General features: G+C 56.8%; 52 protein-coding genes and 2 pseudogenes (1 of these 54 running past the window's edge). 12 read left to right on the top strand and 42 right to left on the bottom strand.

Translation table 11 applies throughout. The features are described 5' to 3' along the window. The 3 genes and pseudogenes from Q7C20_RS21030 to Q7C20_RS21040 form a co-directional block, all read left to right on the top strand. Positions 1-786: RHS repeat-associated core domain-containing protein (locus Q7C20_RS21030; protein ID WP_375069937.1), on the top strand; the 786-nt coding region annotated here is incomplete at its 5' end. A 3-nt stretch (positions 787-789) separates the two neighbouring features. Next, positions 790-1422, top strand: coding sequence for a hypothetical protein (locus Q7C20_RS21035; RefSeq protein ID WP_375069939.1), 633 nt, complete (start codon positions 790-792; stop codon positions 1420-1422). A gap of 159 nt (positions 1423-1581) precedes the next feature. Further along, positions 1582-1944, top strand: a pseudogene (locus tag Q7C20_RS21040) (terminase). A 3-nt stretch (positions 1945-1947) separates the two neighbouring features. Here the strand turns inward: Q7C20_RS21040 and Q7C20_RS21045 are convergent. The 3 genes from Q7C20_RS21045 to Q7C20_RS21055 all read right to left on the bottom strand — a co-directional run bounded on the left by Q7C20_RS21045 (position 1948) and on the right by Q7C20_RS21055 (position 3924). Continuing rightward, the gene (locus Q7C20_RS21045) at positions 1948-2745 is read right to left on the bottom strand and encodes an acyl-CoA thioesterase (protein WP_375069941.1); all 798 of its coding nucleotides are present in this window, start codon (positions 2743-2745) and stop codon (positions 1948-1950) included. A 90-nt stretch (positions 2746-2835) separates the two neighbouring features. Next, positions 2836-3597 (bottom strand): CHAD domain-containing protein, encoded by a 762-nt coding sequence (locus Q7C20_RS21050; RefSeq protein WP_375069943.1) that lies wholly within the window; start codon positions 3595-3597, stop codon positions 2836-2838. Positions 3598-3645: 48 nt separating this feature from the next. Next, on the bottom strand, positions 3646-3924 hold the full coding sequence (locus Q7C20_RS21055; protein WP_010176194.1) for a hypothetical protein: 279 nt from the start codon (positions 3922-3924) through the stop codon (positions 3646-3648). Between the two features lie 216 nt (positions 3925-4140). Between Q7C20_RS21055 and Q7C20_RS21060 the strand changes: the two genes are divergently transcribed. Beyond that, a complete protein-coding gene (locus tag Q7C20_RS21060; RefSeq protein WP_375069945.1) occupies positions 4141-5178 on the top strand; it encodes a patatin-like phospholipase family protein in 1038 nt (345 codons plus the stop codon). A gap of 121 nt (positions 5179-5299) precedes the next feature. Here Q7C20_RS21060 and Q7C20_RS21065 read toward each other — a convergent pair whose 3' ends face one another. From Q7C20_RS21065 to kdpF, 6 genes are all read right to left on the bottom strand, one after another. Further along, entirely contained in the window at positions 5300-5989 is a 690-nt protein-coding gene (locus Q7C20_RS21065; protein WP_348056324.1) for a response regulator, read from the bottom strand. Positions 5990-6026: 37 nt separating this feature from the next. Further along, positions 6027-8678, bottom strand: coding sequence for a DUF4118 domain-containing protein (locus tag Q7C20_RS21070; RefSeq protein WP_375069947.1), 2652 nt, complete (start codon positions 8676-8678; stop codon positions 6027-6029). A 143-nt stretch (positions 8679-8821) separates the two neighbouring features. Continuing rightward, complete coding sequence (kdpC, locus tag Q7C20_RS21075) at positions 8822-9367, bottom strand: potassium-transporting ATPase subunit KdpC (RefSeq protein WP_348056320.1); 546 nt, start codon at positions 9365-9367, stop codon at positions 8822-8824. 66 nt (positions 9368-9433) lie between these two features. Next, positions 9434-11491 carry a potassium-transporting ATPase subunit KdpB gene (kdpB, locus tag Q7C20_RS21080; RefSeq protein WP_375069950.1) on the bottom strand — a complete coding sequence of 686 codons (2058 nt, stop codon included), beginning with the start codon at positions 11489-11491 and terminating at the stop codon, positions 9434-9436. A 12-nt stretch (positions 11492-11503) separates the two neighbouring features. Then, entirely contained in the window at positions 11504-13198 is a 1695-nt protein-coding gene (kdpA, locus tag Q7C20_RS21085) for a potassium-transporting ATPase subunit KdpA (RefSeq protein WP_375069952.1), read from the bottom strand. 9 nt (positions 13199-13207) lie between these two features. Further along, positions 13208-13297 carry a K(+)-transporting ATPase subunit F gene (gene kdpF / locus Q7C20_RS21090; protein WP_003218754.1) on the bottom strand — a complete coding sequence of 30 codons (90 nt, stop codon included), beginning with the start codon at positions 13295-13297 and terminating at the stop codon, positions 13208-13210. A gap of 412 nt (positions 13298-13709) precedes the next feature. On the opposite strand from kdpF, the gene eat reads away from it, so the two are divergent. Together eat and Q7C20_RS21100 are read left to right on the top strand one after the other, a co-directional pair. Then, on the top strand, positions 13710-15074 hold the full coding sequence (eat, locus tag Q7C20_RS21095) for an ethanolamine permease (protein ID WP_375069955.1): 1365 nt from the start codon (positions 13710-13712) through the stop codon (positions 15072-15074). 111 nt (positions 15075-15185) lie between these two features. Next, the gene (locus Q7C20_RS21100) at positions 15186-15353 is read left to right on the top strand and encodes a DUF2897 family protein (RefSeq protein ID WP_348056311.1); all 168 of its coding nucleotides are present in this window, start codon (positions 15186-15188) and stop codon (positions 15351-15353) included. 6 nt (positions 15354-15359) lie between these two features. Here the strand turns inward: Q7C20_RS21100 and Q7C20_RS21105 are convergent, their stop codons facing one another. Next, the gene (locus Q7C20_RS21105; RefSeq protein WP_348056309.1) at positions 15360-16208 is read right to left on the bottom strand and encodes a DUF1989 domain-containing protein; all 849 of its coding nucleotides are present in this window, start codon (positions 16206-16208) and stop codon (positions 15360-15362) included. Positions 16209-16221: 13 nt separating this feature from the next. Next, positions 16222-16866, bottom strand: coding sequence for a GntR family transcriptional regulator (locus Q7C20_RS21110; RefSeq protein WP_375069957.1), 645 nt, complete (start codon positions 16864-16866; stop codon positions 16222-16224). Positions 16867-16995: 129 nt separating this feature from the next. On the opposite strand from Q7C20_RS21110, the pseudogene Q7C20_RS21115 reads away from it, so the two are divergent. After that, positions 16996-17437, top strand: a pseudogene (locus tag Q7C20_RS21115) (TetR/AcrR family transcriptional regulator). A 27-nt stretch (positions 17438-17464) separates the two neighbouring features. Here the strand turns inward: Q7C20_RS21115 and Q7C20_RS21120 are convergent. The 25 genes from Q7C20_RS21120 to mtnA form a co-directional block, all read right to left on the bottom strand. After that, entirely contained in the window at positions 17465-17797 is a 333-nt protein-coding gene (locus Q7C20_RS21120) for a helix-hairpin-helix domain-containing protein (RefSeq protein WP_348056305.1), read from the bottom strand. A 111-nt stretch (positions 17798-17908) separates the two neighbouring features. Further along, a complete protein-coding gene (locus tag Q7C20_RS21125; protein ID WP_375069995.1) occupies positions 17909-19903 on the bottom strand; it encodes a polysaccharide biosynthesis protein in 1995 nt (664 codons plus the stop codon). Positions 19904-19997: 94 nt separating this feature from the next. Next, positions 19998-21026, bottom strand: coding sequence for a glycosyltransferase family 4 protein (locus Q7C20_RS21130; protein WP_348060361.1), 1029 nt, complete (start codon positions 21024-21026; stop codon positions 19998-20000). After that, complete coding sequence (locus tag Q7C20_RS21135; protein WP_375069959.1) at positions 21023-21982, bottom strand: UDP-glucose 4-epimerase family protein; 960 nt, start codon at positions 21980-21982, stop codon at positions 21023-21025. Before Q7C20_RS21135 ends, Q7C20_RS21130 begins: the two co-directional genes overlap by 4 nt. Positions 21983-21996: 14 nt before the next feature. Further along, positions 21997-23124: a non-hydrolyzing UDP-N-acetylglucosamine 2-epimerase gene (gene wecB / locus Q7C20_RS21140; RefSeq protein WP_375069961.1), complete on the bottom strand. Its 1128-nt coding sequence runs from the start codon at positions 23122-23124 to the stop codon at positions 21997-21999. Then, a complete protein-coding gene (locus Q7C20_RS21145; protein ID WP_348060356.1) occupies positions 23117-24127 on the bottom strand; it encodes a nucleoside-diphosphate sugar epimerase/dehydratase in 1011 nt (336 codons plus the stop codon). Before Q7C20_RS21145 ends, wecB begins: the two co-directional genes overlap by 8 nt. A 14-nt stretch (positions 24128-24141) precedes the next feature. Beyond that, positions 24142-24999, bottom strand: a complete 858-nt coding sequence (locus Q7C20_RS21150) for a dTDP-4-dehydrorhamnose reductase family protein (RefSeq protein WP_375069963.1) — start codon at positions 24997-24999, stop codon at positions 24142-24144. 9 nt (positions 25000-25008) lie between these two features. Then, entirely contained in the window at positions 25009-26244 is a 1236-nt protein-coding gene (locus tag Q7C20_RS21155) for a glycosyltransferase family 4 protein (RefSeq protein ID WP_375069964.1), read from the bottom strand. A 1-nt stretch (position 26245) separates the two neighbouring features. Beyond that, on the bottom strand, positions 26246-27457 hold the full coding sequence (locus Q7C20_RS21160) for a glycosyltransferase (protein ID WP_348060352.1): 1212 nt from the start codon (positions 27455-27457) through the stop codon (positions 26246-26248). Between the two features lie 14 nt (positions 27458-27471). After that, positions 27472-28587 carry an EpsG family protein gene (locus Q7C20_RS21165; RefSeq protein ID WP_375069967.1) on the bottom strand — a complete coding sequence of 372 codons (1116 nt, stop codon included), beginning with the start codon at positions 28585-28587 and terminating at the stop codon, positions 27472-27474. Continuing rightward, entirely contained in the window at positions 28587-29867 is a 1281-nt protein-coding gene (locus tag Q7C20_RS21170) for an O-antigen translocase (protein WP_375069968.1), read from the bottom strand. The genes Q7C20_RS21165 and Q7C20_RS21170 overlap by 1 nt, the downstream gene beginning before the upstream one ends. Continuing rightward, positions 29851-30996 carry a dTDP-4-amino-4,6-dideoxygalactose transaminase gene (gene rffA / locus Q7C20_RS21175; RefSeq protein WP_348060347.1) on the bottom strand — a complete coding sequence of 382 codons (1146 nt, stop codon included), beginning with the start codon at positions 30994-30996 and terminating at the stop codon, positions 29851-29853. The genes Q7C20_RS21170 and rffA overlap by 17 nt, the downstream gene beginning before the upstream one ends. Further along, positions 30980-31552, bottom strand: a complete 573-nt coding sequence (locus Q7C20_RS21180; protein ID WP_348060345.1) for an acyltransferase — start codon at positions 31550-31552, stop codon at positions 30980-30982. Before Q7C20_RS21180 ends, rffA begins: the two co-directional genes overlap by 17 nt. A 266-nt stretch (positions 31553-31818) precedes the next feature. Then, positions 31819-33093, bottom strand: a complete 1275-nt coding sequence (locus Q7C20_RS21185) for a Wzz/FepE/Etk N-terminal domain-containing protein (RefSeq protein ID WP_375069970.1) — start codon at positions 33091-33093, stop codon at positions 31819-31821. A 406-nt stretch (positions 33094-33499) separates the two neighbouring features. Then, positions 33500-33742, bottom strand: a complete 243-nt coding sequence (locus tag Q7C20_RS21190) for a lipopolysaccharide assembly protein LapA domain-containing protein (RefSeq protein ID WP_375069971.1) — start codon at positions 33740-33742, stop codon at positions 33500-33502. A 24-nt stretch (positions 33743-33766) separates the two neighbouring features. Continuing rightward, entirely contained in the window at positions 33767-34063 is a 297-nt protein-coding gene (gene ihfB / locus Q7C20_RS21195; protein ID WP_003189779.1) for an integration host factor subunit beta, read from the bottom strand. Between the two features lie 132 nt (positions 34064-34195). After that, complete coding sequence (locus Q7C20_RS21200) at positions 34196-34480, bottom strand: hypothetical protein (protein WP_348060339.1); 285 nt, start codon at positions 34478-34480, stop codon at positions 34196-34198. A gap of 160 nt (positions 34481-34640) precedes the next feature. Then, positions 34641-36335, bottom strand: a complete 1695-nt coding sequence (gene rpsA / locus Q7C20_RS21205) for a 30S ribosomal protein S1 (protein ID WP_071483562.1) — start codon at positions 36333-36335, stop codon at positions 34641-34643. Positions 36336-36454: 119 nt separating this feature from the next. Then, positions 36455-37144 carry a (d)CMP kinase gene (gene cmk, locus Q7C20_RS21210; RefSeq protein ID WP_003172653.1) on the bottom strand — a complete coding sequence of 230 codons (690 nt, stop codon included), beginning with the start codon at positions 37142-37144 and terminating at the stop codon, positions 36455-36457. Beyond that, positions 37141-39351, bottom strand: coding sequence for a bifunctional prephenate dehydrogenase/3-phosphoshikimate 1-carboxyvinyltransferase (locus Q7C20_RS21215; protein ID WP_375069996.1), 2211 nt, complete (start codon positions 39349-39351; stop codon positions 37141-37143). The genes cmk and Q7C20_RS21215 overlap by 4 nt, the downstream gene beginning before the upstream one ends. A 28-nt stretch (positions 39352-39379) precedes the next feature. Continuing rightward, a complete protein-coding gene (gene hisC / locus Q7C20_RS21220) occupies positions 39380-40492 on the bottom strand; it encodes a histidinol-phosphate transaminase (RefSeq protein WP_375069974.1) in 1113 nt (370 codons plus the stop codon). 9 nt (positions 40493-40501) lie between these two features. Continuing rightward, positions 40502-41596, bottom strand: a complete 1095-nt coding sequence (gene pheA, locus Q7C20_RS21225; RefSeq protein WP_375069976.1) for a prephenate dehydratase — start codon at positions 41594-41596, stop codon at positions 40502-40504. Continuing rightward, complete coding sequence (gene serC, locus Q7C20_RS21230) at positions 41596-42681, bottom strand: 3-phosphoserine/phosphohydroxythreonine transaminase (protein ID WP_375069978.1); 1086 nt, start codon at positions 42679-42681, stop codon at positions 41596-41598. Before serC ends, pheA begins: the two co-directional genes overlap by 1 nt. A 231-nt stretch (positions 42682-42912) precedes the next feature. Next, positions 42913-45567 carry a DNA gyrase subunit A gene (gene gyrA / locus Q7C20_RS21235; RefSeq protein ID WP_375069980.1) on the bottom strand — a complete coding sequence of 885 codons (2655 nt, stop codon included), beginning with the start codon at positions 45565-45567 and terminating at the stop codon, positions 42913-42915. 424 nt (positions 45568-45991) lie between these two features. After that, on the bottom strand, positions 45992-47068 hold the full coding sequence (gene mtnA / locus Q7C20_RS21240) for an S-methyl-5-thioribose-1-phosphate isomerase (RefSeq protein ID WP_375069981.1): 1077 nt from the start codon (positions 47066-47068) through the stop codon (positions 45992-45994). A 110-nt stretch (positions 47069-47178) separates the two neighbouring features. Between mtnA and Q7C20_RS21245 the strand changes: the two genes are divergently transcribed. The 4 genes from Q7C20_RS21245 to Q7C20_RS21260 all read left to right on the top strand — a co-directional run bounded on the left by Q7C20_RS21245 (position 47179) and on the right by Q7C20_RS21260 (position 50877). Next, positions 47179-48510, top strand: a complete 1332-nt coding sequence (locus Q7C20_RS21245) for a TRZ/ATZ family hydrolase (RefSeq protein ID WP_375069983.1) — start codon at positions 47179-47181, stop codon at positions 48508-48510. Positions 48511-48574: 64 nt separating this feature from the next. Further along, the gene (gene ubiG / locus Q7C20_RS21250) at positions 48575-49273 is read left to right on the top strand and encodes a bifunctional 2-polyprenyl-6-hydroxyphenol methylase/3-demethylubiquinol 3-O-methyltransferase UbiG (protein ID WP_122305469.1); all 699 of its coding nucleotides are present in this window, start codon (positions 48575-48577) and stop codon (positions 49271-49273) included. A 4-nt stretch (positions 49274-49277) separates the two neighbouring features. Next, the gene (gene mupP / locus Q7C20_RS21255) at positions 49278-49949 is read left to right on the top strand and encodes an N-acetylmuramic acid 6-phosphate phosphatase MupP (protein ID WP_375069985.1); all 672 of its coding nucleotides are present in this window, start codon (positions 49278-49280) and stop codon (positions 49947-49949) included. A gap of 187 nt (positions 49950-50136) precedes the next feature. After that, positions 50137-50877 carry a YciK family oxidoreductase gene (locus Q7C20_RS21260; protein WP_348062372.1) on the top strand — a complete coding sequence of 247 codons (741 nt, stop codon included), beginning with the start codon at positions 50137-50139 and terminating at the stop codon, positions 50875-50877. 68 nt (positions 50878-50945) lie between these two features. Here the strand turns inward: Q7C20_RS21260 and Q7C20_RS21265 are convergent, their stop codons facing one another. Genes Q7C20_RS21265 through Q7C20_RS21290 form a run of 6 tightly spaced genes read right to left on the bottom strand, consistent with a single transcriptional unit; the run spans position 50946 to position 57108 of the window. Further along, entirely contained in the window at positions 50946-52460 is a 1515-nt protein-coding gene (locus tag Q7C20_RS21265) for an ABC transporter substrate-binding protein (RefSeq protein ID WP_375069987.1), read from the bottom strand. A gap of 1 nt (position 52461) precedes the next feature. Then, positions 52462-53466, bottom strand: a complete 1005-nt coding sequence (locus tag Q7C20_RS21270; RefSeq protein WP_375069989.1) for an ABC transporter ATP-binding protein — start codon at positions 53464-53466, stop codon at positions 52462-52464. Next, positions 53463-54419, bottom strand: coding sequence for an ABC transporter ATP-binding protein (locus tag Q7C20_RS21275; protein WP_375069990.1), 957 nt, complete (start codon positions 54417-54419; stop codon positions 53463-53465). Before Q7C20_RS21275 ends, Q7C20_RS21270 begins: the two co-directional genes overlap by 4 nt. Further along, the gene (locus tag Q7C20_RS21280) at positions 54416-55273 is read right to left on the bottom strand and encodes an ABC transporter permease (protein WP_375069991.1); all 858 of its coding nucleotides are present in this window, start codon (positions 55271-55273) and stop codon (positions 54416-54418) included. Before Q7C20_RS21280 ends, Q7C20_RS21275 begins: the two co-directional genes overlap by 4 nt. Further along, entirely contained in the window at positions 55270-56217 is a 948-nt protein-coding gene (locus Q7C20_RS21285) for an ABC transporter permease (protein WP_375069992.1), read from the bottom strand. The genes Q7C20_RS21280 and Q7C20_RS21285 overlap by 4 nt, the downstream gene beginning before the upstream one ends. Positions 56218-56220: 3 nt before the next feature. Next, positions 56221-57108 (bottom strand): proline iminopeptidase-family hydrolase, encoded by an 888-nt coding sequence (locus tag Q7C20_RS21290; protein WP_375069994.1) that lies wholly within the window; start codon positions 57106-57108, stop codon positions 56221-56223. A gap of 183 nt (positions 57109-57291) precedes the next feature. Here Q7C20_RS21290 and Q7C20_RS21295 point away from each other — a divergent pair, with 183 nt between their 5' ends. After that, positions 57292-57671: the 5' end (the start) of a LuxR family transcriptional regulator gene (locus Q7C20_RS21295; protein WP_348062161.1), read on the top strand. 385 nt of this gene lie beyond the right edge of the window; the window shows 380 of its 765 coding nt (coding positions 1-380); it begins with the start codon at positions 57292-57294; its stop codon lies beyond the right edge, outside the window.

Genomic DNA, 57671 nt, shown 5'->3' on the forward strand with positions numbered 1-57671 from the left:
AGCTTCATCTACGAACCCGACAGCTTTCGCCCGCTGGCAATGCTGGAAGGCTTTGGCCCAAAAGAAACCAAGCCCTACCACTACCAACTCGACCACCTCGGCACCCCGCAGGAACTCACCGATCCCAACGGCGAAATCGTCTGGTCCGCGCATTACAAGGCATACGGCAAAATCAGTCGGCTGGACGTAGGCGAAATCGACAACCCGCTGCGCTTTCAGGGCCAATACTTCGACCCGGAAAGCGGCCTGCACTACAACCGCCATCGGTACTACAATCCGGATATTGGTCGCTACCTGACGCCAGACCCGGTGAAGCTTGCGGGTGGGATCAACGCATACCAATACGTACCCAACCCCACGGGTTGGGTAGATCCGCTGGGCCTAAACACATGTCCTGGTGGAAATGGCTGTAAACCCGCGAGCCGCGCTGAAGACCCCACGGCCAATGCCCGAGCCAATGAAGGAGAGGTAGAGGCGCCCAAAGGTGCAGAAAGCGAGCTATCAAGGACCAGTGCATTCAAAAGGGCAAAATTAATTGGAGGGGTTCCTAAGACTCAGCATCCGAAACGTGTCTACCGAGAACCGATTACAGACCAAGATCGCTACATTCAAGGAAGAGTCTATGTATTTGAACTACAAGATAGAACTGTTAAAATTCATGAGCATTCCCTAGGTCACAAAAAAGGCAATCACGCCCCTCACTTTAATACTGAAACCAAAAATATTGAGCGTATAAAAGTTCCGTTAGTCATCGGCGATGACTCTCACACCTACTTTAAGAGATGAGTAATGGACACAGTATTCATACAAGAAGTCGGCATAAACCCATGGGATCAGTTGAATCCTGAAAAAGAGCAAGAATACGTCACAATATCGCTGCTAAACCAAGATTTTGAAAGCGTATGGAAAACATGGCGCGAACTTGCTTCTTCGTTGACCTATGGTTGGCCAGTAATAGTAACGTGGTACTCCACCGGCTCCCCTCAATACAGCAAGACCCAAGAGTATCTTACCTTAAAGCGTTTTTCGAAAAATCTTGGGCCTAAAGACATATTCAAAAAAAATGAAAAAACCTTGGTATATTCTGGCATTGAACATTTAAACCGTGACCCTAAGCACATAGATCCTGCCAAACTCACTGACTACCTTAGATCGGCGACTTTAATGCTAAAAGAAGACGACCAACCAGAGCAATTATGGCAGAGACTAAGTCATTTAAACTACCTATCCACGACCGACGATTTCAAATTAATACTTAAAGACAGCGAAAGACTAACCTTTAGATTTTACGATACTGAAACGCACGGTGTTGCTCAGCTTATATGCCAGTCCAATCAAAAAAAAATATTAGATAACGCAATCGCTAATTTAAAAATCAGAAGAATCGACAAAGAAGGAGTGTACGACTACATTCATAGTTAGCGCGGTCGAGAGTACCTAACATTAACTCCAGCGGAGAAGGCCTTTCCAGATTTCAGGTATTCGCTTCTATGACCCCCATAGCCAACCTCAATTCGCCGCCCCACCCCCTCACACCTAAACTCTGCCCATAGACTTTCAACGGACAGAGGATTAACCATCATGGGCAAACGTCACCCCAATCACCCCGCCTGGCAATGGCGCAACTACCCACACAACCACCAGCACCCGACTAACCTCGCGCTGCAGTTGATCGCAGTGCCGCTGTTCATCATCGGGTTTCTGTTGATTATCTCCGGTGTGTTCAGCTTGAGCCTGGCGAGTGTCGCCGTAGGCATCGTCGGTATCTTTGCTGGCGCGGCACTCAAGCGTCAGGGCCAACGCCTGGAAGCACAAGCCAGTGAGCCGTCTAGTGATCGCAAAAATGCTGTGCAGCGTCTGGTGGTCTAGCAGTTGGTGATCTTTGCGCCCAATGCAGTGAGCAGTGGTCTACGCCAATCCTCGAGCCAGCGCCATCGACGCTAAGCGTCAGGCGAAGACCACGACGGTCTGGCGGCTGATGGCGATCAGTTCGCCGGTCGGGCTCCAGAGTGCAGCGGCGGCGTGGCCGTAGCCGTCGCGGGCGTGTTCGATATTGACGTAGTACTGGCACCAGTCGAGGGTGGTCAGGTTTTGCAGCGGTTGAATGAATTCGATGGTCCACGTCAGTGTGCTGCCCGGAGCAGGCTTTTTCAGGTGTGGCAGCAAAGCCGGGGGCCAGGCGTCGACGAGTGCAAGGATATGCGCCTCGGTCAGCGGTTCTTCTTTCACATCGCCACGCAACCGAACCCAGCCGCCCATGTCGCGGGACTTGTTGCCGGTGAACGGCAGCCCGCCGACGCTCCAGCGCATCGCCACGTGTTTCATGAATTCAGGCGTGACGCCCTTGATGTAGGGTAACTCCTGGCACTCATCCCAGTGTTTGAACGTCGGCGGCGCTTCGCTGGCGACTTCAATTTCTGACTCACGGGACGCGCCAAAACTGGCCTGCACCAGTGTCGCGACTTCACCGATTTGCACTACACGGCCAAGCAACTGGCTGACGGCTTTGCCTTCGCGCAGCACCTCTACCTGGTAACTGGCAGGTACATCCGGAGTAACCGGGCCTACAAAAGTGACTGCCAGCGAGCGCAAGGGCCGACCTTGCGGCACGTGAGCACGCAAGGCTTCGTATTGCAGCGCGGCCACCAGTCCACCGAAGGTTGCGCGACCCTGAGCCCATTCGGAGGGGATAGTGACATCCAGCGGGTTGCTACGGGCGGCGTCGAGCAAATCACAGAAGCGCATGGCAACCTCACATCAAGAAAACAGTTGCCGGGAGCTTAACCATTGGACGGGCAAGGTACAGCGCCCATTCCGGCCAAAAGCCGGACCGTTTTAGAAACAATGCTTGGCAAGCTTTTCCAGCACTCTATCCGCCTGCCCTTCGGCGTCTGCCATGGTGCGATGCCATACCGCGACACAAGGTTGCAAATCTGCCTGGTGCTCGGCTTGAGCCAGCCACTGCCAGCAGTCATGCCAATCGCCCAAGGCGCCCTGGGCCTTTTTCAGGTGCGACAAGGCATCATCGGAAAGTTTGTCGAGTTCGGGATACGCCTCGGCGGCGTACCGCACGCGCTTGATCAGCAAGCGCAGGCGGTGGCGATCGTGGCTCGGGTCTTGGAGCGCTTCATCGAGCTTCTGCCATTGCTTGGCCAGGCGTTTCTCGATGCGCGAACGCATGCCCTTCAACAATTTCTGGTGCTGAGAGGCGCGAATGAAACGCGGGAAGGCATCGAGGATGAGCAGCAGATGCACCACTTCCGCGCTTTGCGCCACTTGGCGATAAGCCACGGGTTGCAGGCGCAGCCGGCTGTCGGCAGCCTCGTGATAGCCGTGTTGGTGCAGGTACGCCGCCAGCACCTCACGGTCGCGCAAAGGTGTGGTCAACTGGCCGACCGTGCTGGCGGCCAATTCAAGTTGCTCGACACCCGGCAGCCCGCGCAAGGGGCGCAGCAAACTGCGCAGGCGTCGCACGGTGGTGCGCAGGTCGTGCAACGCTTCATCGTCGGTGACGGCGGCGAGGCGAGCCTGGCAGCTCAGTATCCCTACTTCCAGGCCAATGACCTGAGCGACTAACTGATCGACCAAAGCTGACATCCCTTTCTCCCCTGACGTTGAAAAACCCTACACGCTGCTACGCGATAATTAACGCCCGGCGCGTGACTCGCGAATGTAAAACCGCGCTTTTTCGGCCTTGTTGGAACAGCCTTCAAACGCTTCGAATTGCTGCTGGGTCTTGGCACCGGTCAATAGGGACAGGGCCTTGGAGTAACTCACGGTGCCGGCAAAACCTTCGGCCTTGGCCAGGTCGAGTTCGTGCCAGGCGGCATCCAGTTGCGTGCCACAGCTGTCGCGGTACGCGGTCTTCCCGGCACAACCGGCCAGGGCCAACACGATCACAGGCACACACATCCAGGCTTTCATCGATGACACCTCAAAAAAAGAAAAACAGTCGTACGGAGTAGACGTTGCCTACAAAGAAAAGTGCCTTGTCACTCAGCCTCAAATCTAAAGCGCCAATAGCCAGAGCATACCCGAGCACACTGGCTATCCTCGAAAAATATTATGGCCTCGGCGAAGATTGAAGCGCCCCCCTTTATGGGTGCATTGTGGGCACCTGCCTTGGGAAGGACATTGACTATGAGTAAACGTGTTGCCTTGGTGCTGGGCTCGGGCGGAGCGCGGGGTTACGCCCATATCGGCGTGATCGAGGAAATCGAACGGCGCGGTTATGACATTGCCTGTATCGCAGGCTGCTCCATGGGCGCGGTGGTGGGCGGGATCTACGCCGCCGGCAAGCTTGACGAGTACCGCAACTGGATTGAAAGCCTCGACTACCTGGACGTGTTGCGCCTGGTAGACGTGAGCTTTCGCCTGGGGGCGATTCGCGGCGAGAAGGTCTTCGGGCAAATCCGCAAGATCGTGGGCGAGATCAATATCGAAGAGCTGCGCATTCCCTACACCGCAGTGGCCACCGACCTTACCAATCAGCAGGAAATATGGTTCCAGGAAGGCTGCCTGCATCAGGCCATGCGCGCTTCGGCCGCAATTCCCAGCCTGTTCACGCCAGTGATGCAAGGCAACCGCATGCTGGTCGACGGCGGCCTGCTTAACCCGCTGCCCATCGTGCCGGTAGTGTCGAGCCATTGCGACTTGATCATCGCGGTCAACCTCAACGCCACCAACCAGAACCACTATCAATTGCCGGTGATCCAGCGCCCGCCAGCGTTCAAGAGCCGCTTCAACAGCCTGGCGAAATCATTGGGCTCGCACCTGCCGTTTCGCCGCAAGCAAGCTGAGCAGTTAATGAAGCTGGAGCAAGAGGCCTTGCAGGCCCACGCGGCACACATCAACCCGTGGCTCGAATCAGCCGCGCCGGAATCCCAGCAACCCGCCGCAGCCCCCGAAAAGCCCGGGGCACCGAAATCGGCGACCGGCTCGTTCATCATCGACAACGTGGGGCCGGCGTCACTGCTGGACTTGATCAACCAGAGTTTCGAGGTGATGCAGACGTCATTGGCGCAGTACAAGATCGCTGGCTACCCGCCAGACGTGCTGATCAACGTTCCGAAGCGGGTGTGCCGGTTTTTTGAGTTTTACAAGGCGCCGGAGTTGATCGCTTTGGGGCGGGAAATTGCCAGTGACACGTTGGACCGTTATGAGAGTGAGCAGCGCTGAAGTTATGGATATTGCTGAAGGCCTCATCGCAGGCAAGCCAGCTCCCACAGTTTGAATTGTGAACACCTTCAAATGTGGGAGCTGGCTTGCCTGCGATGGCGTCGGCCCAGTCGCCAAAAATCTAGACGCTCAACAACCGATACCCCACTCCCGCCTCGGTCACGATAAACCGTGGCTGAGTCGGATCATCCGCCAGCTTCTGGCGCAAGTGCCCCACCACAATCCGCAGATAGTGACTGTCCTCGGTGTGAGTCGGCCCCCAGATATCCTTGAGCAATTGCTGCTGAGTGATCACCCGCCCCGGATGCCGCGCCAATTGTGCCAGCACCGCGTACTCCTTACGGGTGAGCGCCACTTCAGCCCCGTCCAGCAACACCCGCCGATAGGCCAGGTCCACCGTCAACGGGCCAAACCGTAACGCGGCTTCCTGCGCTTCCCCCGCTGGCGCCTGGCGCAGCAATGCGCGCACGCGGGCGAGAAATTCCTGGATACCAAACGGTTTGGTCACATAGTCATTGGCGCCGCCGTCGAGGGCTTCGACTTTTTGTACTTCACTGGCGCGCACCGACAGCACCAACACCGGCACGGTCGACCATTCGCGAAATTCGCGCAGCACTTGCTGACCATCCATATCGGGCAGGCCGAGGTCGAGCACCAGCAAATCCGGTTTGCTCAATGCCGCTTGGGCCAGGCCTTCGTTGCCAGTACCGGCCTCAATCACCTTGTAGCCCTGGGAGGCCAGGCTGATGCGCAAGAATTTGCGGATCTGCGGTTCGTCATCAATGACCAAAATCGTCGCGGTCTGGCTCATGGTGTCCAATCAAAATCCGAGGAGAAAAGAGGGTAGCTCAAGGCTCGCGTTCCAGGCCAGGCTGAGTCGGCAACGGCAGGAACAACGTGATGCAGGTGCCGCGCCCATCGATGCCGTCGGCGACACTGATTCGCCCGCCATGAGCGCCGACCATGCCCTGACAAATCGCCAGCCCGAGGCCGGTGCCCTGCCCGCCCCGATCGCCACGGGCGGCGGTGTAGAACATATCGAAAATCTTCGCGCGCTCGTCTTCGGGAATCCCTGGCCCTTCGTCGGCGACGGCGAAAAACAGCTGATCATCCGCCACGCCGGCGCTTAACTGCAAGCGACCTTGAGGCGGTGAAAACCGTGCAGCGTTTTCCAGCACATTGACCAGCGCTTGCTCGATCAACGCCGCGTGCACATACAGCAACGGCAATTCGGGCGGCACATCAGTGGTCACTTGCAACGGCGCCAGCACCGCGCGCAAGCGGCCCAGGGCACTGCCGACGATATCGCCCGGCGAGACCCAATCCCGCGCCAGCTTGAGGGCGCCGTGGCCGAGACGCGTCATGTCCAGCAGGTTCTGGATATAGCGGTCCAGGCGCTCGGCTTCATCGCGGGTGCCTTCGAGCAACTCGCGGCGATCCTCCAGCGGAATCGCTTCGCCGAGCGCCAGCAGGCTGTCGATGCTGCCGCGCATGGAGGTCAGCGGTGTGCGCAAATCATGGGACACCGAGGCGAGCAAGGCACTGCGCAGTTGCTCGGTTTCGCCGTGCAGTCGTGCGGACTCCAGCTCTTGCCCCAGTTGTGCCCGGGCCAGGGCTTGGGCGAGCGGCTGGCTGAGGGCGGTGAGCAAACGACGGCGTTGACCACTCAGTTCCAAACCCGGCTTGGGGCTGACGCCAAGCAAACCCAGCGGGCCTTCCTCACCCGACAGCGGCCACCACCACCAGCGCCCGAGCGGCAAGGTGCCGGTGCCCATGCCGGCCGGTTGATCGTGCTGCCAGGCCCAGTCGGCGGCGGCGCGTTCGGCTTCGGTAAACGTCAGCGGGCCGCCGGTTTCGACCTTCAATTCTCCGCCGCTGTCGCGATTGACCAGGCACAAGTCCAAGTCGCTCCAGCCTTCCAGATGATGGGCGGCCGCGCTGATCACGGCCTGGCGGTCGGTGGCGGCAGTGAGTTTGCGCGACAGGTCGAGCAGCTCGCTGGTTTCTTCCTGGGTATCGCGCAACGCCTGTAGCTGCCGGCGTTGGCGCGCGGCAAGGTTGCCCGTCAGCGCCGCCATCAGCAGGAAGAACAACAGGGTCAAGACATCCTCTTCACGCTGAATCGCAAAGGAGAAGTTTGGAGGAATAAACAAGAAGTCGTAGGTCAGAAACGACAGTGCCGCACACGCCAGCGATGGCCCCAGGCTGCTGCGTACGGCCACCAGCAAAACGGCGGCGAGGAACACCAGCGAGATATTCGGCAGCGGCAATACGCTGGACACCGCCCAGGCCACGGCGGCAGCCACCACTGTCGCCAGTACCGCGAGTGCGTAGTCGAACCACACCAGCCCGCGCACATCCGGCAAGCGTGGCGGCGCAGGAATTTCGTCGCTGTCGAGGACGTTGATTTCCAACCCGCGTGCATTACGCAACAAGCGCGCCGCCAAGCCGCCGCCGAACAGTCGACGGCGCAGGCGCATGCGCGACTGCCCCACAAGCAGCAGGCTGGCGCGGCGTTCGGCGGCATGCTGGATCAGCGTCTTCGCCACCTCCCCGGCGCGCAGCAACACCACTTCCCCGCCCAATCGTTCGGCAAGTTGCTGGGCGTTTTGCAGGCGCAGGCGCGATTGCTCATCGCGCGCGCGGCCGTTATCGATATGCACCAGGCTCCACGGCAAATGCCGACGCTGAGCCACACGGCTGGCGTGACGCACCAGGCGCTCGGCTTGCGCATCGCCGTCCACGCCCACCAGCAAACGGCCGCGCACCGCTGGCGCGGCTTGGCCAAGTTGGCGATAACCCTGTGCCAGGTCGTCGTCGACGTGGGCAGCGGCGGTCTGCATCGCCAGTTCGCGCAGCGCCATGAGGTTGGTCTGGGTGAAAAATGCATCAATGGCGGCGCGGGCCTGCTCCGGCACATAGACCTTGCCGTCGCGCAGGCGCTCCAGCAGCTCGCGGGAAGGCAGGTCGATCAGCAGCAGTTCGTCGGCCTCCTGCAGCACCCAATCCGGCAGGGTTTCGCGCACGTGCACGCCGGTAATGCCGCGCACCTGGTCATTGAGACTTTCAAGGTGCTGGACGTTGACCGTGGTGAACACATTGATGCCGGCGGCGAGCAGTTCCTGAATGTCTTGCCAGCGCTTTTCATGGCGGCTGCCGGGCGCGTTGCTGTGGGCCAGTTCATCGACCAGCACCAGCTTGGGCTTGGCGGCGAGCAGGCCGTCGAGGTCCATTTCTTCGAGCATCACGCCGCGGTATTCACTGCGCAGCAAGGGTTGCTGCGGCAGGCCACTGAGCAAGGCTTCGGTTTCAGCGCGACCGTGGGTTTCGACTACGCCGGCGATCAACTTGACGCCCTGGCGCAGCTGGGTATGGGCGGCCTGGAGCATGGCGTAGGTCTTGCCCACGCCCGGCGCGGCGCCGAGGAAGACTTTGAGCCGGCCACGGCCGTCCCGTGGCAGTTCGGCTAACAGGGCATCGGCGCGGCCGGAGTCGCTCATGCTTTACGGTTCCTTCAGGTGTTCAGGTAGTAGGCCCACTGAAGATCCAATGTGGGAGCGGGCTTGCTCGCGAAAGCGGTATATCAGGCAACACATTTGTTTCTGATACACCGCTTTCGCGAGCAAGCCCGCTCCCACAGGGGTTACAGTTTTTCCAGGGCCATGTTCAATGCCAATACGTTCACCACCGGCGGCCCCACCAGCGGGCTTTCGATGTGCGCATCCAGCAGACGCTGCAGTGTAGACACCGGCACATTCCGCGCCGCCGCGACACGCGCCAGTTGATAGGCAACCGCCTGCGGTGGCAAGTGTGGATCAAGTCCGCTGCCGGAGGTAGTCAGCGACGCCAAAGGCACCGGGCCCTGGCTTGGGACCAGCTGTTTGCTGGCGTCATCAAACACCCGCGTCGCCAACGCAGGGTTACTTGGGCTTAAGTTACTCGCACTGCTGGAAACCGTCGCAAACGCACCGGCCGATGGGCGCGGGTGGAACCAGCTGTCACCGGTAAAATCCTGGGCGATCAGGCTGGAGCCACGCACTTTGCCGCTGGCATCGCGCACCAGGCTGCCGTTGGCCTGGTCCGGGAAGGCGATTTGCGCCACGCCGGTCACCACCAGCGGGTAGGCAACGCCGGTGATCAGGGTCATGAGTACCAGCAGGCTCAAGGCCGGGCGGATCATGTTGGACATTTCAAATTCCTCAATTCGGTCATTGCAACCTGTGGGCCCGGTTGATCAGGGCCCACAGGGATCGGGTCAAACCAGGTGCAGCGCGGTCAGCAGCATGTCGATCGCCTTGATGCCCACGAACGGCACCACAATCCCGCCCAGGCCGTAGATCAGCAGGTTGCGACGCAGCAACGCTGCCGCACTGGCGGCCTGCACGCGCACACCTCGCAGCGCCAGGGGAATCAGCACCACGATGATCAGGGCGTTGAACACGATGGCCGAGAGAATCGCGCTCTGCGGGCTCTGCAGGTGCATCACGTTGAGCACACCAAGTTGCGGGTAGATCGAGGCGAACAGCGCCGGCAGGATCGCGAAGTACTTGGCCACGTCGTTGGCGATGGAGAACGTGGTCAGCGCGCCTCGGGTCACCAGCAACTCTTTACCGATCTGCACCACGTCCAGCAGCTTGGTCGGGTCACTGTCAAGGTCGACCATGTTGGCCGCTTCGCGAGCGGCTTGAGTGCCGTCGTTCATCGCCATGCCGACGTCAGCCTGGGCCAGCGCCGGGGCGTCGTTGGCGCCGTCGCCGCACATCGCCACCAGGCGACCGTCGTTCTGTTCGTGACGAATGCGTGCGAGTTTTTTCTCCGGGGTGGCTTCGGCCAGCACGTCATCCACGCCCGCTTCGGCAGCAATCGCAGCGGCGGTCAGTGGGTTGTCGCCGGTCACCATGACGGTACGGATGCCCAGTTTGCGCAGCTCGGCGAAGCGCTCGCGGATGCCGGGCTTGACCACGTCCTTGAGGTGAATCGCACCGAGCAATTTGCCATCAGCGCACACCAGCAAGGGCGTGCCGCCGCTCTGGGCGATCTTGTCGATTTCACGCGACAGAGCCGGTTGCAGGTCACTGCGTTTTTGACCGATGAACGCCAGCAGTGAATCCACGGCGCCTTTACGGAACACGCGGCTCTGATAGTCGACACCGGACAAGCGGGTTTCGGCACTGAAGGGCACGGAAGTCAGCTGGTCCAGCGTCGGCTCGGCCTGCGGGTGCAGCGCGCGCAGGTATTCAACGATGGATTTACCTTCGGCCGTATCGTCCGCCAGGGACGCCAGCAACGCGCCTTCGGCCAAGTCACGACCGCTGACGCCCGGCGCCGCAATCACTGCCGCGCAGCGACGATTACCGAAGGTGATAGTGCCGGTCTTGTCCAGCAGCAACACGTGCACGTCGCCTGCTGCTTCCACGGCGCGACCGGATTTGGCGATCACGTTGAGGCGCACCAGGCGGTCCATACCGGCGATACCGATGGCCGACAACAAACCGCCAATGGTTGTAGGAATCAGCGTCACCAGCAGTGCGACCAGGAACACCAGCGGCAGGCTGCCATTGGCGAAGTGGGCGAACGGCTGCAGGGTGACTACCACCAGCAGAAAGATCAGGGTCAGGCCGATCAGCAAGATATCCAGCGCGACTTCGTTGGGGGTTTTCTGGCGTTTGGCGCCTTCCACTAACGCGATCATGCGGTCCAGCGTGGATTCGCCGGGGTTGACGGTGATGCGGATCAGCAGCCAGTCCGAGACCAGGCGGGTGTTGCCGGTGACGGCCGAACGGTCGCCGCCGGACTCGCGGATCACCGGTGCGGATTCGCCAGTAATCGCCGCTTCGTTGACGGCCGCGATGCCCTCGATGACTTCGCCATCGCCCGGGATCATCTCCCCGGAGGCGACGCGTACCACATCACCTTTGCGCAGGCTGGCAGCCGGCACAACCTTGAAAGTGCCGTCGGCTTCCTTGCGACGTGCACTCAAGCCTTCGCTGCCCGCCTTGAGGCTGTCGGCGCGGGCCTTGCCACGACCTTCGGCCAAGGCTTCGGCGAAGTTGGCGAACAGCACGGTGAACCACAGCCACACGGCGATTTGCACGGCGACAAAAGTCGGCACCGAAGTGTCGGGGACAAAGCACAGCACGGTGGTGAGGATGGCGGTCAGTTCAACCACCAGCATCACCGGCGAGCGTTGCAGTTGACGCGGGTCCAGCTTGACGAACGCCTGGACCAGCGCCGGGCGCCACAGGGCGGAGATGGCGGTTTTGGCAGGCTCCTGGGTGGTTACAGGGGCCGCATTTTTTGCAGGCATATTCATTTTCATATCCCCTTAGAAGCCCATACTCAGGTGTTCAGCAATTGGGCCCAGTGCCAGTGTTGGCAGGAAGGTCAGGCCGCCCACCAGCAAAATGGTCACGGTCAACAGGGTCACGAACAGCGGGCCATGGGTCGGGAAGCTGTTCTGACCGATCGGTGCGGTCTTCTTCATCGCCAGGCTGCCAGCCAGGGCCAGTACCGGGAGGATGTAGCCGAAGCGACCGAGCAACATGCTCAGGCTCAGCATCAGGTTGTGGAACGGGGTATTGGCACTGAAGCCGCCGAACGCCGAGCCGTTGTTGGCGCTGGCCGAGGTGTAGGCGTACAGCAACTGGCTGAAGCCGTGAGGGCCAGGGTTACTGATGGCGCCTGCCGGGCCTGGCAAGCTGGCCGCGATGGCGCCCAGCACCAAGGTGGCAATCGGCATTACCAGCAAGGTCACCACGAGCAACTGCACTTCCTTGGCCTGGAGCTTTTTACCCAGGTATTCCGGCGTGCGGCCGATCATCAGCCCGGCAAGGAACACGGCGATCAACACGTTGAGCAACATGCCGTACATACCGGCGCCGACGCCGCCGAAGATCACTTCGCCGACCATCATGTTAACCAGTGCCACCATGCCGCTCAGAGGGTTAAGGCTGTCCTGCATGCCGTTGACCGAACCGTTGGACGCCGCCGTGGTGGCCACCGACCACAACACGGTGCCCGTGGTGCCGAAGCGCGCTTCCTTACCTTCCAGCGGCGCGGTTTGCTCGACGGCCGGGTTGTTCAGAGTCGGATTGGGCTGGTATTCGGCCCACAGAGAAGTCGCGCCGCCGATCAGGAACAAGGCCAGCATGCAACCCAGGATGGCGCGGCTCTGACGCAGGTCTTTCACGTAATGACCAAAGGTGAACACCAGCGCGACGGGGATCAGGATGATCGCGCTCAGTTCGAACAGGTTGGCCCACGCCGTCGGGTCTTCAAATGGATGCGCCGAGTTGACGCCGAAGAAGCCGCCGCCGTTGGTGCCCAATTGCTTGATCGCAATCTGGCTGGCCGCGGGGCCCAGTGGGATCACCTGATCAACGCCCTGCAGGGTTACCGCGCTCACGTAATGAGCGAATGTTTGTGGCACGCCCTGCCACACCAGAAACAGCGCAAACACCAGGCACATCGGCAGCAAGCCGTAGAGAGTGGCACGGGTCATGTCGACCCAGAAGTTACCCAGCGTCTTGGTGGATTTACGACCGATCCCACGGCAAAAAGCGACCAGGACTGCCAGGCCGGTGGCCGCGCTGACAAAGTTCTGCACGGTAAGGCCGGCCATCTGGCTGAGGTAGCTCAGGGACGCTTCACCGCTGTAGTTCTGCCAGTTAGTGTTGGTCATGAAACTGACCGCCGTGTTGAACGCCAGGGTCCATTCCTGACCGGGCAATTTCTGTGGGTTCAGTGGGAGGTATTCCTGGAACAGCAGCACCGCGAACAACAACACAAAACCGGCAAGGTTGAACGCCAGCAGTGCCAGCGCGTATTTCTGCCAGCTTTGTTCCTGATGCTCGTCCACGCCCGAAAGGCGATAGCACGCACGCTCAACGGGGCCAAGCAGCGGCGTGAGCCATGTGCGCTGGCCTTCCATCACCTTGTAGTAGAACCGCCCCAGAAAGGGTGCCGGCACCAGCACCACGGCAAAGAAGGCGATGATCAGCCAATAGTCATAACTGTGCATAGCCTGCTCCTAGTTCCGATCCGCGCGTAACAGCGCAACCAGCAGATAAATGAACAGCGCCACGGCCAATAGCAGTGACACCCCGTCCAGAACGCTCATGGAAGTCTCTCCGAATTGCGGCGATTGCCGCGTGTGGGCCAATTGTCGGCAGGAGTGGTGTAAAGGAACGAGAGCGAGGGTATGCGCCGGGCGTAAAGACGGCGTAAAGAGTGGGTTTATGCGGGGTTTACAGGGGGATTTACAGGGGCGTGGAGGGCCTCATCGCGGGCAAGCGCGGCTCCCACAGTTGACTGAGGTGTCTGGGCTGGCGTGTATTGAATGTGGGAGCCGGGGTTGCCCGCGATAGCGTCGGCTGGGGCACCGCCGCACTCAACTGGTGCAATCCTGAAAATTTTCAAACGCCAAACCATCCCGCGCGCGACAGTTGCGCGGCTTTACGACAATGATTCTCAGGCTGGCATGGCCGCTGCAACACCTTGAATCATTCCAACCGGTTCAGGGAGAGCAACACATGAACACACAACTCAAACCCACTTTGGGCACTCTGCATTTGTGGGGCATTGCCGTCGGGCTGGTGATTTCCGGCGAATACTTCGGCTGGAGCTATGGCTGGGGCGTCGCAGGGACTTTGGGCTTTCTGGTGACCTCATTGATGGTCGCGGCGATGTACACCTGCTTTATCTTCAGCTTCACCGAGCTGACCACCGCCATTCCTCACGCTGGCGGGCCGTTTGCTTACAGCCGTCGCGCTTTTGGAGAGAAAGGTGGCTTGATCGCGGGTCTGGCAACCCTGATTGAATTTGTCTTCGCGCCACCGGCCATCGCCTTGGCCATCGGCGCGTATTTGAATGTGCAGTTTCCGGCACTGGACCCCAAACACGCGGCCGTCGGCGCCTACATCGTGTTTATGGGCCTGAACATCCTCGGCGTGAAACTCGCCGCCACCTTCGAACTGGTGGTGTGCGTGCTCGCCGTCGCCGAGTTGCTGGTGTTCATGGGCGTGGTCGCCCCCGCGTTCAGCTTCAGCAACTTTGCATTGAATGGCTGGGCCGGTTCCGACACCTTTGGCGCCCCGGCGATTGCCGGGATGTTTGCCGCCATTCCATTTGCCATCTGGTTCTTCCTTGCCATTGAGGGCGCGGCCATGGCAGCTGAAGAGGCGAAAGATCCCAAGCGCACCATTCCAAAGGCCTACATCAGTGGCATCCTGACCCTGGTGATACTGGCCATGGGCGTGATGTTCTTCGCCGGCGGCGTGGGCGACTGGCGCACCCTGGCAAACATCAACGACCCATTGCCGCAAGCCATGAAAACCGTGGTGGGTGACAGCTCCGGCTGGCTGCACATGTTGGTGTGGATCGGCCTGTTCGGCCTGGTGGCGAGTTTTCACGGGATCATCCTTGGCTACTCGCGCCAGTTCTTCGCGCTGGCCCGCGCCGGTTACCTGCCCTCCTTCCTCGCCAAGCTGTCGCGTTTTCAGACGCCGCACCGGGCAATCATCGCCGGTGGCGTGGTCGGTATCGCGGCCATCTACAGCGACGGGTTGATTAACCTGGGTGGCATGACCTTAACCGCGGCGATGATCACCATGGCGGTGTTCGGTGCCATCGTCATGTACATCATGAGCATGCTCAGCCTGTTCAAGCTGCGTAAGACCGAGCCGCTGCTGGAACGCACCTTCCGCGCGCCGGGCTACCCGATTGTGCCGGGTATCGCACTGGTACTGGCGGTGGTGTGCCTGGTCGCCATGGCCTGGTTCAACGCGCTGATCGGCTTGATCTTCCTCGGCTTCATGGTGGTGGGTTTCATCTACTTCCAACTGACCGCGCAAGACCGCGCCGATGCACCGGCGGATGCGATGCTGACCGGACTCTAAGGTTAATGAGGCAGAACAGGCCTACACTGAACTACTCAGAAAGCCTGTAACTCAAAGCAGTTATTACCGTGGGAAAACTCTCCCACGGCGATCTGCCTCAAGGAGAGCCTTATGCCGTGGTATGCGTGGTTGATTATGGTGGTTGCGATCGGGTCGATCGTCGGTGGGCTGATGATGCTGCGTGACAGCGCCAACAAGGTGGAACTCACCGACGAACAACGCAAGCGCGTGGCCGAGCGCAACGTCCAGGCGGATGCCAAGGACGCGCAGGACCGCTAGGCGGGCTTACTCCCATGCCGCCTTGGCAATATGCAAACCGTGCTGCCCGTTATAGGCAGCACGCGCGGGCGAGCTCCAGCCGCTGAGCAACGCCTCTTCCAATTTGTAGATTTCGACGCCCAGCGGGCGGCACACCGTTAACGGGTCCTGCGCGTCAGGCCCCCACATCGGCAGCGACAAATCGCCACCCGGGCAGGTCGACAGCGCGCACAGCAAATCAATCTCGGCAAAAAACTCCAGGTAGTCGCCCTTCTGCGCCGGGCAGGCTTTCATGAAGTACATGTCGTCATGATTGAGGCCAGTGCACTGGAAGATATTCAGCACGTCGTGCACGTCAAACTCCGTCAGACCGTGAGGCAGAACGGCACGGGTCAGGTTTGAGTGGCAATGATGGTGGAAATCTTCCCCTGTCAGCATGCGATTCACATAAGGATCGCACCGCGTGCCAAGCAAGTCGTGCAAGCGGCCACCGTGTTCATCAATGCCGTAACCCGCCAGGCTGTCATCGGTGATAGTCACCAGTGGCCGCAGAAACGGCAGGTTCGACCACAGCCGGTCATGGGTGCTGACATGCGCGCCCTGCAACTGGCGCGTGCGGGCTGCCCAAAGACGTTCGCGCGGGTCATTGGCATTCCACACGTTGAAGTCACCCACCTGCGGGCCAACCGGTGTAGTGACGCGGAACACATGCCCGGCCGGCACTTTCCACGCCCTGCCGGTGCGAATCGGTACTTCGAACTGCTCGATCAACGTGCGTTTATCGGCTTGGTCACGAATGCGTTCATAGAACGCAGTGTCGACTTGCAGGGCCGAACCTTTGCTGACCTGATAAGCAGCTGGATAGTCTTTGTACATGGGCAAACCTCCATCAAGAGTGATCAAACAGAGCCAGGGAAAGGCGTTCCGAATCGTGCAGGTAAAGGCTCATGGCCTCTTGCGCGGCGAGCTTGTTACCGTTTGCCAGCAGGGTGTAAATCTCGCAGTCCCGCTCCAGCCAGGGCAACTGGAAACGTCGTTCATCAGGTGCTGCGCAAAACACCAGGCGCAACTGGGCTATGACCCGCGCAAAAAACTCATCGAACAATGGGCTGCCTATCAACCCGACAATCTGCTGATGAAACAGCAGGCTGTGGGTGGCCACGGCACGCCAGTCTTCCCGTTCCCGGGCAAGGGTCGTGGCGTCAATGGCGTTTTGCATGTGCTCGGCCTGGTCGCCGGTCAACGCAACGCTATGGGCGATGGCCTGCAACTCCAACGTGCGACGCACGACGAACAGGTCACGCACCTCATCACGATCCAATCGCCGAACCATCACACCTTTATTGCGCACGTAACGCGTAAGCCCCTCCTGCCCCAAACGATGCAGCGCTTCGCGAATCGTATTGCGCGATGCGTTGTACGCCTGGACCAAGTCGGCCTCTATCAGCGGCATTCCCGGCAACAGGCGTCCGCCGATGATGTCGGCGCGAAGCTCCAAGGCGATCTGGTCGGCCAAAGACAAACTAAGGGTCATCATCATCTTCCGATTGTTGAACAATCACCGGGGTAAACGTAACCACTTTTCATGCCAACGTGGTCGCCGCCTGCCTCAGTAGGTAATCGCACAGACCCGTCAAAATGCCCTCACGTATCCGGCAGTTCTATGCGCTACTCACGAGACCATAAGCCCAGATCCACTAACGCACCATCAAGCAAGCGTCTATACGCTTTCGCCTCGATGGTATCGGCGCCGCGGGTTTGCAGGCGTTGATGAAAGCGTTGGACCTGACGCATGGCGGGCTCTATGCACACTTCAAATCCAAAGAGGAGTGAGTGGAAAAGGCCTTGCAGGTTGTAGGGGCAGAGTTGGATGCGCACTGCAAAATGCTGTTTACCCAGGAACGACCGCTGGAGGCGTTCATCGACAGCTACTTTTCGGAATGGCACCTGACCTCGCCCGTAGCGAGTTGCTTATCTGGACGCTGGTGGGCGCACCGGTACTAGCGAGAAGCGTGGAAAAACCGGAGCTGGCAACGCGTATTCTGGAAATGGTACGCGGAGCATTGAAAGATCAAGTTTCAGATGAAGAAAAGGCCGGTCAATGACCGGCCTCATGCATTGCGTTCACTTCCTCAGTTAATGGCAAGCCTGTCGCGATTTTTCTCCAGCAATGCCTTGCCGATACCCTTTACCTCCAGCAACTCGTCAACCGCCGTGAACGGACCGTTGTCGTCGCGGTAGGCAATAATAGCTTTAGCCTTGGCCGCACCGATGCCGAAAAGTTCGCGGCGAAGAGTGTCCACATCAGCAGCATTGAGGTTGACCTTGGTGGTTTGCTCGACGTTCGCCATCTGCGCACTGATAGGCGCAGTGGCTTCGGGTTTGGTGGGCGGGGAGGCGTGGGTGGCTACAGAGAGGCTGGTGAGGACGGCAAAGATCAGCGAGGATATGTAGGTGTTTTGCATTGGTGACGCTCCATGACATCGGTAGAAGAGAAGCAGCTTTCCTAAAGCTGCTCCTCTAACTTAGGTGATGTTTGGGAGGTGTCAAAAATGGGTGAGTAACAGGGTGTTAACTCAGGGCTCCAGACGGCGTTGCTGGTATATCCAGTCGACGATCTCGCCGTCCGGCGCATAACCACTCACCGTGTCGCGAAGTAATTGACGCACCCGCGTGTAATCGTCTTGATCTACGGCTGCAAGCAGTTCGGTCAGCTTAACCTTGAGTACATCCCAGGGCAGATGATCTTCGTTGGCGCTCATGATCATCGGGTGCTGGGTAGCCACAACGTTGTCACCGATCAGCAACTCTTCGTAAAGCTTTTCACCCGGACGCAGACCGGAAAACTCAATGGCAATGTCGCCGTGCGGGTTCTTGTCAGACCGGACACTCAGGCCAGACAGGTGGATCATTTTCTCGGCCAGCTCGACGATCTTCACCGGCTCACCCATGTCCAGCACGAATACGTCACCGCCGAGTCCCATGGAGCCCGCCTGAATCACCAATTGAGCCGCTTCAGGAATCGTCATGAAATAGCGGGTGATCTTGGGGTGAGTAACTGTCAGCGGGCCGCCCGTCTTGATCTGCTTATGAAACAGCGGAATGACTGAGCCGGAGGATCCCAGCACATTACCGAAACGCACCATGGTGAAACGGGTTTTGTTGACTCGCGAGACGTTCAACTTCTCACCAAACAGCACAGGGGCCAGTTCGCGGCTTAGGGCTTGCAGGGTAAGTTCCGCCAAGCGTTTGGTACTGCCCATGACGTTAGTCGGACGTACTGCCTTGTCTGTCGAGATAAGAACGAAGTTGGCGACACCTGCCTGCAACGCCGCTTGCGCGGTATTAAGCGTACCAATGACGTTGTTCAAAACACCTTCAGCAATGTTGTGCTCAACCATTGGCACATGTTTGTAGGCAGCAGCATGATAAACCGTGTCTACATGCCAGGTTTTCATGACATCAAGCAACTTGGACTGATTGCGCACTGAACCGAGGATCGGCAGCAACTTCACAGGCAGCGACTCGCGGGTGACACGCTGCTCGAGTTCTGAAAGGATGCTGTAGAGGTTGAACTCGCTGTGTTCGAACAACAGCAATGTTGTCGGACGCAAGGCGAGGATCTGCCGGCAAAGTTCGGAGCCGATTGATCCACCCGCGCCGGTCACAAGAACATTTTGTCCTTTGATGCAGTGTTCCAGCAACTCGCCTTGTGCGGGCACTGCATCACGACCCAGCAGATCGGCGATGTCGACTTCCTGAATGTCATCCACTTTGACGCGACCGCTGGCGAGGTCCATGAAACCTGGAACGCTTCGTACATGCAGTGGAAAACCTTCGAGGAAGCCAAGGATTTCACGGCGACGGCCGCGGTTGGAAGATGGGATCGCGAGTAAGATTTCTTGAGCACCGGTGACTTCAATCATCCGTTGAATGTGCTTGGGCTTGTAGACTTGCAGTCCCGATATGACACGATCAGAAATGCTGGCGTCGTCGTCGATAAATGCCACCGGGCGCATCACTCTGCCCATGCGCAAAGCAGCAACCAGTTGATTGCCCGCGGCCCCGGCCCCGTAGATAGCAACACGCGGCAGGCCGTCGTCACGGCTGGTAAACGGGACATGTTGTGATGCGGCAAACCAGTCGCCCAAAAAATACTGTCGCATTGCCAAACGCAGGCCACCGACCATAATCAGGCTCAACCACCAATAATTGAAGATTATGGAGCGTGGAACCACATTCTGGTGGTTGCTGTACCAGTAAACGACAACGCCGAGAATCAGCGACGACAAGCTGACCGCTTTGATGATCGCGATGAGTGCATCGTTTCCGAAGTAGCGCATCACCGCCCTGTACATGCCGAAGCGTATGAACAGAGGAATTGCGATAATAGGAGCGGCAATGAACAACCACAGGTGAACGCGAACCGGATTAACCAGCTCGTCGATGCCCAGGCGTACAACGAACGCGAGCCACAAGGCCAACCAAACCAAACATACATCGGTGCCGACCTGTATCAGTCGTTTCTTGCGTCTAGGTAGACCGACCAAATACGCCCGTAACTTATCCATAGCCTCTTCAAACACCTCTATTCACTCCCACGCCTTGTGCTCTCAACGCCACACCTGGGCTCGTCAGAGCATCCAGTTCGGCTGCAAGTACTGCTTATTTGCCAACACCCAGCTTCTCAAGCTCACCAGCATGAAATTTTATCGCCAGAAGAACCAGCGGTAGATAAGCGAGGATCAGACCCCAAGCACCATCCAAACCGTATAAAACAACCCCCATTGCAATGGGCAACAGCCAGAATATATTGATGGCCGCCACTGCCAGAGTCACCGGAAGATGTTTGCCGAATTTGCGCGATGCAAATTGATAAGCATGGCTGCGATGAGCTTCGTAGACCTTGTCACCGCGCAATAAACGCCGTACCAACGTGAACGTTGCATCAACCACAAATATCCCCAGCAATATCAACCAGGCCCAGAAATAAGACGATTGGGCCCACGCAGCCTGAATAGAGAAGCAGGCCAAAATAACCCCCAGAAATCCACTCCCCGCGTCCCCCATGAATATCTTGGCGGGAGGAAAGTTCCAGAGAAGAAATGCCCCGACCGCTGCAGCTAATAACAAAGGCAACCAGATCATATCTTGATGGCCACTCATCGTATAAAGCAAACAGGCGCCCAAACAGGCACATATTGCTTCGACACTGGCGATACCGTCGATTCCGTCCATGAAATTATAGAGGTTGAGCATCCAAACTATATAAACCGCAGCCAGGAGGCTACCGACGATGCCGAGTTCCAGACGCCATCCGAAAACAGTTAGCGGAGCGAGTCCACTGAACCAAAACAATGCCCACGCTGCTGCGCAAAAATGGCCAACCAAACGCCAACGAGCTGCGATATGACCGTGATCGTCCATAAAACCCAACACCGCAACCAGAGATCCGGCCCCCCCTACCGCAATCAACGAATCCGTAGATGCCAGCCCCAGCCACCCCAACAGCGGAATAACAGCGAGGAAAGCAAGCACAATTGCTACCCCGCCGCCTCGAGGCGTGGGCACAGAATGTGAGCTGCGCGCATTCGGAATATCAATGATACTTCGCGACAGCGCGTATCGACGAATTACAGCGGTCATCACAAATGAGACCAACGCAACAGTAGGGACAATCCACCAATAACTCATTTCTTTTCATTTTCCATGAAATCCGACGCCGTCACCTTCAACGCCTCATCCACCGACAATGGAGGCGTCCACCCCAAAACGGAACGTGTAGCGCAAATATCAACCTGCAGTGAACCACACAAGCGTTGTGACAGGCTGCGCTTCCCCAGCATGTTCGCCCCTGCCCTCAAGAGTGCTGAGGGGACCGGAAGAAGACGCGCTGGCTTGCCCAATGCTGATGCCATTTTACGCAACAATACAGTGGTCGACAGGTCTTCACCGTCACTGACCATAAACGTCTGATTCGCCGCCGCAGGGTGACTGACGCAGGTGACGATCAAATCAACTAGGTTATCCAAGGCCACCAGACTACGAGCGTTATGAATAGCGCCAAAAGGCAATGGCACGCCTTTATGCAGCCAGCGCATCATGCTGCGAAAGTTAGCCTTCACACCAGGCCCATAGACCAGTACGGGCCGAATGATCACGACTTCCATTCCTGAGCTCGAGGCCAGCTCACGTAGGCCTTGCTCGGCTTCCATTTTAGAAACACCGTAAGGGTCCGACGGGTTACCCACTTCGTCAGCTGTAAAAGGCGCGCCCGGTGTAGTGCTTTCACCATTGACCTTTATCGAGCTGAGAAATATAAACCGCCTTGCACCCGCCTTTGCAGCCTGACGAGCGAGGTTTAACGTGCCCTCAACATTCACGCGACGAAAAGCCTCCAACGGATCAGCTTCCTGATCATTCATGACATGGACGCGCGCAGCGCAATGCACCACCGTATCAACACCACTAAGTTCGGCCGAGAAACGCGCGGTCGCAAGGTCGTCGAATCGGACGACCTGCTCTGCTTCAGGGCAGGTAAAACGCTCGCCCCTGGCAGCGACAGTGACTCGAATATCAGCCCGAGCGGTTAAAACTTGAACCACCCGGCGACCAACAAATCCCGATGCTCCTGTCACAAATATGTGCACGAAAAGCTCCTTGCTTACGACTTAGACCAAACGGTGCGGTTAATGTAATCGGTATAACTATGTACGATTCGCACGACTTTTTTGGAAACTGCGCCGCCAAGGTAATCATCAACCACTGCAATGGAACGCTCGCCGCGAACATGTTGTGATGTCACTACACGAACAGCATTGAGGACGCGCTCGGTTTTCAAACCACACATAATCAGCGTGCCCTCATCCATACCTTCCGGGCGCTCATGAGCGTTGCGGATGGTGACGGCCGGCAGATTCAAAAGGGAAGCTTCTTCTGTAATCGTGCCGCTATCAGACAGTATGCAGTACGCGCCCATCTGCAACTTGATGTAGTCCAGCAAGCCAAACGGCTTGACGAAACGAATCAATGGATGATCCAGCGATTCGCCCAATGCCTCGAGGCGCTTACGAGTACGAGGATGCGTAGAGACAATCACCGGATATTGATATTGGTCCGCTAACGCCTTCAATGAGCTGAGCAAATCGCGCAGATTCTCGGGTGTATCAACGTTCTCCTCCCGGTGCGTGCTGACGATGAAATAACGTCCCGTCTCGAGCCCTTCTCGTGCCAACACATCTGACGCTTCGATCTTGGGCATGTAATGGTTCAAGACTTCTTCCATGTGGGAACCCGTCTTGACAATGGTCTCCGGACGCACGCCTTCATCGAGCAGGTATCGACGAGCGTGTTCGGTCAGCACCATGTTGATATCGCTTAAGTGGTCCAATACCTTGCGGTTCAGTTCCTCGGGCACGCGCTGGTCAAAGCAACGATTGCCGGCTTCCATGTGAAACACCGGAATTTTTCTACGCTTGGCAGCGATAACTGCCAAACACGTGTTGGTGTCACCGTAAAGCAGCAAAGCATCCGGCTTTTCTTTTTCGAAAAGCTCATCGGACTTTTCGATGACCTGCGCAATAGTCTGAGCAGCCGTCTCGCCGACGGCACCTAGAAAGTGGTCGGGTTTACGGATCTCCAAGTCATCAAAAAACACCTGATTAAGCTCGAAATCGTAGTTTTGACCAGAGTGGACCAAAATATGATTAGTATGCTTATCCAATTCTGCGATCACGCGACTCATTTTAATGAGTTCCGGACGGGTACCTACCAGGGTCATAACCTTAAGCATTGAGTTGCTCCTGAATGAAATCCAGTTTTAGCAGCAGCTTCTTCACGCCCTCAACGTCAAGGCGTTCGGTGTTATGAGAGGTATAGTCGTCCAATTCGGAAATCTCGGTTTCGCCTTCCACAAAGTACTTCTCGTAGTTCAGGTCGCGATTATCCGCCGGAATACGATAATAGCGGCCCATGTCTTCAGCTTTCGCCATTTCCTCACGAGAAATCAACGACTCATACAGCTTCTCACCATGGCGGGTGCCGATGACTTTAATCGAGTTCAAGCGGTTGAAAAGTTCCTTTAGCGCCTGGGCCAGAACTTCCACCGTGGATGCAGGTGCTTTCTGGACAAAAATATCGCCCTGCTCAGCATGTTCGAATGCATGCAGCACCAAATCGACCGAGTCTTCCAAGGACATCAGGAAACGCGTCATATTAGGATCGGTAACCGTCAGCTCTCCACCCTGCTTGAGCTGATTAATGAACAATGGGATTACTGAACCACGCGACGCCATCACGTTACCGTAGCGAGTGGAGCAAATAACCGGACCGGTTTGTGGAATCATACGGGACTTGGCGACTACCAATTTTTCCGCCATCGCTTTGGAAATGCCCATTGCGTTGATCGGATAAACCGCTTTGTCGGTGCTCAATACGACAACACGCTCCACATTATTGGCAATCGCCGCGTTCAAAACGTTCTCAGTACCCAGAACGTTTGTCTTGACGGCCTCCATCGGGTAAAACTCGCACGAGGGAACTTGTTTGAGTGCGGCGGCGTGGAAAATATAATTAACCCCGACCATAGCCTGGGAAATGCTGTTGTAGTCACGCACATCACCGATGTAAAACTTTACTTTGTCATTGCCGAGCGCAATGCGCATATCTTCCTGTTTTTTCTCATCACGACTGAACACGCGAATTTCTTTTACGTTCGTATCGAGAAAACGTTTTAACACCGTGTTGCCGAAAGAACCTGTACCACCGGTGATCATCAATACTTTATTGTCAAACATACAAAACTCCTAAATTATCGCTGAGCGCGCATAAACTTAATAAGATCAGGCCACACCGGCGGCACGTAACCGACCGCTTCACGAAAGCGCGTCGAATCCAGAGAGCGGTCAATTACCAATTTCTCATCAGCAATGATGTCAATGTTCTTTTCATAGACCTTGGCGATTTCATTCAACAATGTAAACTTGTCAATGGGTGCCACTGAAACGTGATAAAGCCCAAACAGCTCTTTGTTAGGCAGCACAAAATCGACAATGATGCGAGCCAACTCTGCGGTAGGCACACCGGAAAAAATGGCCTTCGTGAAACCTTTTACCGCCCCTTCCTGAGACAAGAACCAATCAACCAAGGAGGAGCAACTAGCCAGTTCGTGACCAATTATAGAGGTCCGCAATGTAATCGCATGCTTCTCATCATGCAGCTCACCAATGAACTTGGATTTACCGTACAAGTCTTCCGCATCAGACAGATCCGACTCAACGTAAAGACCTTTAGCGCCAGTAAACACACAGTCGGTGCTGATATGAACGAGGCGCGCGTCAGTGAGTTTGCATAGTTTGGACAAGCGATGCGGCAACATTGAATTCAATGGCAACGTTGACAGCGGGTCTTTGGCGTGAGCCAACTGCTTAATCAAGCCGACGCAGTTGATAACAACATCCGGTCGAGCTTTCTCAAACACACCAACTAGCGACTCATAGTCAAGAACATCGATATCAGGAAAAAAGTTATCCTTGTGCTTTTCTTCAAAGTACTTCATCCCACCTTTTCCACGCATAGTGCCGAAAACACTATGTTCGGTATGATTGGCTATATACTTGAATACAGCACTCCCTAACATTCCCGTCACGCCCAGCACTAATATTTTCATCATTAATCTCTAAGATTTCGCAGCCCGTTCTTTAATAATCTGCACCAATCGGCGGCATTGGTTCTTCATCTCGTAATTATTACAGAAAAAACTATAGCCTGCCGCCCCATAAGCAGCCCTTTTTTCCGGAGTGGCCGCATAAAGCGCCTCTATATTCTTGGCCAGCGCAGCGGCGTCCTCGGCAGGTGAGCAAAACCCAGCCCCCGCCTGAGCCACGACCCTTGCCCCCTCACCGTCCAAAGCAGCCAGAACAGGCTTACCGGCCGCCATATAAGCCTGGATCTTGCTGGGGATTGTCAAAGTAAATATCTCATCGCGCTTAAGCGTGACCAGCAATGCGGCACTCTTGGAAAACAATTCGGGCATCATCGACGATGGTAGCCGTCCCACCAGCTCCAAATTGTCCAAATGATGCTGGCGCTTCTGCTCACGCATCCATTCAAGTCGGCTGCCGCTACCCACCACCACTATCTTACAATTCAAATGACCTAAAGCTTTTGCCGCATCGATAATGGTTTCCAGGGACTGCGCAAAGCCTAGGTTACCGGCGAAAACCACACAAAAATGGGATGATAATAACTGGCTGATCTCAAGCGGCAGTCGCTCCGCAGCATCCGCGCTGACAGATGGAACGCGATAGGAATTAGGATAATAAACAATTTTATCTTTCGAGGCATATTTTGCTGCGGATGAAATAAAAGCTTCAGATTGAACCAGAATGGTATCGGCCTGAGCGTATATGAAGCGCACAAGATATCCAACGATCTTGAGCAAAAGAGCATTTTTTATAAACCCGGTAGCCTTAAGTGTTTCCGGCCATAGGTCTTGCACCCAAACCATCAAGTGAGCATTGCTGGCGCGTTTCAGCGCAATTGCCGGAATAGCCGCGGTAATGGGTGAAACAGCAAATACTATAAGTGCATCAAACTGCTTACCTGCATTTTTTTTCGGGAAAAACCTTACCCCATTTATCACGAAAGACAGGTAATTGAGTACCAAATTCTTGGCGCCTCCGGCCTTTCTCGGCCTCAACGGAGCTCGATGAACTTTTATCGCACCCTTATACAAGTGCTCGCTACAGGCATTTTGGTCATAGCCCTCGTAGGTTTCTCCCTCCGGATAGTTCGGTTGCCCAGTGAACACTTCCACGTCGTTGCCTAACGACGTCAATTCTTCAACAATATCATTGATAATAAAGCTCTCAGGATAAAAGTACTGAGTCACAATCGCAATATTCAAAGACATATCAATTCACACTATCAAATCTGGATTTTAGCCCACGGGGACCTTGTACTATCACCGATTTAAAAAACGACAGCATCGCAAGCCAACGGTTCATCTTCATATCGAACATCGGCTTGCGATTTGATAGATCCACCAACCTCTGTGACGTTTCGATGATGTCAAACGACTTTGCCTTCGTACGATGCTGATTGGAGACCTCAAGATACTGCTCGGGGCCTAACGCCTGCAGCATTGCAATCGTATCCAGAATACCTACCCTCGTTGTTGTTGCAGACTCCTCATTATATGAGTAGCCGGAAACATCCGAAAACAACCCGCAGGTGAGTGGCTTTTCTATAGATTCAATACCCACGACCGAAGGAATCCCCGCCGCCGACGCTTCAATGATCGTCGTCCCAGAACCTACGAAACAAAAGGCACCTTCTAGGATAGAGGGAAGTTCTGCGTATTCCACCTCCCCTTTAAAGTGCACATACTTACTGACGCCACACGCTTGTGAAAGGGACTCGAGGGCCGCGCGTTCAGGCCCGTCACCATAAATAAAATACTCAAAATCAGCCTGCTTACGCAGCTCGGCCAGCTGTGAGATCACATGCTTGTTGTAGACCTTGAAGTCCACCAGACGGCCAACCGACACGATCCGCAATGAAGACTGCAGTGGCTGCCGACTAGCGTAGCTCTCGAAGGAGATACCCAATGGCAGAATATCTAACTTATCAAGTTCGACATGAGTAAATGCCGACGCCATTTCAGCAGTTCTTTCGTTAGGGAACAGCGTCAGTTCAACATTGCGATCATAGAGTTCGAGCATCTTTTTTCTAAAGTAAATATCTCTCCCACGCCACCAGCAAATTTCTTTCGAATGGTAGATACCAACGCTCACTGATGTAAAACTCAAGTACGACTTATTCAGAAAAACATAGGCCAGCGTTAGAACATCTACCACATGCACAATGTCATAATGAGCCTTATCCCGCTTGGCAGGTATAAGCGCGTTGATCCAGCTTGACGCCTGAAAAAAAGGAACGTGCTCCACAACATTAATGGTGGCATAGCGGGAAAGCTCTTTGAACAAGCCTGCGTCGCTCTTATTCGAGAGTAGCGTCACGGTGACCTTGTGACCCGCCATGTTAAGGTGCTTCGCCAAGCGGACCACGTAGGTTTCGACCCCGCCGATGGACAGGCCTCCCATCACAAATAAAATATTTTTCATATACTCACCAAAAATTATAGAAAGTCAAAAAAAACTTCTGATCCGCCCGTCCAGCCGGAGTTGCTACTCAAGTTCAGATACAACGTTCCGAAAGCATAAAGACAGACCAGCAAAAATCCAAGCTTGCGCCCAAGTAAATGCACAGCAATCATTGGGAGCAAGATATATTCAAACATTGAAATACTTGCGTAGCCGCGCCCAGCCAGAATGGCGAAGTCGCCGAGTACAATTCGCAGGAACGTGGCGCAATAAAATATACAGAAAACCAGGTTAAACGTGGGATAACGCGCTTCAAGTCGTCGCCAGCACACCAGTGCACCCACCACGATTACCAAGTTTTTGATATTGACCATATCGAAAAGCGGCAATGCGTAGCTGTACATATCAGCGTTGAGATACAGTTCAATTTTTTCGCCCACGAATCCAAAAAGAGCGGCGTGGCGCAGTACTGATTTAAAATCAATGAACACAGCCAATAAAATTAGTATGACGCTGACGAAAAGGTACAAAACTCTTTTTGGCTTCATCGCGTACAGTGCGAGAGGAATAATAAAAAACACTGACGATACGTGGACTAACGTGGCAGCTAAAAAATAAAGCGCCAACTTCATGTAGCGCTGCCTGTATAAATACGTCGCTGCATAAAACAATAAGCCAGATGCAATACCCAGTCGTATCGCGTTCAACTCTTTCGCAAGATAAAAATGCGTGAAATACACCAACACACTCAACGCAAAGTAAGGAGAAAAATAACGAATACTCCTTATATTGAGCGTCACCGCCAACAGCGAACTAAAGCCAAACAAAACGAAGGAATTCTTTCCTATCATCGCCAAAAATGAGAGAAACATAAAAAAGCCAAACTCGACATTAAACGTCGAATAGCTGTAATCACAGTAGATATTTTGACAATCCAATAACGAAGGGATTTCGTTAGCCATCTGCAGATAAGCAAGGTCATCGCTGCCTACACCCGCAACTCTTAACGTCGCCAAGAGTATGAGGGGAAGCCCCATTAATACCGACACTACAACGGCTGGCAGGCGCCGATCACTGAGCATATCAAACGCCGCTACCATCACGATAAATCCAAATACGAGGTACAACGGGAATACAAATTCCAACCCCATTATCTGCGCACCCAACAAACAAAGCCTATGATGGAAATCACGAAGAAAATCATGTAGGCCAGCATGTAGGAGTACATAACACCATGAATGCCGCCCATTTTTTCTCCCACAGAAAACGTCAACCCAACAAATAGAAGTGCTTGCATGACTTCAGACAGGATATACAGTTTAGTCGCGGCTTTTGCCACAGCAACAAATCCAACCACATAAGCCGCCACTTTGAAGAAGTCGCCAATCAATTGAAATATAATGAAATTTTCGAGATCATGAAATTCAGAAGACAATAAGAGTGGAATAAAAAAGTGACGCCCGAAGTACAAGACGCTTCCCCCCATCAAAAATACCGCCATCACCAGCAGCATGAATTTGACGACATGCACAGTGATAATTGACTTGTCCTGAATGGCTGAAATCATTGGCATAAAATAGGAAGCCAGGAAAACGCTGAAAAACCCGATATAGGCGCTCGACAGTTTTATGCTGCCTTGCCAAATCCCGGCCTCAGAATAACCAACTTGTGCAATAAGCGATTGCCTGATAATTATTTCAACAACCGGAAACATTACTGCGCTGACCAGTAACATCAGCCCGAACCTCGAAAATTTCTTGGCGAGCGCCATGTCGAATTTGCGCCATTTAAGCATTCGCAAAATCGGCACATTCCGTAGAAAAACCTGGGAAATAAGCAAGGGCATAGCAAATATTGCCAGCATGGCAATAGCAGCGCCGGGCAAACCAAACGCGTAAATCAACCACCAGATAACAGGAAGCACAAGCACATTAGAAACAACTTGAACGATTGCGTTAACCCTTAACTTTCCGAGACCGTTAAAAAATCCGGAAAACAAAATATTAAACGCGAACACGACCTGAGCAAACGCCAGCAATAAAACAACCCAATAATATTCAGCTTCGCCAAAAACAAATATAGAAATTCTTTCTGAGAACGCGCATAGCAACAATAATGAGACAACACAAAAACTCGACGCATAAAAAACGGCTGTAGAGAACAAGCGATCCAGTTTGAATTGGCTGTTCTTAAACTCTGCGACATACTTGATCACGCCATGACTGATACCACCGCCAGCCAACAGAACGGCAATGGACACCAAACTCATGAAGTGACCCAATTTACCCAGGCCATCCGCTCCCAGGTAAAGAGCAATCAGTTTCAGAATCACAAAACCAACAAGTATCTTAGATGCTTGAGCGGCGCTTGTAAAAAAAGCGCCGACCAACATACCATTACCTGCGGCTTTTAATTTACCGGCCGACGGCATCAACGGCTCCTATCACGGAGTCAATTACATGTTGCACCTCAACATCGGACATTCCGTACCATATTGGCAAACGAATCAGGCGCTCACTTTCCTGAGTGGTAAAACGGTCTTCACCTACAAACCGACCCAGTAATACACCGGCAGGAGCGCTGTGCAGTGGCACATAGTGAAATACAGCGCCGACACCGGCAGCATTCAAATATTTAATACACGCGGTGCGCGCCATCATATTTTTAACTTTGATGTAAAACATGTGAGCATTGCCAATACAGTCAACCGGTGTTGTCGGGATCTCGATTAAACCATCGGCGACCAACCCACCGAGAGAAGCTTCGTATCGGCGCCAGACACTCAGCCTGAAATCATTAATTACATTCGCACGCTCCAGCTGACCAAACAGATAAGCCGCCTGCAACTCTCCAGGCAGGTAACTGCTACCAATGTCAACCCAGGTATATTTGTCAATCATGCCTCTAAAAAACTGACTACGATTGGTACCTTTTTCACGGATAATCTCGGCACGACCAATGAAACGCTTATCGTTGATCAGTAGCAATCCACCCTCACCGCCACTTGTATAGTTTTTTGTTTCGTGAAAACTATAAGCAGCCAGATGGCCAATCGTACCCAACTGTCGGCCTTTATACGTAGACATCATGCCCTGAGCGGCATCTTCCACAACAAACAGGCCATGGCGCTGTGCAATGTCCATGATAACGTCCATTTCACAGGCAATACCTGCATAATGAACAGGCACAATGGCCTTAGTATTATCAGTAATGGCTGCTTCAATCAGTGTCTCATCAATATTCATTGTATCTGGACGAATATCGACAAATACGATCTTCGCCCCACGCAACACGAATGCATTCGCCGTACTAACAAAGGTAAAGCTAGGCATAATAACTTCATCGCCCGGCTGAATATCAATCAAGATAGCGGCCATCTCGAGGGCCTGAGTACACGAAGGCGTCAGGAGCGCTTTTTCACACGAAAACGTTTCTTCAAACCAGCGCTGGCAACTAACGGTGAAGTCACCATCGCCCGACATTTTGGCACTACGCATTGCCTGCGTAACGTATTGATCCTCGTTGCCGGTGTAAGGCGGTTTATTAAATGGAATTTTCATCGTGCTCACCGTTAAATTCTTTTTCTAATTTAAGTAAATCTTTCTTTCGCTCTTTGACTCTTTTTGCAGGGATACCGGCATAGATGCCCCAGGCATCAGTGCTTTTCGTCAAGAGCGCCATCGCACCGACTGCACAGCCTTCGGCGACTACTACACCTGGAAATATGACGGCTCCTGCACCCACGATGACATGCTTGTGCAAGTGCACCGCTGAAAAAATTTCTCTCTTATATTTTTTGGGAACGAGAGAATTAGTTAGCGTTTCTCCGCTGTAATCATCAGACTGGGAAAACACTTTGACGCCATAGGCCAGCGTACAAAAATCATCGAGAAAAACACCAGGTGTTCCGCCCGCCACAAGACACATCGGTGTTATGTGATTAAACTTCCCGAGCTTTACTTTCCCAGAAATCACGCAAAAGTCATCAATTCTGGAGAAGTCGTCAATTTCTATTTCATCAGCATTATAAATGCTGGCGCGATCACTGATCTTCACCCCTTTACCGAGCTTTTTAAAACCCATTTTAGCTAACTGATCGCTTGATAAATATGCCATAAGCTCCCTACAAGTATCCGACAGGGTCAGGATTTTCAGTGACCTTACCGCATCGCTTCATAGCGATGCTCGCGCCCTGAAATTTCACCACAATTTTAGACACATTTACGCAAAGGCAATAGCACAATTACCAAGCGCCTATCCCCCCGCTCCACTCATCCTCACCACCAGCGCAAGCAAAGGACGAAAGCCCGTCAAAAACACTCAAATCACCGGTGCTTACAGGCCTTGCGCTCACTGCGAATGTTTTTTTTGACTGCACAGGATCATTTAGCTTGCTTTTTCTTGCGTAAGACAGACCGAAACACTGCCAAAGCAGTACCGAAGATCAAGCCCAGTATAAAACCACCACCTATGATAAGGGCCTTTTTGGGCTTGTAAGCGCTCAAAGGCTCTAACGCGGCACGATCGATAGAGACCAGCTTGAGGTTATCCATATCGATATTTAGATTGCGCAAGCGCACCATTTCAGCGCGCAATGGTTCGACACCTGCTAGAAAAATATCTTCATTCTCCCGACGCTTCAGCATCTCAACTTCTCGATTGGACTGCAGCATCTGCAACTCTTTGGCAATTTGAGCTATTCTGGATTCGGAAAAATCGTCGGATCCTCGCTGAGCAAGCGCCCGCCGCTCTGCCTCAAGCGCTTCCACGCCCATGAAATAAAGCGGTATTGGCTGATTGTTAATCTCTGTGCGCATCACGCTGTTTGAGCCCTTCCGAGTCGTATCTCCAAGCGAAGAGGGCGTCGCTGGCTTCGAAATACCCAGCGACCGAGCGATCCCGATCGCTTCGCTCAATTGAGCGATACGATCGACCCGCGTAGTCTTAAGCTGAGCGCGCAGCGCTTTTAACTCATCCTGCAACCTAGCGCGCTTAACGTTATCCGCCTCAAGCAATGATGCTATCTTTGCCTCTTTATTGGTTTCATAACTGGCGCGTGCAGCGTTGAACTTTCCGGAGATTTCATTTAGACGATTTTTAATGATGACGTTTAAATCAGCCGCTATTTGCTTGCGCTCATTGGTTATGGCGTACTCAACAAAGCTATTGAGGATAGTTACACCATCAACACCTTTGGGATAATTCATTTCAAGTCCAATATAGGCACTTAAAGAGTCTGATTTTTTAGGGTCGGGCAAAATCAATCTTATTGAGTTTCGGTTAAATTCCTCGAAACTCTGTTCCAGCGTGCGCCCCGGCCGCTCAAACTCACGAAATAGCGGCTGATTAGCCCTAAAGAAACCCAAACGAGTCTCATACGACTCCAAAGACGCTCCCAACTTTAACAGTGCTTCTCCTGGGGGAAGTTTGTAGACCTCCGACCGATTCAATGCGTCTAACTCGTTTATTGCAGCCGGTCTTAACACGCTGCTTACCTGATACTCCTGGGTCGCCAAGAAAGCGTACGCGACCGCGAGGAACACAAAGCCAGACGTGACTTGCACAATGAGCTTTTTTTCCTGCCTGACAGCTTGAAAAAGCGCGACGAGATCGATTTCGTCGGAGGGATAAAGCGAGGACGCACGAAAACTACTCACAACAAAAACCTGCCTTCAAATAGAAACTGCGGGCTCGTTATGCAGACAATTGTATGTATTTTTTATTTTAGTTATATGACCTTCAAAACCCGGCGTCTCTGCCAAATTTCGAGCACACAAAATGTCCGTTATCGAGAACATATTCCATTTTGCCATCTCTCTGACATATTACAAGTCTTGACAGGTCTGTAGGATTATTCCTATTTAGCTAAAAATAGCAGTTATAAACGTGTAGAAAAATACGATAGCGAAAAAACCAGAAAGGCTATACAGGCGCACGAGGCCGCAACCATGCTCGCAAACCGCAGAGCCCTAAGGCCCACGAGATGGTTAAATCGAATACAGATTAGTTTCTGAAAAACGGCGTTGTTACCCAACCATCAGGCGCCACAAACGTAATAGCTCGTTAGCCACGCCCAGCAGATGGTAATTTACGACGACGACCGCAAACCACGACACCTAATAGCGGCCCGATGAGCATCCCTAGAATCAGCGCCAACACAATAAATATCGCTACCGGAATCTGCGCAGTTGCCCACCCAAAAAACGAAAGAGAAACACTCTGCTGGTTTTCCAATACAAAACCTATAACCACAAGCGCTGCAACCAATGCTGTGGTTACTAGCGCAACGCGCTTAACTCCACGCATAAATTTCTCCTGCTCCAAAGAAACTCAGACGCCCTCTTCCTCTTCTTCGTTCACCCGATCTCGCAATTCCTTGCCCGGCTTGAAGTGAGGTACAAATTTTCCGTCAAGGCTGACGGATTGCCCGGTTTTCGGATTACGACCTACACGCGGCGCGCGGTAGTGCAGAGAAAAGCTACCGAAGCCACGGATTTCAATTCGATCCCCAGTCGCCAGGCATTGGGACATTTGTTCAAGCATGGTCTTGATAGCCAGCTCCACATCCTTGGATGAGAGCAGCCCTTGATGGGTGACAATTCGTTCGATCAACTCCGACTTCGTCATATTTTTCCCTTCTTTTTCAAGCAGCTAGGAAAAGCGCTTCAAAGGTTTTAGCATGACTTGGTGAATTTGAAAAGCCCACCGGACAACTTATCTGCACCAAACATGGACGCTCCCAAGGGCCGCGTTTTAACTTCATTTGCAGATCACCAACATGGTGCGAGTGACGGCACCAGCGGGGTTCCATCCGAACGGGTAATCACCCTCTTCGTCCTTGGCGTCGCTGGACCGGGTGACAACCTTATAGCCCTGCATCTTGCACTCACGAGCGGCTCGCTCCTCGCACTTCCCCCAGTTGGAGCCGAGCCCCGAGCAGTCAACCTCAATGCCACTGACGCCTCGCTTGACGTGGGTCTTGGCACTGGTGGCGGTACACCCTGTAAGCACTATCACCGCAAACACTAAAATAAGCCTGTTCATTCAAATCCTTATTGAAGCAACAACACGAGAATTGCTTTTCTTAAACTATAGTCAGTTCTGACACTGAGCTATACGCCTTCGTTCTCGCTTGTTGATTCAACGAATTTCAGGCACAAAAAAGGGCGACCGAAGTCGCCCTTTTTCTATGGTCTGACAGAACTTAGTTCTGTTTTTCCATTTGTGCACGCAACAGGTCGCCCAGAGTGGTAGGACCAGCAGCAATTTCAGAGGTAGCTGGCTTATCGCGCAGGCTCTGGATTGCTTCTTTCTCTTCAGCATCGTCTTTCGACTTGATGGAGAGCTGGATTACGCGGCTCTTGCGGTCAACGCTGATGATCTTGGCTTCTACTTCCTGGCCTTCTTTCAGAACGTTACGCGCGTCTTCAACGCGGTCACGGCTGATTTCGGAGGCTTTCAGAGTCGCTTCGATATCGTCGGCCAGAGTGATGATGGCGCCTTTAGCGTCAACTTCCTTCACGATGCCCTTAACGATTGCGCCTTTATCGTTGTCCTGAACGTATTCAGAGAACGGATCGCTTTCCAGTTGCTTGATACCCAGGGAGATACGCTCGCGCTCTGGGTCAACCGACAGGATAACGGTGTCCAGCTCGTCGCCCTTCTTGAAACGACGAACAGCTTCTTCGCCAACTTCGTTCCAGGAGATGTCGGACAGGTGAACCAGGCCGTCGATGCCGCCGTCCAGACCAATGAAGATACCGAAATCGGTGATCGACTTGATGGTGCCGGAGATTTTATCGCCCTTGTTGAACTGGCCAGAGAAATCTTCCCATGGGTTAGATTTGCACTGCTTGATGCCGAGGGAGATACGACGACGCTCTTCGTCGATGTCCAGAACCATAACTTCCACTTCGTCGCCGACTTGTACGACTTTCGAAGGGTGGATGTTCTTGTTGGTCCAGTCCATTTCGGAAACGTGTACCAGGCCTTCCACGCCTTCTTCCAGCTCAGCGAAGCAGCCGTAGTCGGTCAGGTTGGTAACACGCGCGGTAACGCGAGTGCTTTCTGGGTAACGAGCTTTGATAGCAACCCATGGATCTTCGCCCAGCTGCTTCAAGCCCAGGGAAACGCGGTTACGCTCACGATCGTACTTCAGAACCTTGACATCGATCTCGTCGCCAACGTTGACGATTTCGGAAGGATGCTTGATACGCTTCCAAGCCATGTCGGTAATGTGCAGCAGGCCATCGACGCCACCCAGATCGACGAATGCGCCGTAATCGGTGAGGTTCTTGACGATACCTTTGACTTGTTGGCCTTCCTGCAGGGATTCCAGCAGAGCTTCACGCTCGGCGGAGTTCTCTGCTTCCAGGACGCTGCGACGGGAAACGACAACGTTGTTGCGTTTCTGGTCGAGTTTGATGACCTTGAATTCGAGTTCTTTGCCTTCCAGGTGCGTGGTGTCGCGCACTGGACGAACGTCGACCAAAGAACCTGGCAGGAACGCACGGATGCCGTTAACGTCGACAGTGAAGCCGCCTTTAACCTTACCGTTGATAACGCCCTTAACCACTTCTTCAGCTGCGAAGGCTGCTTCGAGAACAATCCAGCATTCAGCGCGCTTGGCTTTTTCACGGGACAGCTTGGTTTCACCGAAACCGTCTTCAACCGAGTCCAGAGCAACGTGAACTTCGTCACCGACATTGATAGTCAGGTCACCAGCATCGTTGTAGAACTGTTCCAGCGGGATCAGAGCTTCAGACTTCAGACCAGCGTGAACGGTTACCCAGCGAGCTTGGTAATCGATATCAACGATAACACCGGTGATGATGGAGCCTGCCTGAAGGTTCAGGGTTTTTAGGCTTTCTTCAAAGAGTTCCGCAAAGCTTTCGCTCATTTTAATTCCTGTTGATAAGGGCGAAGAATACGCCCATCTCCACACCCCAGACGGTGTGGGTCAGTTTCAATTAAAAGAAGCACCACAGGACTATGACTGGTCCCCTGCAGCCTTCTTTGTCACCCGGCGATATCGCGAATGGCGATTTCACTCAGAATGCGTTCCAGCACCTGCTCGATGGACAACTCCGTGGAATCCAGCTGTATGGCGTCAGCCGCCGGCTTGAGCGGGGCTACCGCACGCTGGGTATCACGCTCATCGCGTGCACGGATCTCATCTAGCAGACTCGACAGACTAACACCATCGACTTTGCCCTTCAACTGCAAGTAACGGCGGCGAGCACGCTCCTCGGCGCTGGCGGTCAGGAAAATCTTCAGCGGCGCTTCCGGAAACACCACCGTGCCCATATCGCGGCCATCCGCCACCAGGCCCGGCGGCTCCTGAAACGCCCGCTGGCGCTGCAGCAAGGCGTCACGCACGGCCGGCAGCGCGGCGACCTGTGAGGCCCAGGAACCGACTTGCTCATTGCGCAGGTCATCGGTCACATCGTCCCCTTCGAGGATGATGCGCTGGGGATGACCTTCAGTCGCCCCGACAAACTGGACATCAAGGTGCGCCGCCAGCAACTTCAGGGATTCTTCATTGGTCAGGTCGACGCCATGGTTGCGCGCGGCAAATGCCAGCAGGCGATACAGCGCGCCGGAGTCGAGCAGGCACCAGCCAAGGCGCTTGGCCAGAATGCCGGCGATCGTGCCTTTGCCCGAGCCACTTGGCCCGTCGATGGTAATCACCGGTGCTTTGATATTCACAATTGAGCCTCTTGGGCAACACGGATGCCGACGTGGGCACACAGTGTAAGAAAATTCGGAAAAGATGTAGCAACATTGGCGCAGTCACGGATACGAATCGGCGCCGCCGCCCGCAGGGAAGCCACGCTGAACGCCATGGCAATCCGGTGATCGCCGCTGGCATGCACCTCGCCACCGCAGATCAGGCCACCATCAATGATAATCCCATCGGCTGTCGGTTCACACTTCACGCCCAGCGCCAACAGACCATCGGCCATGACCTGAATGCGGTCAGACTCCTTGACCCGCAGCTCTTGCGCGCCCCGCAACACGGTTCTCCCCTCGGCACAGGCAGCGGCAATGAACAGCACCGGAAACTCGTCGATGGCCCGTGGCACCAACGCCTCGGGAATCTCGATCCCCTTAAGCCTTGCTGCACGCACCCGCACGTCAGCGACAGGCTCACCGCCCACTTCGCGCTGATGTTCCAGGGTAATGTCCGCGCCCATCAACCGCAGAATATCGATAACGCCGGTGCGTGTCGGGTTGATGCCGACATGCTCCAGCAACAGCTCGGAACCCTCGGCGATCGATGCCGCCACCAGAAAAAACGCTGAAGAAGAAATATCCCCCGGCACTTCGATATGGGTCGCCGTCAGCGCGTGACCAGACTCCACCGACGCCGTCGCGCCTTCCACGGCGACCGGATAACCAAAGCCGCGCAACATGCGCTCGGTATGGTCACGGGTCGGCGCAGGCTCGGTCACCGATGTCTTGCCCTCGGCATACAAACCCGCCAGCAACAGGCAGGATTTAACCTGCGCGCTCGCCATCGGCATCGAATAGGCCAGACCCTTGAGCGCTTGCCCGCCCCGAATGGTCAGCGGTGGACGCCCGTCCGGCGCGGTTTCGATCACAGCGCCCATTTCCCGCAGCGGCACGGCCACGCGGTTCATCGGGCGCTTGGACAAAGACGCGTCGCCAGTCAGCACGCTGTCAAAACGTTGTGCCGCCAGCAAGCCGGACAACAGGCGCATCGACGTACCGGAATTACCCAGGTAGATCGGCCCCGGCGCTGGCTTCAAGCCGTGCAAGCCCACGCCATGAATGGTGACGCGCCCATGGTGCGGGCCTTCAATCACCACGCCCATGTCGCGAAACGCCTGCAAGGTCGCCAGGGCATCTTCGCCCTCCAGAAAACCTTCGACCTCGGTGATGCCTTCGGCCAACGAGCCCAGCATGATCGAACGATGAGAGATCGACTTGTCGCCCGGCACCCTAATACGTCCGCTCAAGCGGCCGCCGGGGTTGGCGAGGAACGTCAGCTCATCAGCGCTCACTGCGGTTTCCATATAGGCCCGGCGAGCCAGGATCTTGCTGAAATGTTCACGCGCCACCCGCGCACGGGTGAACACGCCCAATAATTGATGGCCATCGCCGGCATCGACTGCGTCGCGCAAGGCGTCGAGGTCGCTACGGAAGGTGTCCAGGGTGCGCAACACGGCCTCGCGATTGGCGAGGAAGATGTCGTGCCACATCACCGGGTCGCTGCCGGCAATCCGCGTGAAATCGCGAAAGCCACCAGCGGCGTAACGGAAGATATCGAGATTTTCGTTGCGCTTGGCCAGTGAGTCCACCAGACCAAAGGCCAGCAGGTGCGGCAAATGGCTGGTCGCCGCCAGCACTTCATCGTGGCGCTCGACCTGCATGTGCTCCACATCCGCCCCCAGCACGCGCCAAAGACGATCGACCACGGCCAATGCTGCAGGGTCCGTTTGTTCGAGCGGCGTCAAAATCACTTTATGACGGCGGAACAGTTGCGCATTCGACGCCTCGACCCCGCTCTGCTCGGAGCCCGCGATGGGGTGGCCCGGCACGAAACGCGCCGGCATACCGCCAAACGCCAATTGCGCCGCACGCACCACATTGCCCTTTGCGCTACCGACGTCCGTCAGAATCGCCTGGCCGAGGTCCATGCCCGCCAACAACCCGAGCATTTTCTCCATGGCCAGGATCGGCACCGCCAGCTGGATCACATCAGCGCCCTGGCACGCGAGCGCAAGGTCTGCTTCACAGCGATCCACCACACCCAACTCAACCGCCAATTGGCGCGAACGCGGGTCCAGGTCCACACCGACCACTTCGCCACACAGCCCACTCTCACGCAGGCCTTTGGCGAAGGAGCCTCCGATCAACCCCAGACCTACCACCACCAGGCGACCGATCATAGGCACGGCAGGTTGCAATGCAGTGACATCAACCACGAGCCAGAACCTTGGCCAGCGCCTCCAGGAAGCGGGCGTTTTCAGCCGGCAAGCCGATGGTAATGCGTAAATGGTTCGGCATGCCGTAATTGGCCGTCGGGCGCACGATCACGCCTTCGCGCAACAGCCCCTGAAAAACCGGAGCCGCCTCTTGGCCGAGGTCGACACAGATGAAGTTGCCCCTGGACGGAATCCAGCCCAGGCCCAATTCACGGAAACCTTCCTGCAGTTGCAACATGCCGGTTTCGTTGATGCGACGACTTTCTTCCAAGTATTCGGCATCCTGTACCGCCGCACACGCCGCCGCCAAGGCAAGGCTGTTGACGTTGAACGGTTGGCGAACGCGGTTCAGCACATCGGCCACTACCGCGGTGGACAAGCCGTAGCCAACCCGCAACGACGCCAGGCCATACGCCTTGGAGAATGTGCGCGATACCAGCAGGTTCGGGTAGGCCGCGAGGAAGTCCAGGCCGTCCGGCAGATCGCTGCCTTCGGCGTACTCGATGTAGGCCTCGTCCAGCACCACCAGCACATGCTCCGGTACATCCTGCAAGAAGTCGTTCAGCGCCTGGGCGTCGAACCAGGTGCCGGTCGGGTTGTTCGGGTTGGCAATAAACACCACGCGGGTTTGCGCGTCGATGGCCGCCAGCATGGCAGGCAGGTCATGCCCCCAATCCTTCGCAGGAACAACACGGGCATCAGCACCTACGGCCTGCGTCACGATCGGATAGACCGCAAACGCATGCTCGCTGAACACCGCATTCAGACCGGGCGCCAGGTAAGCGCGACCGACCAGCTCAAGAATGTCGTTGGAACCGTTACCCAGCGTGACCTGGTTCAGCTCAACGCGGCATTTTTCCGCCAGCAGAGACTTGAGGGCAAAACCGTTGCCGTCCGGGTAACGCGTCAACTCGGCCAACTCTTCACGAATCGCCGCCAACACCTTCGGGCTCGGGCCCAACGGATTTTCGTTGCTGGCCAGCTTGACGATGTTCGCCGGGTCCAGGTTCAACTCGCGCGCCAGCTCGTCCACAGGCTTACCTGGAACGTAAGGCGACAGTTGTTGCACGCCCGGCTGAGCCAGGGCGAGGAAGTTGCCACTCATGTTAAAGCCTCACAAAACCGCTTTCGGGTAAGAGCCCAGCACTTTGAGTGCCACGGCTTCCTGACTGATTTGCTCCAGCACACCTTTAACCAGCGGGTCGCGGTGATGGCCGATGAAGTCGATAAAGAACACATAGGTCCATTTACCGCTGCGCGAAGGGCGCGTTTCGATGCGCGTCAGGTCTATCCCGTTATCGTGGAACGGCACCAGCAGCTCATGCAGCGCGCCGGGCTTGTTGCTCATGGAAACAATGATCGAGGTCTTGTCGTCGCCGGTAGGCGGCACTTCCTGGCTGCCGATCATCAAGAAACGTGTGGAGTTGTCCGGGCGGTCCTCGATTTTCTCGGCCAGGCGCGTCAGCCCGTAAAGGCCCGCAGCCATATCACCGGCAATCGCCGCCGAATTCCACTCACCCTTGACCCGCTTGGCGGCCTCGGCGTTGCTGGACACCGCCACGCGCTCCACGTTCGGGTAATGCGCGTCCAGCCACTTGCGGCACTGGGCCAGGGACTGGGCATGCGAGTAAATACGGCTGATGCTGTCGGTCTTGGTGCTCTCGCCCACCAGCAGGTGGTGGTGGATGCGCAGCTCTACTTCGCCACAGATCACCATGTCGTGTTCAAGGAAGCTGTCGAGCGTGTGGTTGACCGCGCCTTCGGTGGAGTTTTCCACCGGCACCACGCCGAAATTCACAGCACCGGCTGCCACTTCACGGAACACTTCATCGATCGCCGCCATTGGCTTGCTGATCACAGCGTGACCGAAATGTTTCATGGCCGCCGCTTGGGTGAATGTACCTTCCGGGCCGAGGTAAGCCACTTTCAGCGGCTTTTCCAGCGCCAGGCACGAGGACATGATTTCACGGAAAAGCCGCGCCATCTCCTCGTTACCCAGCGGGCCCCGGTTGCGCTCCATCACACGTTTGAGTACCTGGGCCTCACGCTCAGGCCGGTAAAAAACCGGCACTTCGCCTTCAGCCAGGGAGGCCATTTTCACCCGTGCCACTTCCTGGGCGCACCGCGCGCGCTCACTGATCAGTTCCTGGATCTTCTCGTCCAGGCTGTCGATGCGTACGCGCAGGGCCTTGAGTTCATGCTCAGACATTAGCCGTGTTCCTTTTCAAACTCTGCCATGTAGGAAACCAGCGCGTTGATCGCGTTGATGTCGACAGCGTTGTAGATGGAGGCGCGCATGCCACCGACCGAACGGTGGCCCTTGAGGTTCAGCAGACCGCGCTCGTCGGCACCGGCCAGGAACGGCTTGTCCAAACGGTCGTCCGCCAGGCAGAACGGCACGTTCATCCACGAGCGATCCGTCAGGTTGATCGGGTTGCTGTACAGGCCGCTGGCATCGATGAAGTCGTACAGGGTGCGCTTCTTCACTTCGTTGAGCTTGCCCATGGCAGCCACGCCGCCCTGCTCTTTCAGCCACTCGAAGACTAGGCCGGAGAGGTACCAGGCGAATGCGGGCGGGGTGTTGTACATCGAGCCATTATCGGCCGCGACCTTGTAGTTGAGCATGGTCGGGCACAGCGAACGGGCGCGACCGAGCAGGTCTTCACGGATGATGTTGACCAGAATGCCGCTCGGGCCAATGTTCTTCTGTGCGCCAGCGTAGATCATGCCGTATTTGGACACGTCGATTGGGCGCGAGAGGATGTCCGAGGACATGTCGCACACCAACGGAACGTCGCCCACTTGCGGCACCCAATCAAATTCCAGGCCGCCGATGGTTTCGTTCGCCACGTAGTGAACGTAAGCGGCATCCTTCGACAGCTTCCATTCGTTCTGACCGGGAATCGCGAAGTAATCGTAAGGCTTGGCGGTACCGGCGACGTTGACGTTGCCATAACGGGAGGCCTCTTCAATGGCCTTCTGCCCCCAGATACCGGTATCGATATAGTCAGCCGTGCCGTCTTCCGGCAGCAGGTTCAGCGGAATCTGGGCGAATTGCTGGCTCGCGCCACCTTGCAGGAACAGCACTTTGTAATTGGACGGAATGCCCAGCAAGTCGCGCAGGTCCTGCTCGGCCTTGTTGGCAATGGACACGAACTCATCGCTGCGATGGCTCATTTCCATCACGGAGAGGCCTTTTCCATGCCAGTCGAGGAGTTCACCCTGCGCACGCTGCAGGACTGCTTCAGGAAGCGCCGCGGGACCGGCACAGAAGTTATAGGCTCTCTTGCTCACATCCAATCTCACTCTGATCTGGTGGTAGTCACGCAAATATATCAGCCGACCCCAGATCCAATGTGGGAGCGGGCTTGCTCGCGAAAGCGGTCCAACAGGCGCCATCTGTGGTGAATGTCAGTCCGCCTTCGCGAGCAAGCCCGCTCCCACAAGAGATCTCCATGGGTGTCAATATTTCCATCCGGACAAACAACAAGGGGGCGAATCTTCATCCGCCCCCTGTGTGTCCGCTTATTCCTGCGGTTCTTCTTCGTCTGCGGCAGCATCGAGGGTTGGCTCGTCGACGTTGTCATCGCCCGTTGCGATCACCTCGCCTTCAAATTCCTCACCTTCCAGCTCCTCGCCTTCAACTTCCGACGGTTCCTGAACACGTTCGAGGCCGACCAGTTTTTCGTCCTTGGCCAGCTTGATCAAGGTCACGCCTTGAGTGTTACGGCCCAGGCTCGACACTTCAGCCACGCGGGTACGTACCAGGGTGCCCTGGTCGGAAATCAGCATGATCTCCTCGCCATCGAGCACCTGCACCGCGCCGACCAGACGGCCGTTGCGATCGTTGCTGACCATGGCAATAACGCCCTGGCCGCCACGCTTGTACTCCGGGAACTCGGTGATCGAGGTACGTTTGCCGTAGCCACGGGCGGAAGCGGTAAGGATCTGGCTGCCTTCTTCCGGGATCAGCATCGAAATCAGCTTCTGGCCTTCTGGCAGACGCATGCCGCGCACACCGCGAGCGGTACGGCCCATGGCACGCACGTCGGATTCCTTGAAGCGCGTTACTTTGCCGCCGTCGGAGAACAGCATGACTTCACGCTCGCCATCGGTGATGGCAGCGCTGATCAGTACGTCGCCTTCGTCCAGCTCCAGGGCGATCAGGCCCACGCTGCGTTGACGGCTGAAGGATTCCAGCGGGGTCTTCTTCACGGTGCCTTTGGCGGTTGCCATGAAGATAAAGTGACCTTCGGTGTACTCGTCGACCGGCAGCATGGTGGTGATGTATTCATCACTGTCCAGCGGCAGCAGGTTGACCAGTGGGCGACCACGGGCAGCGCGGGAGGCTTCCGGAATTTCGTAGGTTTTCAGCCAGTACACTTTGCCTTTGCTGGAGAACAGCAGCAGCGTGGTGTGGCTGTTGGCGACCAGCAGGTGAGCGATGTAGTCCTCATCCTTGACGCCAGTAGCCGATTTACCTTTACCGCCACGACGCTGGGCCTGGTACGCAGCCAATGGCTGGGTCTTGGCGTAGCCGCCGTGGGAGATGGTCACCACACGTTCTTCTTCCGGGATCATGTCGCCCAGGGTCAGGTCGAGGCGCGCATCCAGAATTTCAGTGCGGCGCACGTCGCCGTATTCGGCGCGGATCACTTCCAGTTCTTCGCGGATCACTTCCATCAGACGCACAGCGCTATTGAGGATGCGGATCAGCTCGCCGATCTGGTTGAGAATCTCCTGGTACTCGGCCAGCAGTTTCTCGTGCTCCAGACCGGTCAGGCGGTGCAGGCGCAGTTCCAGGATGGCCTGGGCCTGTTCCGGCGACAGGAAGTATTTGCCATCGCGCAGACCGTATTGCGGGTCCAGGGTCTCCGGGCGGCAGGAATCGGCGCCGGCACGTTCAACCATCGCCACCACGGCGCTGGATTCCCATGGCATCTTGATCAGTGCTTCTTTCGCTTCCGACGGGGTCGGCGAGGCTTTGATCAGGGCGATAACCGGGTCGATGTTCGACAGTGCAACGGCCTGACCTTCCAGGATGTGGCCGCGTTCGCGGGCCTTGCGCAGTTCGAACACGGTACGGCGGGTCACCACTTCGCGGCGGTGACGCACGAAGGCTTCCAGCAGATCCTTGAGGTTCAGGATGCGCGGGCGGCCGTCGATCAGTGCCACAACGTTGATACCAAATACGCTTTGCAGCTGAGTCTGGGCGTAGAGGTTGTTGAGGATCACCTCAGGCACTTCGCCACGGCGCAGCTCGATCACCACGCGCATACCGTCTTTGTCAGACTCGTCGCGCAGCTCGGTGATGCCTTCCAGCTTCTTCTCTTTAACCAGCTCGGCGATCTTTTCGATCAGACGCGCCTTGTTCAGCTGGTAAGGGAGTTCGGTGATGACGATCTGCTGACGGCCACCGACCTTGTCGATGTCTTCGATCATCGAGCGGGCGCGCATGTAAATGCGGCCGCGACCGGTACGGTAGGCTTCGATGATGCCGGCGCGACCGTTGATGATCGCGGCGGTCGGGAAGTCCGGGCCGGGGATGTATTGCATCAGCTCATCGATGGTCAACTCAGGGTTGTCGATGAGGGCCAGGCAACCGTCGATGACTTCACCGAGGTTGTGTGGCGGGATGTTGGTGGCCATGCCCACGGCGATACCGCTGGAGCCGTTGACCAGCAGGTTGGGAATACGGGTTGGCATGACCGCAGGGATCATTTCGGTGCCGTCGTAGTTCGGCACCCAGTCCACGGTTTCTTTGTGCAGGTCAGCCAGCAGCTCGTGCGCCAGCTTGGTCATGCGCACTTCGGTGTATCGCATGGCCGCAGCGTTGTCGCCGTCGACCGAACCGAAGTTGCCCTGGCCGTCTACCAGCAGGTAGCGCAGGGAAAACGGCTGGGCCATCCGAACGATGGTGTCGTACACCGCAGTGTCGCCGTGAGGGTGATACTTACCGATCACGTCACCGACAACACGGGCAGATTTCTTGTACGGCTTGTTCCAGTCGTTACCCAGCTCGCTCATCGCGAACAGCACACGCCGGTGCACGGGCTTCAAGCCATCGCGCGCATCAGGCAGTGCCCGACCGACAATTACGCTCATCGCGTAGTCGAGGTAGGACTGTTTCAGCTCGTCTTCGATATTGACCGGGAGGATTTCTTTGGCCAGTTCGCCCATGAGAAGCCTGATTCCTTTTTCGGGTGAAACCTCGTCACATCCATATGGGACGAACGAAGCTCGCCGCTGCCGGCAGAGTGCCTGACAACGACTTACGACAAATCAACGAGTTATGACACGGATCTGCACGTTACAGGCCACCCCTCGGGGCAACCCTGGAAACCGCCGGATGTTATCACAATCGCCGCCACGCACCTATCCCCCTGATGCGCATGGAGGCTAGTAATTTGACGGATGACAGGCTTGAGGGGGACGAGAGGGGCTCAGAGGTGGGTTGGTGCTATTTTTGGAGGGCAGATCCGATGGATTTGTTGACATTTGAGGCCAATCGGGAGCAAGCCCCCTCCCACACTTGAATTGCGAACACATTCAAAATGTGGGAGGGGGCTTGCTCCCGATGGCAATTTCACAAATACCCCAGCACTCAATGCAAGCGCTTACGGCACATCAACTTGGCCAATTTAGCCGTATCCGGCCGCTCCACAATGCCCCGCTCGGTGACGATCACATCAATCAAGTCAGCCGGGGTCACATCAAATACCGGGTTGTACGCGCTTACATCAGCAGCAAATCGCTGGCCTGCAACTTCCAGCAACTCACCCGCATCGCGCTCTTCCAGCGCGACGTCATCGCCTGTGGCCATCATCAAGTCCAGGGTCGAACTCGGCGCCACCACCATAAAGCGCACGCCATGGTGCATGGCGCACACAGCCAGCTGATAGGTGCCAATTTTACCGATCACATCACCGTTGGCCGCAATGCAGTCGGCCCCGACGATTACCCACGTCACCCCTTTGGTCTTGAGGACATGCGCGCCAGCCGAGTCGGCATTTACCGTCACCGGAATGCCCTCGCCCGCCAGCTCCCACGCCGTCAGCCGCGAACCTTGCAGCCACGGCCGCGTTTCGTTGGCGTATACCTGCTCGACCATGCCTTCAAGAAACGCCGCGCGAATCACGCCAAGGGCCGTGCCCACGCCGCCCGTCGCCAGCGCGCCCGCATTGCCGTGGGTCAGGATCGCCTGGGCATTGCCCTGGTGCTTGCGGATCAACTCGACGCCCAACTGCGCCATCGTCAGGTTGGCCTCCCGATCACTCTCATGGATCGCAATCGCCTCGGCTTCCAGCACGGCCAACGGGTCGGCGTGCTTCTTAACGCGGTCCAGACGATCGCGCATACGCTTCAGCGCCCAGAACAGATTCGACGCGGTGGGGCGGGAATCAGCCAGCAATGCGTAGTCTTCTTCCCACGCCGCCTGCCAGTCACCGCCCTCGGCGATGCGCTCGCGGGCGGCAAGCACCAGGCCATAAGCTGCGCTGATGCCAATAGCCGGTGCGCCGCGCACCACCATCGCGCGAATCGCGGCTGCTACCTCCTCCACCGTGGAGCAGGCCACCCAGCTTTCCCGGGACGGCAAGGCACGCTGATCGAGCAGGTGCAGCGCGCCATCCCGCCAATCGATGGCCTTCACTTTCTCTGCAGCCAACAGTCGGTCGCGCATCCCTAACCCCGCACTCATGAACAAAAGCCGCCGATTATAGCGATCCGCCAGCGGGGACGCTCGGGTATACTTCGCCCTTCTTTTTATAGCTGCCCGGGAAGAAGCCTGCGATGACCTCCACTGCCGCCCCGCTCGACGTGTTGCTGCTGCCCACCTGGCTGGTACCTGTCGAACCTGCCGGTGTGGTGCTCAAGGAGCACGGCCTGGGCATTCGTGATGGGCGCATCGCCTTCATCGGCCCACGGGCTGCGGCCCTCAAGCTGGCGGCGACCGAGGTGCGCGAACTGCCGGGCATGCTGCTCAGCCCTGGCCTGATCAACGCCCATGGCCACGCGGCGATGAGCCTGTTTCGCGGCCTGGCCGATGATTTGCCGCTGATGACCTGGCTGGAAAAACACATCTGGCCCGCCGAGGCCAAATGGGTCGATGAAGCCTTCGTGCGCGACGGCACTGACCTGGCGATCGCCGAGCAGTTGAAAGGCGGCATCACCTGCTTCTCTGACATGTACTTCTACCCCAAGGTCGCCAGCGACTGCGTGCACAACAGCGGCATGCGCGCGCAAATCGCAATTCCGATCCTCGACTTCCCGATCCCCGGCGCCAGCACGCCGGACGAGGCGATCCGCCAGGGCGTCGAGCTGTTCGGCGACCTCAAGCACCACCCGCGCATCAAGATCACCTTCGGCCCCCACGCGCCCTACACCGTGTGCGATGAAAACCTGGAGAAGATCCGCGTGATCGCCGAAGAACTGGACGCGTCCATCCATATGCACGTGCACGAAACCGCCTTTGAAGTGCAGCAAGCCGTCGAACAGACCGGTGAGCGCCCATTGGCGCGCCTGGGTCGACTCGGGCTGCTGGGCCCGCGCTTCCAGGCCGTTCATATGACCCAAATCAGCGAGGATGACCTGGCTTTGCTGGTAGAAAGCAACACCAGCATCATTCATTGCCCGGAATCGAACCTGAAACTGGCCAGCGGCTTTTGCCCGGTGGAGCGTCTGTGGCAGGCTGGAGTCAATGTGGCCATCGGCACCGACGGCGCCGCCAGCAACAATGACCTCGACCTGCTGGGCGAAACCCGCACCGCCGCGATGCTGGCCAAGGCCGTCGCCGGTTCGGCCACCGCTCTGGACGCCCACCGCGCCCTGCGCATGGCTACGCTCAATGGTGCGCGCGCCATGGGCCTGGAAAGCGAGATTGGCTCGCTGGAGGTTGGCAAGGCCGCCGACATCGTCGCCTTTGATTTGTCGGGGCTGGCGCAACAACCGATCTACGATCCGGTCTCACAGCTTATATACGCCACTGGACGCGATTGCGTGAAACACCTTTGGGTCGCCGGCAAGCAGTTGCTCGACGACCGGCAATTGACCCGCATGGATGAGCAACAGTTGACCGCCACGGCCATTGCCTGGGGCCAACGCATCAGCGGGCACAGCGACTAACGACGGCGTTGAACGGGCACGTTCAGGGCTGACACACCGAGTTATCAGATTTAGAGGATTCACCATGAGCAACGTCGACCACGCCGAAATCGCCAAATTCGAAGCCCTGGCTCACCGCTGGTGGGACCGTGAAAGCGAGTTCAAACCGCTGCACGACATCAACCCGCTGCGGGTCAACTGGATTGACGAACGCGTCAACCTGGCTGGCAAGAAGGTGCTGGACGTCGGTTGCGGCGGCGGCATCCTCAGCGAAGCCATGGCCCAGCGCGGCGCCACCGTGATGGGTATCGACATGGGCGAAGCGCCGCTGGCCGTGGCGCAATTGCATCAGCTGGAATCCGGTGTGAGCGTGGAATACCGCCAGATCACTGCCGAAGACCTGGCTGAAGAGATGCCCGAGCAGTTCGACGTGGTCACCTGCCTTGAGATGCTTGAACACGTGCCGGATCCGTCCTCGGTGATCCGCGCCTGCTTCCGTATGGTCAAGCCCGGCGGCCAGGTGTTCTTCTCCACCATCAACCGCAACCCGAAGGCTTACCTGTTCGCCATCATCGGCGCCGAATACATCATGAAGTTGCTGCCGCGCGGCACCCACGACTTCAAGAAATTCATCCGCCCAAGCGAACTGGGCGCCTGGAGCCGTCAGGCTGGCTTGACCGTGAAAGACATCATCGGCCTGACCTACAACCCGCTGACCAAGCACTACAAGCTGGCCAGCGACGTTGACGTCAACTACATGATCCAAACCCTGCGCGAGGAGTAAGCCTGTGAAGTTGCGAGCAGTTCTCTTCGATATGGACGGCACCCTGCTGGACACCGCGCCGGACTTTATCGCCATCTGCCAGGCCATGCGTGCCGACCGTGGCCTGGAACCGATCAACCCGCAGCACATCCGTGATGAAATCTCCGGCGGTGCGCGGGCAATGGTGGCCGTGACCTTCTCGATGGACCCTGAATCCCCAGGCTTTGAAGACCTGCGTCAGGAATTCCTCGAGCGCTACCTCAAGGGCTGCGCGATTCACAGCAAACTGTTCGACGGCATGGCGCAATTGCTGGCGGACATCGAGAAATCCAACCTGGTATGGGGCGTGGTCACCAACAAGCCGCTGCGCTTTGCCGAGCCGATCATGCAGCAGCTGGGCTTGGCCGAGCGCTCGGCGCTGCTGATCTGCCCGGACCATGTGAAGAACAGCAAGCCGGACCCGGAGCCGTTGATACTGGCGTGCAAGATGCTCAACCTCGACCCGGCCAGCGTGCTGTTCGTGGGCGACGACCTGCGCGACATCGAGTCCGGCCGCGACGCCGGCACTCGCACCGCTGCGGTCACGTTCGGCTACATTCACCCGGACGATAACCCGCGCAACTGGGGCGCCGATGTGGTGGTGGACCATCCGCTGGAATTGCGCAAGGTGCTGGATAGCGCGCTGTGCAGTTGCTGATTATTCACCAGACTTACTGACCAATTAAGATCCAAATGTGGGAGGGGGCTTGCTCCCGATTGCAGTGCGCCATTCAACATATCATTGACTGAACCACCGCCATCGGGAGCAAGCCCCCTCCCACAGGGGATCTCCACTGCTCTCAAGCTTGGTGCTGGCAACCCGCTGAATTCTGTCGAGGCTATTTATGTTTGATTACTCCGCACGTCCAGAACTGCTCAAAGACCGGGTCATCCTGGTGACCGGCGCCGGTCGCGGGATTGGCGCGGCGGCGGCGAAAACCTATGCCGCCCATGGCGCTACCGTGCTGTTGCTGGGCAAGACCGAAGCCAACCTGGCTCAGGTGTACGACGAAATCGAAGCCGCCGGCCACCCACAACCGGTGGTGATTCCGTTCAACCTGGAGACCGCCCTGCCCCATCAATATGATGAGCTGGCAGCGATGATCGAAAAAGAATTCGGCCACCTCGACGGCCTGCTGCACAACGCCTCGATCATCGGCCCGCGTACGCCGATCGAGCAGTTGTCCGGCGAGAATTTCATGCGCGTGATGCACGTCAACGTCAACGCGATGTTCATGCTCACCAGCACTCTGCTGCCACTGCTGAAGCTGTCCCAGGATGCGTCGGTGGTGTTCACTTCCAGCAGCGTCGGGCGCAAGGGGCGGGCGTATTGGGGCGCTTATGGGGTGTCGAAGTTTGCGACGGAAGGGTTGATGCAAACCCTGGCGGATGAGCTGGAAGATGTGGCGTCGGTACGCTCCAACAGCATCAACCCAGGCGGCACGCGCACCAGCATGCGGGCGCAGGCGTATCCGGGGGAAAACCCGATGGAAAGGCCCGCGCCGGAAGAGATCATGCCCGTGTACCTGTACCTGATGGGGCCGGACAGTGCCGGCATCAACGGCCAGGCATTCGACGCGCAGTAACCCCTGACACACAACAAGCCCACTGTGTGAGCTCGCCACGGGTCTTGTGCCACGCCGGGTTTACAGGCTTAATTTTTCACCACTTCTTCCAGGGTAAAACGCCCCAGCGGGTTTTGCAGGAAGTTACTCACATTCTTGCGCGAGATGTTGATGTACGGGCTGTAGTACAGATCAATCCAGTTCACGTCCTGTTTCGCCAGTTTCTGCAATTCAACATACATCTGCTCACGCTTGGCCGGGTCAGCCTCGATCCGTGCGGCGGCCACCAGTTCCTTGACCTTGTCGTTCTTGTAACGGGTCATGTAGTTCTGGTTGGTGTCGTGGCCCAGCACGAAGGTGGTTTTCTGGTCCGGATCGAGAATATCGTTGGTCCAGTACATCACCGACATATCGTATTCACCGTCCACCAGCATCTGCCAGCTCTGGGTCGGGTCGACCTTTTGCAGGTTGGCAGTCACGCCGACCTTGGCCAGTTGATCCTTGATGATCACCGCAATCTGCTCGTCGGCTTCGTTGCCGGCGTTGACCACGTAATTGAGCTTCAAGTCCTTGGCGCCAGCCTCTTCCAGCAGCTTCTTCGCGGCGGTCGGGTCATACGGGCGTTGCAGGTTGTTAGCGTAGTGGTACAGCGAGCCCTTCGGAATGTAGGAATAAGCCACGGTGCCTTGACCGTAAGTGGCGGTCTTGACCAGCGATTGTTTGTCGATGGCCATATCCAGCGCTTCGCGCACTTCTTTCTTGGCGAGCAGGCCGTGGGCGTGGTTGATCAGCAGGTGATCTTCGCGGGTCGACGGGTCGGAGTGGATCACCACGTTCTTGTCTTTCTTCAGTTCTTCAACCCGAGAAAACGGCACGAAAATCGCGGTGTCGAGTTCGTTGTTCTGCACCATGCGCATGCGCGTGTTGTCGTCAGTCACCGAGACCCACTCCACGCCGTCCAGGCTGACGTTTTTGGCCTGCCAGAAGTTCGGGTTCTTCTTGAGGATAACGCGATCACCCTTGCGCCATTCCTCAACGGTAAACGCGCCGGACGTCACCGGGTTTTCCGAGTAGGCGTCTTCGCCCATTTTGGTCATGGCTTTTTCCGACAGGATAGACACTGTCGGCGACGCCAATTGCGAGAGGAAGGCTACCGCCGGGGTTTTCAGGGTGACCACCAGGGTTTGCGGGTCAGCCGCCTTGGCGGTATCGATCAAGCTGAACGGGTCACTCCACAGCGAGGCCTTGTTGTCACGAATACGCAACAGGCTGAACGCCGCATCCTCAGCGGTGATCGCCGAGCCGTCAGAAAACTTCGCGTCACGCAGCTTGAAGGTGTAGGTCAGGCCATCCTTGGAAATATCCCAGCTTTGCGCCAGGCCCGGTTCCATCTTGGTGCCCAGGTTATCCACGCGCACCAGGGTGTCGTAGACGTTGGCGAACACCCAGGTGTCGCGGTTCTGCGCGCTTTTGATCGGGTCGAACGTAGTGCTGTCTTCACGGCAGCCGATGGTCAGGACACCGGCGGCCTGGGCCAAACCTGCGGTCAGCGACCACGCGGTGAGCGTGGCGGCGGCAAGTAACTTCAAGTGGCGCGATTGCATGTCATAACTCCTTGTTAATGAATGGCAGAAGTGGGTTAAGCAGGGGTTCTTCAAGCACGCAACTGTACCGATGCTCGTGCAGAAAATGGGTAGGCGGCAACACCAAGGAACACATCGGCCGCGCATGCCGACAACGCGGGTGAAAGGCGCAGCCAGCAGGCAAATTCAGCGGGCTTGGTGGCTCACCGGGCAAGGGCTCTGCAGGCAAAGGCCGGTGCGGATCAATCTCCGGAATCGCTTCGATCAACGCCGCCGTATACGGATGACGCGGCGAGGTAAACACCGCCTCTACCGGGCCTTCTTCGACGATCTTGCCCAGGTACATCACCGCCACGCGGTCACACAGGCGGCGCACGATGGCCAGGTCATGGGCGATAAACAGAATCGCCAGGTTCATGCGCTGTTGCAGCTCCAGCAGCAGGTTGATGATCTGGCCCTGAATCGACACATCCAGCGCCGCCACGCATTCATCGGCGATGATCAAACGCGGCTCCACCGCCAGCGCCCGGGCGATGCCGACGCGCTGGCACTGGCCGCCGCTGAGGGAGCCGGGTTTGCGAGTGGCCAATTCGGGGCGCAGGCCCACCAGGTCGAGCAGTTCGTTCACCCGCGCCGGGATTTGCTCCGCGCTGACCTTGCGCTGCACCCGCAGCACTTCGGCGAGGGTTTCGCCGATGGTATGGCGTGGGTTCAGCGCGGCGTACGGGTCCTGAAAAATCATCGCGGTTTCGTGACGCAGTCGCGCGATGTCGATGGGGCTGGCGTGGGCCATGTCGATGCCGTCGAACAGCACCTGCCCGGCGCTGATGGGGTTGAGGTGCAGAACCGCCCGGCCCAGGGTGCTTTTACCGCTGCCGGACTCGCCGACCAGTCCGAGGGTTTCGCCTGCGGCCAGGTTCAGCGACACACCGTTCACCGCCCTCACCCACTGTTTGTTCAGGCCGAAAAAACCTGTGCCAGCGGCAGCAAAGCGCACCTCCAGATCCTTGATTTGCAACAGGCTCATGGCTGCGCTCCCAACGGATAGTGACAGGCCACGCGCGCGCCTTCGGGCAGCACCTGCGTACACAGCGCACCAACCTGGGGGCAGCGCGGATTGAAGCGGCAACCGGTGGGCAACGCATCCAGTAATGGCGGCTGGCCGGGGATAGTGCGCAGCAAGGCGTGACCGCTGCTGCGGGCGGGCTGGCAATCGATCAGGCCGGCGGTGTAGGGGTGTTGCGGATGAGCGAGCAAGTCGTACTTGCTGCCGTACTCGCACAGGCGACCGGCGTACATCACCGCGATGGAATCACAGGTTTGCGCCACCACGCCGAGGTCGTGGGTGATCATGATGATCGACAGGCCGCGCGTGTCGCGCAAATCCAGCAACAGGCGCAGGATTTGCGCCTGCACCGTCACGTCCAGCGCGGTGGTCGGTTCATCGGCGATCAATACGTTCGGGTTGCAGCCCAACGCCACAGCGATCATCGCGCGCTGACGCATGCCGCCGGAAAACTCATGGGGGTAGTTGTCGACCCGCGCCTGCGGGTCGGGAATGCCGACCTGACGCAGCACATCAATGGCTTGCAGGCGCGCGTCTTTTTTCGACGCACCTTGATGCAAACGAATGCCTTCGGCGATCTGGTCACCAATGCGCATCAAGGGGTCGAGGTGGCTGCTGGGGTTCTGGAAAATCATGCCCAGTTGCCCGCCACGCACCGCGCGCATACCGGCCTCATCCAACGGCAGCAAGTCTTTACCGGCCAGACGCACCGAACCGCCCTGCACCCGCAGATGCTGCGAAGGCAACAACCGCATCAACCCGCGACACGCCAGGGTCTTGCCCGAACCGCTCTCGCCGACCAGGCCAAGAATTTCACCTTCGGCAAGGTCGAAGGACACGCGGTCAACCAGGGTGACATCGCGCCCGGTGTTATTGGCGATCACGCTGAGGTCGCGCACTTGCAGCAGGCTCATACGCGATCCCCCAGCACTTGCGCGACACCATCGGCGAGCAGGCTGAAACCCATGGCCAGGGTCACAATGGCCAGGCCCGGAAAGGTGCAGATCCACCACGCGGTGGTGATGAACGCTTGCCCTTCGGCGACCATCGTCCCCCACTCGGCCGTCGGCGGTTGCACGCCCAGGCCGAGGTAGCTCACGGCGGCGCCATTGAGCAGCACCAGCACCGCGTCAGACATGGAAAACACAATCGAGCCAAACATCGCATTCGGTAACAAATGCCGGAACAGAATGCGCCCATGGCCGAAGCCCAGGCTCTTGGCGGCCAGGGCAAATTCGCTCTCCTTGAGCACCAGGATCTGCGAGCGGATCAGCCGCGCATACGAGACCCAGCCCACCAGCGCCATAGCGATATAAAAACTCTTCAAGCCCGGCCCGAGGATGGCCATGATCGCCAGCATCAGCACCAGAAACGGAAAGGCCAGGATCACGTCGATCACGCGCATGCAGAAGCTGTCGAAACGCCCGCCGATGTAGCCGGACACGGCGCCAACGAAGGTGCCGATCATGAACGGAAAAATCACGCCAATCACGGCCAATTGCAGGTCAATCCGCGCGCCCCAGATCACCCTTGAAAGAATATCCCGGCCGTAGTTATCGGTGCCGAATGGATGGGCGAGACTGGGCGCCAATAAATTGAAATCGGTGTTCTGCGCAATGGGGTCGTAGGGCGCGACCCACGGCGCGAACAGCGCCAGAGCGAACCACGCGAAGAGGATCAAAACGCCCCACGCTGCCGTCAGTCGACCGTTGCGAAAACCAAACCGCAGGCGCAAACGCCAGGGTGCACTCAATCGGCGCGTGCTCATTGCATTTTCACTCGCGGGTCCAGGGCGACCGTTGCCACGTCAGCCAGGAAGTTCACCACCACGGTCGCGCAGGCCAGCACCATCGCTACGCCTTGAACCACCATGTAGTCGCGCGTGAAGATCCCGCGCACCAGCAACTGGCCGATGCCGGGAATGGCGAACAGGCTTTCGATCACCACCGTGCCGCTAATCAGCCAGCCGATATTCACCGCCAGCAGGTTGACCGCCGGCACCAGGGAATTGGGCAATACATGACGGCGGAATACAGCCGCTTGCGACAACCCACGCGCGCGCGCGGCGGTGACGTGATCGGCCTGCAACTCCATCAACATGCTCGCGCGCAAATTGCGCACCAGCACCGCCGACAGCGCGAGCGCGATAGTCAGGCATGGCAACACCATATGGTGAGCCTTGTCCACCAACGTGCGCCCGTAGCCGGACACCGGGAACAAGCCCCACTGCACACTCAGCAACAGAATCAGCATCAAGCCCAGCCAAAATGCTGGCATGCCCAGGCCGACCGTGGTGAACACGCGGATCAAATTGTCCGCCCAGCCGCCTTTATTGCGCGCCGCCACCGTGGCCAGCGGCACCGCGATCAACAGCGCCAGCACCACACTGCCGAGCACCAATACCAGGGTCGGCTCGATACGGGTGACGATGAGTTTCAAGGCGTCGACTTTATAAAGCAGTGATTGGCCGAGATCGCCCTTGAGCAGGTTCTTGAGGAAGTAGAAATATTGCAGCCACAGAGGCTGGTCGAGGCCGTACTGGGCGCGGATTTTCAGCAAGGCGTCCGGCGTGCTGCGCGACCCCAACAGCGCACGCGCCGGGTCGCCGGGAATAGAGCGCACCAGCACAAAGGTGATCAGGCTAATGCCAAACAGCACCGGCAGCAATTGCAGCGGCCGGGACAGCACAAAACGATAACGCGCCAGGTTCATCCGTCAGCCCCGGTTACGCGCGAGGAAGTCCAGCAGCACCGGGAAGTACGCTTGGGGCTCCTCATAAAATGGCATGTGGCTGCTGTTGGGAAACACGTGCAGTTCGGCGTGTTTGGCCGCCAGTTTCATGCGCTGGGCGCAGGCCGGCGTGAGTTCGTCGTGCTGCCCGGTGGTGATCAGCATCGGCATCTTGAACGCGGCCATCTCCTTGAGGCGGTTCCAGTCCTTGAGGTTGCCGATGTAGAGGAATTCGTTGGGGCCTTGCATGGTCTCGTAAGGGCCCATGTTCCAGTCATCGAGAGAACGTTTGACCGGCGCGGGCCACTCGTCCAGGCGGCAGACGTGACGATAGTTGAGCAAGGTAATGGCGGCCTGGTACTGCGGGTGATCGAGCGTGCCCATGGCTTCGTGGCGCTGCATCATCGCCACGGTTTCGCTGCCGAGGGCGCCGCGCAGGCGTTCGAGTTCTTGAGAAAGGTGCGGAATGTCGCCGACGGTGTTTTCCAGGATCAGGCTTTTCAGCGCGTCGGGGTAATGGATGGCGTACTCGATGCCGAGCCAGCCGCCCCAGGAATGCCCCAGCAAATGCACGCGGCCCAGGCCCAGGGCTTGGCGCACGGTTTCGACTTCTTCGACATAACGGCCGATTTCCCACAGCGAAACGTCGGTCGGTCTGGCTGATGCGCCGGTGCCAAGCTGGTCGAATGCAACCACTCGCAGGTTATGGTTCTTGAGCCAGCCATGGGCGTCGCGCAAGTAGTCACACGGCAGGCCCGGCCCGCCGTTGAGACACAGCAGCACCTCATCGCCCTCGCCAAAGCTGTAGACCACGAGGTTATGGCCGTCGACTGTCACGTTGTATTGCTGGTCGGGGGCAATTTCACGCCACATGCATACATTCCTTGTGTTGTATCGGCCTGGCAGGTAGCGGCCGTTTATCAGGCCAACACTACCGAGGATGCCGTGCGTCCATAACCTAGTATTTCTTATAGGTTTGGCCTGGCAGTCCTTCGCCGGGGCGTGGCATTCTACTTGCCGCAAGTCGAGATTCAAATGAATTCGGGAGCAGAACGGATGCTGGCCAAGCTAACTGCCTTCAACAGCCGTCTCATGCCGGGCAGGAGCCTGGATGAGCAGATGGACAATACATTTATCCTCGCCCAGCAGTTGGGCTTCGATGCGCTGGTGTACGACTACACCCCGGTGCCGATCGACCATGACGGCGCCCTTATCACGCCTTCCGTGCTGGAACTGCGTAATACCCCCACCGACTGGCACGCCTTATGGTGCAGCGAAGGGTTTTACCAGATCGATCCGGTGCAGCACCTGGCCCTGAGCACGGTGTCGCCGTTCGTATGGTCCTACGATGCAAAGGCCGAGACCGCGCTGCAAAAGATCATCGACCCGTGCCACGCGCCGGTGTCCTCTTATCTGCATGAGCGCCAATTAACCTG

It is taken from the genome of Pseudomonas sp. AMR01, from assembly GCF_041946035.1.
In the GTDB taxonomy this organism is placed as follows: domain Bacteria; phylum Pseudomonadota; class Gammaproteobacteria; order Pseudomonadales; family Pseudomonadaceae; genus Aquipseudomonas; species Aquipseudomonas antarctica_B.

Bases quoted from the DNA above. Each gene is read 5' to 3' on its own strand.
- Q7C20_RS21245 (WP_375069983.1), top strand. From the start codon at position 47,179: ATGACCTCCACTGCCGCCCCGCTCGACGTGTTGCTGCTGCCCACCTGG.
- gyrA (WP_375069980.1), bottom strand. From the start codon at position 45,567: ATGGGCGAACTGGCCAAAGAAATCCTCCCGGTCAATATCGAAGACGAG.
- rpsA (WP_071483562.1), bottom strand. From the start codon at position 36,335: ATGAGCGAAAGCTTTGCGGAACTCTTTGAAGAAAGCCTAAAAACCCTG.
- Q7C20_RS21035 (WP_375069939.1), top strand. From the start codon at position 790: ATGGACACAGTATTCATACAAGAAGTCGGCATAAACCCATGGGATCAG.
- wecB (WP_375069961.1), bottom strand. From the start codon at position 23,124: ATGCTTAAGGTTATGACCCTGGTAGGTACCCGTCCGGAACTCATTAAA.
- Q7C20_RS21045 (WP_375069941.1), bottom strand. From the start codon at position 2,745: ATGCGCTTCTGTGATTTGCTCGACGCCGCCCGTAGCAACCCGCTGGAT.
- Q7C20_RS21125 (WP_375069995.1), bottom strand. From the start codon at position 19,903: ATGGATAAGTTACGGGCGTATTTGGTCGGTCTACCTAGACGCAAGAAA.
- Q7C20_RS21190 (WP_375069971.1), bottom strand. From the start codon at position 33,742: ATGCGTGGAGTTAAGCGCGTTGCGCTAGTAACCACAGCATTGGTTGCA.
- rffA (WP_348060347.1), bottom strand. From the start codon at position 30,996: ATGAAAATTCCATTTAATAAACCGCCTTACACCGGCAACGAGGATCAA.
- kdpB (WP_375069950.1), bottom strand. From the start codon at position 11,491: ATGAATATGCCTGCAAAAAATGCGGCCCCTGTAACCACCCAGGAGCCT.
- Q7C20_RS21200 (WP_348060339.1), bottom strand. From the start codon at position 34,480: ATGAACAGGCTTATTTTAGTGTTTGCGGTGATAGTGCTTACAGGGTGT.
- Q7C20_RS21145 (WP_348060356.1), bottom strand. From the start codon at position 24,127: ATGTTTGACAATAAAGTATTGATGATCACCGGTGGTACAGGTTCTTTC.
- Q7C20_RS21150 (WP_375069963.1), bottom strand. From the start codon at position 24,999: ATGAAAATATTAGTGCTGGGCGTGACGGGAATGTTAGGGAGTGCTGTA.
- Q7C20_RS21050 (WP_375069943.1), bottom strand. From the start codon at position 3,597: ATGTCAGCTTTGGTCGATCAGTTAGTCGCTCAGGTCATTGGCCTGGAA.
- Q7C20_RS21260 (WP_348062372.1), top strand. From the start codon at position 50,137: ATGTTTGATTACTCCGCACGTCCAGAACTGCTCAAAGACCGGGTCATC.
- Q7C20_RS21120 (WP_348056305.1), bottom strand. From the start codon at position 17,797: ATGCAAAACACCTACATATCCTCGCTGATCTTTGCCGTCCTCACCAGC.
- Q7C20_RS21130 (WP_348060361.1), bottom strand. From the start codon at position 21,026: ATGAGTTATTGGTGGATTGTCCCTACTGTTGCGTTGGTCTCATTTGTG.
- pheA (WP_375069976.1), bottom strand. From the start codon at position 41,596: ATGTCTGAGCATGAACTCAAGGCCCTGCGCGTACGCATCGACAGCCTG.
- Q7C20_RS21060 (WP_375069945.1), top strand. From the start codon at position 4,141: ATGAGTAAACGTGTTGCCTTGGTGCTGGGCTCGGGCGGAGCGCGGGGT.
- Q7C20_RS21155 (WP_375069964.1), bottom strand. From the start codon at position 26,244: ATGTCTTTGAATATTGCGATTGTGACTCAGTACTTTTATCCTGAGAGC.
- eat (WP_375069955.1), top strand. From the start codon at position 13,710: ATGAACACACAACTCAAACCCACTTTGGGCACTCTGCATTTGTGGGGC.
- Q7C20_RS21290 (WP_375069994.1), bottom strand. From the start codon at position 57,108: ATGTGGCGTGAAATTGCCCCCGACCAGCAATACAACGTGACAGTCGAC.
- ubiG (WP_122305469.1), top strand. From the start codon at position 48,575: ATGAGCAACGTCGACCACGCCGAAATCGCCAAATTCGAAGCCCTGGCT.
- Q7C20_RS21170 (WP_375069968.1), bottom strand. From the start codon at position 29,867: ATGCCGTCGGCCGGTAAATTAAAAGCCGCAGGTAATGGTATGTTGGTC.
- Q7C20_RS21100 (WP_348056311.1), top strand. From the start codon at position 15,186: ATGCCGTGGTATGCGTGGTTGATTATGGTGGTTGCGATCGGGTCGATC.
- hisC (WP_375069974.1), bottom strand. From the start codon at position 40,492: ATGAGTGGCAACTTCCTCGCCCTGGCTCAGCCGGGCGTGCAACAACTG.
- Q7C20_RS21285 (WP_375069992.1), bottom strand. From the start codon at position 56,217: ATGAACCTGGCGCGTTATCGTTTTGTGCTGTCCCGGCCGCTGCAATTG.
- mtnA (WP_375069981.1), bottom strand. From the start codon at position 47,068: ATGCGCGACCGACTGTTGGCTGCAGAGAAAGTGAAGGCCATCGATTGG.
- Q7C20_RS21165 (WP_375069967.1), bottom strand. From the start codon at position 28,587: ATGGGGTTGGAATTTGTATTCCCGTTGTACCTCGTATTTGGATTTATC.
- Q7C20_RS21275 (WP_375069990.1), bottom strand. From the start codon at position 54,419: ATGAGCCTGCTGCAAGTGCGCGACCTCAGCGTGATCGCCAATAACACC.
- Q7C20_RS21070 (WP_375069947.1), bottom strand. From the start codon at position 8,678: ATGAGCGACTCCGGCCGCGCCGATGCCCTGTTAGCCGAACTGCCACGG.
- Q7C20_RS21270 (WP_375069989.1), bottom strand. From the start codon at position 53,466: ATGAGCCTGTTGCAAATCAAGGATCTGGAGGTGCGCTTTGCTGCCGCT.
- Q7C20_RS21265 (WP_375069987.1), bottom strand. From the start codon at position 52,460: ATGCAATCGCGCCACTTGAAGTTACTTGCCGCCGCCACGCTCACCGCG.
- Q7C20_RS21065 (WP_348056324.1), bottom strand. From the start codon at position 5,989: ATGAGCCAGACCGCGACGATTTTGGTCATTGATGACGAACCGCAGATC.
- Q7C20_RS21180 (WP_348060345.1), bottom strand. From the start codon at position 31,552: ATGGCATATTTATCAAGCGATCAGTTAGCTAAAATGGGTTTTAAAAAG.
- ihfB (WP_003189779.1), bottom strand. From the start codon at position 34,063: ATGACGAAGTCGGAGTTGATCGAACGAATTGTCACCCATCAAGGGCTG.
- kdpF (WP_003218754.1), bottom strand. From the start codon at position 13,297: ATGAGCGTTCTGGACGGGGTGTCACTGCTATTGGCCGTGGCGCTGTTC.
- Q7C20_RS21105 (WP_348056309.1), bottom strand. From the start codon at position 16,208: ATGTACAAAGACTATCCAGCTGCTTATCAGGTCAGCAAAGGTTCGGCC.
- kdpC (WP_348056320.1), bottom strand. From the start codon at position 9,367: ATGTCCAACATGATCCGCCCGGCCTTGAGCCTGCTGGTACTCATGACC.
- Q7C20_RS21215 (WP_375069996.1), bottom strand. From the start codon at position 39,351: ATGATCGGTCGCCTGGTGGTGGTAGGTCTGGGGTTGATCGGAGGCTCC.
- Q7C20_RS21110 (WP_375069957.1), bottom strand. From the start codon at position 16,866: ATGACCCTTAGTTTGTCTTTGGCCGACCAGATCGCCTTGGAGCTTCGC.
- Q7C20_RS21280 (WP_375069991.1), bottom strand. From the start codon at position 55,273: ATGAGCACGCGCCGATTGAGTGCACCCTGGCGTTTGCGCCTGCGGTTT.
- Q7C20_RS21055 (WP_010176194.1), bottom strand. From the start codon at position 3,924: ATGAAAGCCTGGATGTGTGTGCCTGTGATCGTGTTGGCCCTGGCCGGT.
- Q7C20_RS21160 (WP_348060352.1), bottom strand. From the start codon at position 27,457: ATGAAAAATATTTTATTTGTGATGGGAGGCCTGTCCATCGGCGGGGTC.
- kdpA (WP_375069952.1), bottom strand. From the start codon at position 13,198: ATGCACAGTTATGACTATTGGCTGATCATCGCCTTCTTTGCCGTGGTG.